Here is a 57,144-nt window from a genome sequence, read left to right as displayed (position 1 = left end):
CGGCGAACCCGGCCGCCGCGGCGGCGACCGTCAGCGCCACGGCGGGCAGCCCGGTGAAGGCGAGGACGAAGGAGCAGGACATCGCGCAGGTGCCGAGCGCGAAGGCCCGCTCCCCGCGCGCCGTGCCGCCCCGCTTGAGCACCTGATGGGCGAGCAGGGTGCCGACCGCCCAGGCGACCCAGAACCGGCTCATGTACAGCGCGGGGTCCGCGGCGTCGGCGAGTTCGGCCGCGATCGGCAGGGCGACGTTGTGCGAGGAGGAGGCCAGCGCGTCCGTCCCGCGCAGCGCGATCAGCCCGAGCAGCAGCGCGGGCACCCCGGCCGCCGCCCGCCACCAGGGAAGGGCGGGCCCGGAGTCGGCGGCCTGGCCCGGGGTCTCCTCCTCGGTGCGCGGCCGCAGCACCAGCAGGGCAACCCCGGACACCACGAAGCTGGCGGCGTTGACGGCGAAGGCGGTGCCGTAGCCGCCGTGGGCGATGACGGGGGCGGCGGAGGCGAAGCCGAGGACCGTGGCGAGTGAACGGGCGGTGACCAGCAGCCCGTTGGCGTGCGCGCGGCCCTCCTGCCCGACCATGACCGGGACGGCGCTGCGCAGGGCGACCCCGAAGAAGGTGTTCCCGGCCCCCAGCACCATGACGGCAGCGCCGAGCACCCATAACGGCGTCCGCGTCCCGCACACCGCGAGCACGGTCATGGCACCGGCCTGCGCGGTGTCGGCGCCGATCATCACGGCCCGGCGCCCGACCCGAGCGGCGACCGCTCCGGCGGCGGGCCCCGCCGCGACCCCCGCGAGCAGCCGCAGCGCCATCACGGCCCCGATACCGAAGGCGGTGCCCGTGACCTCGTAGGAGAAGAGGCTCAGCGCGATCAGGTTGAGGTAATTGCCATAGGCGGACACGGCGTACGAGGTCACGAGCAGCCGGAACCTGAACATCTGAGCGAGCATATCGAGTGCTCCGGGGAACGGGCACTGTCAGGCCAAGGCGGCCGGAACACACCTGAGTTGGCCGAGAATCACCGCCCGGGCGAACCCATCGCATCGGCGTCCGCCCTCCCTTCGGGTGTTCTTGGGCGGATCGCGATCCCCTGTTCCGGCGTGGTTCGTTGGCGGATTCGGGTGGCTGCTGCTACCCGCCGCGCACGCCATGGCGAGGCGTGGCCGTACGGTGAGAGGCGCAGTCGATGGGGCTCCATCAACCGGTTCTGACCGGTGTTCTGATCATGCTCGCGGAGGCGTATACCGCTGCCACGGTTCTGGTGTGCCGCCGGGCCGTACGCGGCCGACAGGCAGGTGGTGCGTTCCCTTCCTGGGGGGCCGTCCTCGCCGGTGCCGTGGCGGCCGGTGCGATCAGCCCGCCTCCCAGCCCGTCACGGGCCTGGCGAACATCTTCGGCTGACCTGACCGCCACCCCACCCCCGCTCCGGAAGGACGTAAGCACCCGTGCCGAAGAACAGCGCCACCCCGCAGACGCCGGCCGTACGCCGCCTCGCCCGCTGGACCGCACCGGCAGCCACCCTCCTGATCATGGCCGCCGCGGCCCCCGCCGCACACGCAGGCCCCCTGAGCGACCTGAACAGCACCGTCGGCAACGTCAACAGCACCATCGGCAACGTCGCCAAAGCCTGAACGACGGTCGCCCCGGACACCCGGCCGCCACAGCCCCGGGCCCTCTGCCCCGCATCCTCCCGGGACAGAGGGCCCTACGCGAGAGCGCGGCGGGTGGGTGCCGTTCAGGTGGGTCAGGTGAGGTTGCGGATGAAGGTCAGGCCGAGGTTGGTGCCGGTCTGGGTGTTCAGCCCGCCCAGCAGGCAGGCGGTCTGGTCGGTGGCGATGAGTTGTTCGGTGTACACCATGCGGCCGGGGTGGATGATCGAGCCGCCGGTGGTGTCGGCGGTGGTGGCGGCGACGTTGTTGCCGTTGACACGGGTGACGACCGCGGGGTCGTTCTCGTCCAGGCCCACGACGGTGCTGCCGATGACGTTGCCGTCGTTGTCGTGCCATCTCCAGGTGAACTTGCCGGTCGAGTTGCCGCCGAGGCAGGACAGGACACCGTTGCCGGAGTACACGTACGTGCCGTAGGACAGATTCGGCACGTCGGACACGCAGTTGCCGACCGTGCCGGTCTCGTTGATCTCCGTCTGTTGCGGCGTGTAGGTGATGGGGTTCGAGAACTCCTGGGTGCTGTTGCCGGTCAGACACTCTATGAAGGTGCCGGCGCTGTCAGCGTGTGCGGGCGGAGCGAGCGCGATGGCCGGCGCTGCCAGCAAGGCCGCGCCAATGATCGTGCGCAGAGTGCAAGGGGTCCTCATCGGTCCTCCTGGTGTTGGTGCCACGCGGTCCTGGCCACCGGACACCGCCGGATGCTCACCGTTGGTGCAGCGGTGGGTACTCCCCCTCGACGGAGGGCCTGCGTCACGGATGCCCCTCTGCCGAGGGAGTCGTGGGGGCGTTCGTCCCCCGTCGCGGGAGACGGGTCCTGCACGTCAACGTCACAGGCGTGCCGTGCCGCACCGCGGTCCCAACCCCTACGCCACCGAGCCATGGCCCGAAAGGAGGAGCGCGCACATCACCCCAGCGACTGCGCCCCCGTGCCGTACACGCCTTCCGTCGTCCACCACCTGGCCCGTCCCACCTGCCACCCCGGCGAGCCGCGACAACCAGCTCGCGAGCGTCATGGCACAGCGCACTCCTTCGAGTGGTGCTGCCCTCTCGGACGGTGCCGCTCTCTTACGGCGGGAAAGTGCACTGATGGCCAGGCGGGAGAGCATGCAAGCCAGTGCCCCTCGCCCGCCTCCGGCGAGCCCGAGGCACCTTGACGATGTGGAGTTCGCGATGTCGGACATGATGCTCGGCGGACCGGCGGGTTCGGTGGCGGCGAGGCGGACGTCGGCTCTTCGGTATCTCTCAGCGCTGGACGAGCAGGGCGACCCGGACCTGCCGCACGCCGGGGCCGGGATGGAGTGGTGGTACGTCAATCTGCACCTGACGACCGCCGGTGGCCACCCCGTGTCGGTGTTCGCCGCGTTTTTCCGGATCGGCGAGCGGCGCCCCGACGGAACGGCGGGGCACTCACACACCATGGCCGCCGCGTGGAGCGAGCCGCAGCAGCGCCGCTACACCTCAATGTCCTGCGTGGACCCGGCCAACCTGGCGCTCATCCGGTCGGTGCTGCACCATGACCAGGCCTACGCACCACTGCTGAGGAAGGCCCTGCAGCATCTGCTGTCGGCCGACCAACCACCCCTGCCGGACCTGCCGCTGGAGGGCACCGTCACGTTCGGCACCTCCCCGTTCCGTATCGGCTACGGCCCGCACGGCGGACTGCTGCGTGACGAGGAGGGCCGCTATCACCTCGACGTGAATCATCCGCAGCGGGGCTACGCACTGCGCTGCGTGCTGACTCCGCAGCGTTCAGCCGCCTGGCAGGGCGAAACGGGTGAGGTGGCCGGACTGGGCGACGGTGAGGACGGAATGCGCTACTACAGCGTCACCCGCCTGGACGTCACCGGAAGCGTCACGCTCGACGGCACCCGGCACGACATCGTCTCCGGCACCGCGTGGTACGACCACGAGTGGGGCATCGACCTCATCCGGGCAGAGGAGGGCTACGCGCACAGCGAGCCGGAGTGGGACTGGTGCGGTCTGCACCTGGACAACGGCTACGACCTGTCCGTGTCCACCTGGCGCAAGGTCGACCACCGGGACGGAACCAGGCGGACCGCGGACCGTACGTCCCTCCTGGTCGGCCCGCCGGGCACCGGCGCGGAGCCGCTCACCGACTGGGCACTGGAGCCACAAGCCCATTGGACGTCACTGGCCACCTGTAACCGCTACCCCGTCGCATGGCGCCTGACGGCCCCGTCGCGTGGCATCGACCTTCTGCTGCGGGCGTCCTATCCGCAGCAGGAGGTGCGGACGATCACTGTGCACCGCGGTTTCTGGGAGGGGCGGGTCGAGGTCAGCGGGTCCTTCGGTGGCCGCGCCGTCAGCGGCACCGGTTTCGTCGAGGTCAAACCGGCGCAGCTGCTGCCCAGCCTGGACCCTGTGATGGAGACGATCGGAGCCGAGACCAGGGCCCAGGTGCGGCTGTTCTACCCGGCCGAGGCGGGGCCCGACGCCACCCGTGACCTGATCGGGCCCGTCGCCGAGCCGCTGCTGGCGGCCGTACCGCACGAGGTGCTGCACCGCGCCCTGGCCGCCCCGGTGCGGCACACCGTCGAAGGCGCCGGCAAGAGCTGGAGGTCGTTCGCCTTCGCCGCCGTTCTGGAGGCGCTGGGAGTCGACAGCGACCCCTACCGGCCCCTGCTCGCGGCAGTGGAACTGCTGCACACCGGCAGTTTGATGGTGGACGACGTGCAGGACGCCGCAGAGCTGCGTCGTGGCCGGGTGGCGGCCCACCGGCTCTACGGCCAGGCGACCGCCATCAACGCGGGCACGGCGGCGTACTTCACCTTCGACCGGGCACTGCGGTGCATTCCTCTGGAACCGGCCGACCGGCTGCGCGCCTACGAGGTGCTGTGCTCGATGCTGCGTGCCGCACACGCCGGGCAGGCGCTCGACATCGCGGGCGGCTCCGACGCCGACTTCCCTCGGCAGGACGGGCGGACCCTCGGTGAGAGCGTCCTCGCCGTGCACCGTCTCAAGACCGCCCTGCCGGTCCGCGCCCTCGCTGAGATCGGGGCGGTGCTGGGGCGCGCCACACCCGCCCAGGAAACCGCGCTGTGCGCGTACTTCGAGGCACTGGGGCTCGGCTACCAGATCGCCGACGACGTGTTCGACCTGCTCGGGCACCGGTCGCGTGTCGGGGACGTCCGTAAGGAGACGGGTGAGGACGTCCGCAACGGCCGCCTCACGTATCCCCTCACCTGCGCGCTGGAGATCTTGCCCAGGGACGCGGCCCTCCGCCTGTGGCGTCAGGTGCGGGCCCGGCCGACCGACGCGCACGATGTCGCCCGGTGCGTCGATGCGATCACCGGTTGCGGGGCTGCGGACCTCGCGCTGGCCCGGGCACGGGCGCTGGTGGAGCAGGAGTGGACGGCCCTCGAACCCGTCCTGCCCCACTACCCCATCACCGCCGTACTGCGTTCCCTCGGGTTCTATGCCGTCACACGCGACGCCGAACTGAACGGGTGATGTCCCGACTTCGGGGACGGGGCGCATAACAGGTCAGAACGTTTCTCCGGCCTGCTCATGGTGGGGCGGGTGGGACTCGAACCCACGGCCGACGGATTATGAGTCCGCTGCTCTAACCGGCTGAGCTACCGCCCCATAGCGGCGTGTCGCGCACATTTGTACGCGCCGTCTGCCGCAGCATAGCCGCTCATACGATCTCCTGCTTCGGATGGTCGACTACGCATGCCCTGAAGGACTTCGGCGCGCCGCGCGCGGTTCCCGGCACCGGATCAGGACATGAAAAAGGACCCCGAAGGGGCCCTCGTTCAACCTGCTCCCCCGACTGGACTCGAACCAGTAACCTGCCGGTTAACAGCCGGCTGCTCTGCCAATTGAGCTACGGAGGACCGAGCTCCCCCGACTGGACTCGAACCAGTAACCTGCCGGTTAACAGCCGGCTGCTCTGCCAATTGAGCTACGGAGGAATGCCTCGTTGCATCGAACGTAGCTACCTGGGTATTCGCCAGGGGGCGGACGCTCGCTGCGACACATACATTAGCGCAAGCAGGGGGGTGCTCCGCCAATCGGTACTCCGCCCACGAGGGAAGGCTCGCCGCCATGCGCTACAAGCTCACGTTCGCCGTCGGGCTGGCTCTGGGTTACGTGCTCGGCACACGCGCCGGACGCGAACGCTATGAGCAGCTGAAGAAATCCGCGCGCCAGGTCACGCAGAACCCGGCGGTGCGCAACACCGCGGAGACCGCGGCCCAGCAAGGCCGGGTGTACGCGGGCAAGGCCTACCAAGCCGTCAGCGACAAGGTCGGCGACAAGGTCCCGGAGTCGGTGACCCAGCGCGTCCGCCACCTCCGCGACCGTCATCCGAACGGCGCGGCCGAGGACGACTGGGGCACCAGCACCACGTAGCCGCCGGCGCAGCGCGGGACCCATAGAATTTTCGCCATGGGGATAGTCGCCGGGTTGGACAGCTCGCCCGAGTTCACTCGAATCGTCGTCTGCGACGCGGACACCGGAGCCGTGCTCCGGCAGGGGTATGCGCCGCACCCGGTCGAGGGGCGGCCGTCCGATGTCGACCCCCAGGCCTGGCTGCTCTCCCTCGGCGAGGCCGCCGGTGGCGGTCTGCTGGAGGGGGTGCAGGCCATCGGCGTGTCCTCGCAGCAGAACGCCGTCGTGCCCCTGGACTCCCAGGGCAACACCACCCGGCCCGCCATGGTCGGCGGCGACAAGCGGGCCCAGGTCGCCGCGGCCGATCTCGTCGACGCGCTCGGCGGGCGGGAGGCATGGGCGCAGGCCGTCGGCTGTGTGCCGCAGGCCGCGCAGCCGGTGACCAAGCTGCGCTGGCTCAGCAAGAGCGAACCCGACGCCGCCGCCCGCACCGCCGTCCTGCTCCAGGCCCACGACTGGCTGGTGTGGCAGCTGCTCGGGCGACCGGTGCGCCGGACCACCGACCGCGGCGGCGCCTCCGGCACCGGCTACTGGTCCGCTGCCACCGGCGCCTACCGCACCGATCTCATCGAGCTGGCGCTCGGTCACCAGGCCATGCTGCCGGAGGTGATCGGCCCCGCCGAGGCCGCCGGTACGACGCCGGAGGGGCTGCTGATCTCCGCCGGGACCGGCGAGACGATGGCCGCCGCCTTCGGGCTCGGCATCGGCCTGGGGGACGCCGTCGTCTCGCTCGGCGCCTCCGGATCCGTGATGGCCGTGCACCCCGAGGCCCTGCACGACCCGACCGGGATGATCACCGCGCTGGCCGACGCCACGGGTATGCACCTCCCGGTCGTCACCACCCTGAACGCCGTACGGACCCTGCGCGGCACCGCCGAGCTGCTCGGGCTGCCCGATCTGGAGGGCTTGTCCGAGCTGGCGATGAAGTCGACGCCGGGGTCGCACGGGCTGGTGCTGCTGCCCTATCTGGAGGGCGAGCGCACCCCGAATCTGCCGCACACCGCCGGCACCCTGGCCGGGCTCAGGCGGGAGGCGATGCGGCCGGAGCATCTGGCGCGGGCCGCCTTCGAGGGCATGCTGTGCGGACTCGCGGACGCCCTCGACGTCCTGCGCGGCCGGGGGGTCGAGGTGCGGCGGGTCTTCCTGCTGGGGGCCGCCGCCGAGCTGCCCGCGGTGCAGGCCTCGGCGCCGTCGCTGTTCGGCGCCCAGGTCGTCGTACCGCAGCCCGCCGACTACGCGGCGATCGGGGCCGCCCGGCAGGCCGCCTGGGCGCTCGGGACCTCGCAGGGCACGCTGGACGCGCGGAATCCGCCGGCCTGGCGGGGCGCGGCGGCGCAGGTGCTGGAGCCCGGCGAGGAGCTGGCGGTGGGACAGGCGGTGCGCCAGCAGTTCGTGTCGGTGCGCGAGCAGACCCATCCGGGGGCCTTTCGCCCGTAGCGCACCCTTGTTGGGTTAATCAGTTGAGGTAACACGGGCTGAGTGTCCGACGATAGGGGCCAGGGGCAACCAACCGCCCCGCCGCCGACTCCGAGAGACACAGCGTGCTCATACGACTCCTGCGGACCTATCTCAGGCCCTACCGAAAACCCATCGCACTGCTGGTGCTGCTCCAGTTCCTGCAGACCTGCGCCACGCTCTACCTGCCCACCCTGAACGCGGACATCATCGACAACGGTGTCGTCCACGGCGACACCGGCTACATCATCAGCTACGGCGCCCTGATGATCGGCATCTCGCTGGCGCAGGTCGTGTGCAACATCGGGGCCGTGTACTACGGCGCCCGGACCGCCGCGGCGCTCGGCCGGGACGTGCGCGCCGCCGTCTTCGACCGGGTGCAGTCGTTCTCCGCGCGCGAGGTGGGCCACTTCGGCGCGCCCTCGCTGATCACCCGGACCACCAATGACGTGCAGCAGGTCCAGATGCTGGCCCTGATGACGTTCACCCTGATGGTCTCGGCGCCGATCATGTGCGTCGGCGGCATCGTGCTGGCCCTCGGCCTGGATGTGCCGCTGTCCGCGGTGCTGGTCGCCGTGGTGCCGGTGCTGGGCATCTGCGTGACCTTGATCGTGCGGCGGATGCGGCCGCTGTTCCGGGCCATGCAGGTGCGTCTGGACACGGTGAACCGGGTGCTGCGCGAGCAGATCACCGGCAACCGCGTGATCCGCGCCTTCGTCCGCGACGAGTACGAGCAGCAGCGCTTCCGCAAGGCGAACACCGAGCTGACCGAGATGTCGCTGGGCACCGGGAACCTGCTCGCGCTGATGTTCCCGATCGTGATGACGGTGGTGAACCTGTCGTCGATCGCGGTGGTGTGGTTCGGCGCGCACCGGATCGACAGCGGCGGCATGCAGATCGGCGACCTGACCGCGTTCCTCGCCTATCTGATGCAGATCGTGATGTCCGTGATGATGGCCACCTTCATGTTCATGATGGTGCCGCGCGCGGAGGTGTGCGCCGAGCGGATCCAGGAGGTCCTGGACACCGACTCCAGCGTGGTGCCGCCGGTGGCACCGGTGCGGGAGCTGCGCCGGCACGGCCATCTGGAGATCCGCGGGGCGGGATTCCGCTACCCGGGTGCCGAGGAGCCGGTGCTCAAGGGCATCGACCTGGTGGCGCTGCCCGGAGAGACCACCGCCGTGATCGGCTCGACCGGCAGCGGCAAGTCCACCCTGCTGGGTCTGGTCCCCCGGCTGTTCGACGCGACGGACGGGCGGGTCCTGGTGGACGGCGAGGACGTGGCGACGATCGATCCCCGGCTGCTGGCCAGGACCGTCGGCCTGGTCCCGCAGAAGCCGTACCTGTTCGCCGGGACCGTCGCGACGAACCTTCGCTACGGCAATCCCGACGCCACCGACGAGGATCTGTGGCACGCGCTGGAGGTCGCCCAGGCCGAGGAGTTCGTGCGGCGGCTGGACGGCGGGCTCGACGCGCCGATCGCGCAGGGCGGCACCAACGTCTCCGGTGGTCAGCGCCAGCGGCTCGCCATCGCCCGGACACTCGTGCAGCGCCCGGAGATCTATCTGTTCGACGACTCCTTCTCGGCTCTCGACTACGCCACCGACGCGGCCCTGCGCGCCGCGCTGGCCCGGGAGACCGCCGAGGCGACCGTGGTGATCGTCGCCCAGCGGGTGGCGACCATCCGGGACGCCGACCGGATCGTGGTGCTCGACGAGGGCCGGGTCGTCGGCACCGGGCGGCACCGGGAGCTGATGGCGGACAACGAGACGTACCGGGAGATCGTGCTCTCCCAGCTGACGGAAGCGGAGGCCGCCTGATGGCCGGGCCGATGGGGCGGATGATGGCGGGCACCGGCCCGGACCACCGCTCGCTGGACTTCAAGGTGTCGGGCCGCCGGCTGGTCGCCCAGTTCAAGCCGGAGCGGCTCACCATCTGGGTGCTGCTGGCGTGTGTCGTGGTCAGCGTGGGGCTGACGGTCGTCGGGCCGAAGATCCTCGGCCAGGCCACCGACCTGGTCTTCGCGGGCATCGTCGGACGGGAGATGACACCCGGCGCCACGAAGGAGCAGGTCCTTCAGGACATGCGGGACCGGGGCGACGACAACGTGGCCGACATGCTCCGCAGTACCGACTTCACGCCGGGCGAGGGCATCGACTTCACCGCCGTCGGGAACGTGCTGCTGCTCGCGCTCGCCGTGTTCACCGTCGCCGGGCTGCTGATGGCGGTGGCGACGCGGCTGGTGAACCGGGCCGTGAACCGGACCATGTTCCGACTGCGCGAGGACGTGCAGGTCAAGCTGGGGCGGCTGCCGCTGTCGTACTTCGACAAGCGGCAGCGCGGTGAGGTGCTGTCCCGCGCCACCAACGACATCGACAACATCGGGCAGACCCTCCAGCAGTCGATGGGCCAGCTCATCAACTCGGTGCTGACCATCATCGGGGTGCTCGCGATGATGTTCTGGGTGTCGTGGATCCTGGCGCTGGTCGCGCTGGTGACCGTGCCGCTCTCCTTCTACATCGCCACCCGGGTCGGCAAGCGGTCGCAGCCGCACTTCGTGCAGCAGTGGCGCTCCACCGGCACGCTCAACGCGCACGTCGAGGAGATGTACACCGGGCACACCCTGGTGAAGGTGTTCGGGCGGCAGGACGAGTCGGCGCAGCAGTTCGCCGAGCAGAACGAGGCGCTGTACGAGGCCGGGTTCAAGGCGCAGTTCAACAGCGGGATCATGCAGCCGCTGATGATGTTCGTGTCGAACCTCAACTATGTGCTGGTGGCGGTGGTCGGCGGTCTGCGGGTGGCGTCGGGCTCGCTGTCCATCGGTGACGTCCAGGCCTTCATCCAGTACTCGCGGCAGTTCTCGATGCCGCTCACGCAGGTCGCGTCGATGGCGAACCTGGTGCAGTCCGGGGTGGCCTCCGCCGAGCGGGTCTTCGAACTCCTCGACGCGGAGGAGCAGTCGGCGGACCCCGTCCCGGGGGTGCGGCCGGAGGAGCTGCGCGGGCGGGTGGCGCTGGAGGGCGTGTCCTTCCGGTACGACCCCGACAAGCCGCTCATCGAGGACCTCACGCTGACGGTGGAGCCCGGGCAGACGGTCGCGATCGTCGGCCCGACCGGCGCCGGGAAGACCACGCTGGTCAACCTCCTGATGCGGTTCTACGAGGTCTCCGGCGGGCGGATCACGCTGGACGGGGTGGACGTGGCGACGATGTCCCGGGACGAACTGCGCGCCGGGATCGGCATGGTGCTGCAGGACACCTGGCTGTTCGGCGGGACCATCGCGGAGAACATCGCGTACGGGGCCGCGCGCGAGGTCACCCCGGGCGAGATCGAGGAGGCGGCCCGGGCGGCCCACGCGGACCGGTTCATCCGGACCCTTCCCGACGGCTACGACACGGTGATCGACGACGAAGGTTCCGGGGTCAGTGCCGGTGAGAAGCAGCTGATCACCATCGCCCGGGCGTTCCTGTCGGATCCGGTGATCCTGGTGCTGGACGAGGCGACGTCCTCCGTCGACACCCGTACCGAGGTGCTGATCCAGAAGGCGATGGCGAAACTCGCGCACGGCCGTACGTCGTTCGTCATCGCGCACCGCCTGTCGACGATCCGGGACGCGGACACGATCCTGGTGATGGAGAACGGCTCCATCGTCGAACAGGGCGCCCACGGCGAACTGCTGGCGGCCGACGGCGCGTACGCCCGCCTGTACAAGGCCCAGTTCGCGGAGGCGGTCGCCGAGGTGGACTGAGCGTGCGGGGGCCGCCGTCCGGCGGCCCCCCTCCTAGTCCAGGTATCCCCTGAGCTGGTCCGCGAAGGCGTGGTCGCGCAGTTTGTTCAGGGTCTTCGACTCGATCTGGCGGATGCGTTCCCTGGTCACGCCGAAGATGCGGCCTATCTCCTCCAGCGTGCGGGGGCGGCCGTCGGCCAGGCCGTAGCGGAGCTGGACGACCTTGCGCTCGCGCTCGCCCAGCGTGGACAGGACCGCCTCCAGGTGCTCGCGCAGCAGGAGGAACGCCGCCGATTCCACCGGGCTGGCCGCGTCGCCGTCCTCTATCAGGTCGCCGAGCGCCACGTCGTCCTCCTCGCCCACCGGGGCGTGCAGGGACACCGGCTCCTGGGCCAGCCGCAGCACCTCGCTCACCCGCTCCGGAGCGAGGTCCAGCTGGCCGGCCACTTCCTCCGGGGTCGGCTCGTAGCCGCGTTCCTGCAGCATGCGGCGCTGCACCCGGACCACCCGGTTGATCAGCTCCACGACATGGACCGGGACGCGGATCGTGCGGGCCTGGTCGGCCAGGGCCCGGGACATGGCCTGGCGGATCCACCAGGTGGCATACGTGGAGAACTTGTAGCCGCGGGCGTAGTCGAACTTCTCCACCGCGCGGATCAGGCCCAGGTTTCCCTCCTGCACCAGGTCCAGCATGGTCAGGCCCCGGCCGACGTACCGCTTGGCCACCGAGACCACCAGGCGCAGGTTCGCCTCGATCAGGCGGCGCTTGGCCATCCGGCCCATCACGACCAGCCGGTCCAGGTCCAGTGCCAACTGGCTGTCCAGGTCGGGGGTGCTGCTGAGCTTCTCCTCCGCGAACAGGCCGGCCTCGACGCGGCGGGCGAGTTCGACCTCCTCGGCGGCCGTGAGCAGCGGGATGCGGCCGATCTCCCGCAGGTACTGGCGGAACAGGTCCGAGGACGGCCCGCTGTTGTCGGCCCGGGGGGCGCGCACCGGCTCGGGCGGTTCGTCGAGGGCGGCCGGGGTCTCCGGCTCGGTCTCGGGGTGGTGCGCGGCACGGTTCTGCGGGGGCACCGCGACGAGGACGTCGGGCTCCTCGTCCGGTGCGGCGTCCGTGCCGCCGGCGGTACCGGTGTCGGTCTGGGTGAGGGTCTGGGTCTGCACGGGGGCGACCTCCAGGATGATCGCTGCTGAAAAGAGCGGCAGCGCGGCTTCGGGGGCGGAGTCGGCGGCCTCGCCGCTGTCCGTCCCGTACGCGATGAGCGGAACCGCGGGGGTATGGGACCCGTAGGGGACGGATCGGCCGCGCTCCGAGGACTCAGGCACCGGAACCCAGTGTTGCGTACGACACATCGCCGCCACGAGGGGCGTGCGGTGACTTTTTGCGTTCGGTCCGTGACCGCGCGGTTATCGCGGGAGCGCCCGCAGGGCTACAGAGCTGCGGCTCCGTGCTCCCGCAGAGCCTGGTCGTACTGCTGGAGAACCCACAGTTCGTTCTGCACCGCGGCGAGTCGGGCCGGGTCCCCGCCCGCGGAGAGCCGGGTCATCTGGGACTGGATGTCACGGATGCGGCGCTCGACGGCCCGGCGGCGGACGGTGACGAGCTGTTCGCCCGCGTAGTTCTCGTCGACGGTACGGCGCATGATCGCCTCGACGGCCAGCTCGGTGACCATCGCGCGGACCGCGTCGTCGGGCGCCGCGTCCCGCACCCGGACCAGATAGTCCTGCGCGTCCTGGACGCCGTACTCGACGCCGCCCGCCTCCATGACCGCCTGGCGCACGGCGGCGTAGGGCGCGGCCGTGAACTCGTCGATGCCGTACGCGTCGAAGGCCGGGGAGACCAGCTCGGGGCGCTGGAGGGCGAGCTTGAGCAGCTCGCGCTCGGTGGCGTAGACGGGGTTGCGGAGGTTGAGCGCCGGGCCCCCCGCCATCGGCCGGGGGGCGGCGTCGTACGGCTGCCGCGGGCCGCGCGCCGGGGCCGGGCCCTTGCCGCCGCGGTCCCGGGCCCAACGGGCCAGCTGGGCCACCCGCTTGACCACGAACTGGGTGTCGAGGATGCCGAGCATGCCGGCCAGCTGGACGGCGACCTCGTGCTGGGCGCCGCTGTTCTTGATGCGGGCGACGATCGGCGCGGCCTCGTCCAGTGCCGCGGCCCGGCCGCCGGGGGTGTCCAGGTCGTAGCGCAGGACGATCTGGCGGAGGGCGAACTCGAAGAGCGGGGTGCGGGGTTCGACAAGGTCGGCGACGGCCTCGTCGCCCTTGGCGAGGCGCAGGTCGCAGGGGTCCATGCCGTCGGGGGCGATGGCGATGTAGGTCTCGGCGGCGAACTTCTGGTCGTCCTCGAAGGCGCGCAGGGCCGCCTTCTGGCCGGCCGCGTCACCGTCGAAGGTGAAGATCACCCGGGCCGAGCCGTTGTCCATCAGGAGCCGGCGCAGGATCTTGATGTGGTCGGTGCCGAAGGCGGTGCCGCAGGTCGCGATGGCCGTCGGGACCCCGGCGAGATGGCAGGCCATGACGTCGGTGTAGCCCTCGACGACGACCGCGCGGGAGGACTTCGCGATCTCCTTCTTCGCCAGGTCGATGCCGTAGAGGACCTGGCTCTTGCGGTAGATCGCGGTGTCGGGGGTGTTGAGGTACTTCGGGCCGTTGTCCGCCTCGTACAGCTTGCGCGCGCCGAAGCCGACGACCTCGCCGCCGATGTCGCGGATGGGCCACATCAGCCGGCCCCGGAAGCGGTCGATGGGGCCGCGGCGGCCCTCCTGGGAGAGACCGGAGAGGATCAGCTCCTTGTCGGAGAACCCCTTGCCGCGCAGATAGCGGGTGAGGTGGTCCCACCCCTGCGGGCTGTAGCCGACGCCGAAGTGCACGGCGGCGGCCTGGTCGAAGCCGCGCTCGGCGAGGAACACCCGGCCGGTCTCGGCCTCGGGGCTGACGGCGAGCTGCTCGGCGTACCACTCGGCGGCGATCTTGTGGGCCTCGACCAGCCGGATCCGCTCGCCGCGCTGGTGGGAGGGGTTGTAGCCGCCCTCCTCGTAACGCAGGGTGATGCCGGCCTGGCCGGCGAGGCGCTCGACCGCCTCGGAGAAGGAGAGGTGGTCGACCTTCATCACGAACGTGATGGTGTCGCCGCCCTCCTGGCAGCCGAAGCAGTGGAAGAGCCCCTTGCTCGGGCTGACCTGGAAGGAGGGCGACTTCTCGTCGTGGAACGGGCAGAGCCCCTTGAGGTTGCCGCCGCCCGCGTTGCGCAGCTGGAGGTACTCGGACACCACGGCGTCGATCGGGACCGCGTCCCGAACCGCCTTCACGTCCTCGTCATTGATCCGACCTGCCACGCGTGAATACTACGGCGACGGACCGACAGCTAAGGGATGAGGCTTTCGAGCGCTGTGTGCGGGTCCGCCAGCGCCTCGGCGTTCACCCGGGCCCGGGCGCGGATCAGCCGCTGGACCGGGTCTGTGACGTCCCACACATTCACGTTCATCCCGGCCAGCACCCGGCCCTCCTTCAGCCAGAACGCGACGAACTCCCGCTTGCCCGCGTCCCCTCGGATCACCACTTCGTCGTAGGAGCCGGGGGGCGCCCAGCCGGAGTACTCCATCCCCAGGTCGTACTGGTCGGAGAAGAAGTAGGGCACCCGGTCGTGGACGACGTCCCGGCCGAGCATCGCGCGGGCCGCGGCCGGGCCGCCGTTGAGGGCGTTGGCCCAGTGCTCGACGCGCAGGCTGGTGCCGAACAGGGGGTGCGGAAAGGACGCGACGTCGCCGGCGGCGTAGATGTCCGGGTCGGAGGTGCGCAGCCGTTCGTCGACGACGAGTCCGCCGCCGTGGGCGCGGTCGGCGATCTCCAGGCCCGCCGCCTCCGCGAGGCCGGTCCGCGGCGCCGCCCCGATCGCCGCCAGCACGTCGTGCGCCGGGTGCTCCTCGCCGTCGTCCGTGCGCGCGGACAGCACCACGCCGTCCTGCCCGATGATCTCCGTCAGCCGCGCCCCGAAGTGGAAGCGCACCCCGTGCTCCCGGTGCAGCTCGGCGAAGAGCTGGCCGAGCTCCGGGCCGAGGACGCCGTGCAGCGGGGTCGGCTCCGGCTCGACGACGGTGACCTCGGCGCCGTACTCCCGGGCCGCCGCCGCGACCTCCAGGCCGATCCAGCCGGCCCCGGCGATCACGATGTGGCCGTTGTCCCGGCCGAGCGCGGCCAGGACGCCCTTGAGCCGCTCGGCGTGCGCGAGCCGGCGCAGATGGTGCACGCCGGCCAGGTCGGTGCCCGGGATGTCCAGGCGCCGGGGCTCGGCGCCGGTGGCGAGCAGCAGCTTGTCGTAGTGGACGACCGTGCCGTCCTCGCCGAAGCGGACCGTCTTCGCCGTACGGTCGATCCTGTCGACGGTCTGGCCGAGGTGCAGCTCGACGTCGTGCTGCGCGTACCAGCCGGGCTCGTGCACGAAGACGCTGTCGCGCTCCTCCTTGCCGAGCAGATAGCCCTTGGACAGCGGCGGACGCTCGTAGGGGTGGTCGCGCTCGTCGCAGATCAGTATCACGCGGCCCGTGAAGCCCTCCGCGCGCAGCGTCTCGGCCGCCTTCGCGCCGGCGAGTCCTCCTCCGACGATGACGAATGTCTGATCCGCGTCGACCACTTGATGCCTCCTCGTAAGGGTGCCGCCACTTGCGAGCGTCCCGCACGGAGTGTGATGGGGGAAGAGGGAGTGGCCCGATCAGGCCACGGAGGGTCACAATCGGGCGCGTTGCATGTCACGCACGCCCCCTCACTCTCACGCGTGCCCCGTAAGGCGTACGTGAAGCGAACGGGCCGAGGCGTCGGTGAGGGACGCGATCTGGTCCACGATCACCCGCTTGCGCTCCCGGTCGTCGGGCGCCCGGTCGAACAGCGCCCGGAACTGTGGGTCCAGCCCCTCCGGCGCCCGCGCGGTCAGCGCCTCGGCCAGTTCGGCCACGACGATCCGCTGATCGGCCCGCAGCCGCTCCTGCTCGGCCCGCTGCATGACGTACCGGTCGGCGACGGCCTTCAGGACCGCGCACTCCAGCCGGATGTCCCAAGGTACGACGAGTTCGGCGCCGTACCGGGTGAGCCGCCCGGAGCCGTGGGCGGCGCGGGTGGCGCCCTCCGCGGCGAGGCAGAAGCGGCCGATGAGCTGGCTGGTGGCGTCCTTGAGGCGGGCCTGGGCGGCGGCGGTGCCGTCGTAGCCGTGCGGCCACCACTCCTGGTCCTGGAGCCGGTCGAGGGCGGCGGCGAGTTCGGCCGGGTCGGTGTCCGCCGGGACGTACCGTCCGACGGCCACCGCGAAGACCGCCTCGCGTTCGGGGTCGGCGTGCAGGCAGTTGGGGTCGATGTGGCCGGCGTGCAGGCCGTCCTCTACGTCGTGCACGGAGTACGCCACGTCGTCGGCCCAGTCCATCACCTGGGCCTCGAAGGTGGCGCGGGTGCCGGGGGCGCCCTCGCGGACCCAGTCGAAGACGGGCCGGTCGTCGTCGTAGACGCCGAACTTCACCGACGTGGGGTCGGTGGGGTGGGCGCCCCGGGGCCAGGGGTACTTGGTGGCGGCGTCGAGGGTGGCACGGGTGAGGTTGAGTCCGACGGAGCCCTGGGGGGTGAACCGCTTGGGCTCGATCCGGGTGAGGAGCCTGAGCGACTGGGCGTTGCCCTCGAATCCGCCGACGTCCTGGGCGAATTCGTTGAGTGCCTGTTCGCCGTTGTGGCCGAACGGGGGGTGGCCGAGGTCGTGGGCCAGGCAGGCGGCCTCGACGAGGTCCGGGTCGCAGCCGAGGGCCGCGCCCAGCTCTCGGCCCACCTGGGCGCACTCCAGGGAGTGGGTGAGGCGGGTGCGGGGGCTGGCGTCCCACATCTGGCTGCGGGTGCCCGGGGTGACGACCTGGGTCTTGCCGGCGAGCCGTCTGAGGGCGGAGGAGTGGAGGATGCGGGCGCGGTCCCGCTGGAAGGCGGTGCGGCCCGGGCGCTTGTCCGGTTCCTTCGACCAGCGTTCCACGGAGGGCGGGTCGTAGCCGGGGGGTGGGAGGTGGTTCTCGTGGGCCATGCGTCGACACTATGCGCCGACGCGTCTGCCCTGGACTCTTACGTGGCGAGTGCGGGTTGCCGGTGGCTGGTCGCGCGGTTCCCCGCGCCCCTGAGGTACGTGCCCGCGGCGCTGGTCGCCAGGCTCTGGTCGTAGCGGTGGAGGACCAGTCGGGCCATCGCCGGGTGAGGGCCCAGGGGGGCCGAGGCGAGCCACGGGGCCTGGGTCGCGCACTCCGTCGCGAAGCGGCCGGGGGCCGTGAAGCAGGAGGCGACCGCTATGCGGTGGTGGCCCCGGGCGGTGAGCAGCTTGATCGCGTCGGGAACCGTGGGGGCGGCCGTCGTGGCGTAGGCGGGGAGCACCGGGACGCCGAGGCGGTCCGAGAGGAGGGCCGCCGTGTGGTTGGTGTCCACCCTGGAGTCGGGGTCGCGGGAGCCCGCCGCGGCCAGGACCACGGCCGTTCCGGGGTTCCGGGCCCAGCCGGCCTCCATCAGGCGGTCGTAGAGGGCCTCCACCAGGAGGGGGTGCGGTCCCAGCGGCTGGGCCACGCTCGTGCGTACGGCGGACTGCGCCGCCATCTCGGGGATGTCCCGTTTCACGTGGTAGCCGCGGCTGAGGAGGAGGGGGACCAGCACGGCCGCGTCCGTGTCGAGGGCGGCGAGCGTGTCGGGGAGCAGGGGCTCGTTCAGTTCGATGTGGCCCAGCCGTACGGGCAGGCCCGGGCGGAGTTCGCGGACGCGCTCCAGGAGGGCGTGGACGGTGCTCAGGGCGCGCGGGTCCCGGCTGCCGTGGGCCACGACCACCAGCGCGGGCGGGGTGGGGCGGCGCCGGCCGTCGAGCGCGACGGTGCCGAGCTGGCTGCTGATCCGGTTCATGAGATGCGCCGAACTGTCGAGGGACGTGGACTCGTCGTGAAGTGAGGGCGACGCCGTCATGAACCGATGGTGGGGGCCGGAGGTTGCCACGCCGTTGCGCGGGGGTCACGGGTCTTTTCCGTAGGTTCACCGTCCGGGCCCCGGCGCTGTGAACCGGCCTGACCTGGGCTTTCGGCGGCCCGAGTGACCTTGGTCACGCAACCGGGCGCGGGCGCCCGGCGTCCTACGGTGCATGAGGATCCGCCTGCCGCGCACCCGCACCGCACAACGCCGGCTGGTGCAGGCGCTGATGGCGGCGTGTGTGCTGGCCCTGACTCCGATGACCTGGATGTACGTCTCCACCGGCGACCGGCTGCGCTCCCTCGCCGACGCGCCGCGCACCGACGTGGCCGTCGTCTTCGGCGCGGGCCTGTGGCAGGGGGAGCCGTCGCCGTACCTGGCCCACCGGCTGGACGCGGCGGCCGAGCTGTACCGCGCGGGACGGGTGAAGGTCGTCCTGGTCACCGGCGACAACAGCCGCGAGGACTACGACGAGCCGGACGCCATGCGCGCCTATCTGACCCGGCACGGGGTGCCCGACGCGCGCATCGTCAGCGACTACGCGGGCTTCGACACCTGGGACTCCTGCGTACGCGCGAAGAAGATCTTCGGGGTGGACGAGGCGGTGCTGATCAGCCAGGGGTTCCACATCCGGCGGGCTCTCGCCCTGTGCGAGGCGGCCGGTGTGACGTCGTACGGGGTCGGGGTGACCGCCGCGCACGACGCCACCTGGTACTACGGCGGCACCCGGGAGATCCTCGCGGCGGGCAAGGCCGCGCTGGACGCGGTGCTCCGGCCGGACCCCACCTTCCTCGGACCGGCGGAACCCGGGGTCGCGGAAGCGCTCGCGGCCGGCCGGTGAACGGTGCCTCACCGCCCGCGGGGGTCGACGGGGAGGTGGCCGTCGACGTGGCGTAACAATCCGCCGTCACGGCACGTAACACGGCCGAAGCACGCTGGAGGGCATGCAGAACACCGCCACGCCCACGCACTGCCCGTACTGCGCCCTGCAGTGCGGGATGAATCTGACGCCCGCCCCGGACGGGACGGTCGAGCTGAGTGAGCGGGCGGACTTCCCGGTGAACCGGGGCGCGCTGTGCGGCAAGGGCCGTACGGCGCCGGCAGTGCTCTCCTCCCGGGTGCGGCTGACCTCCCCGTTGGTGCGCTCCGAGGGCACTCTGGTGCCCGCCTCCTGGGAGGAGGCACTGGACCGGATCGCCGAGGGGCTCAGCCGCACGCGGGCGGAGCACGGCCCGGACGCGGTCGGGGTCTTCGGCGGCGGCGGTCTGACGAACGAAAAGGCGTACACGCTCGGCAAGTTCGCGCGGGTGGTGCTCGGCACCTCGCAGATCGACTACAACGGCCGCTTCTGCATGTCCTCCGCGGCGGCCGCCGGGATCAAGGCGTTCGGCCTGGACCGCGGGCTGCCGTTCCCGCTGGAGGACATCCCGAAGACGGGCTGCGTGATCCTCGTCGGCTCCAATCCCGCGGAGACGATGCCGCCGTCGCTGCGGTTCTTCCACGAGCTGCGGGAGAACGGCGGCACCCTGATCGTCGTCGACCCGCGCCGCACGAAGACCGCGGAGCAGGCCGACCTGCACCTGGCGCCCCGCCCCGGCACCGACCTCGCCCTCGCGCTCGGGCTGCTGCACCTGGTCGTCGCCGAGGGGCGCACGGACGAGGAGTACATCCGCGAGCGGACCACCGGCTGGGAGGAGGCCCGCGCGGAGGCGCTGGCGCACTGGCCCGAGTACGTCGAGCGGATCACCGGCGTGTCCGTGCCGGAACTGCGGGAAGCGGTACGGATGTTCTGCGAGCCGGAGGCGGCCATGGTGCTCACCGCCCGGGGCCCGGAACAGCAGTCCAAGGGCACCGACACGGTGGGCGCCTGGATCAACCTGTGCCTGGCGACCGGCCGCGCGGGGCGCCCGCTGTCCGGCTACGGCTGCCTCACCGGGCAGGGCAACGGCCAGGGCGGACGCGAACACGGCCAGAAGGCCGACCAGTTGCCCGGCTACCGCAAGCTGACGGACCCCGAGGCACGGCGGCACGTGGCCGAGGTGTGGGGCGTGGACCCCGACTCGCTGCCGGGCCCGGGACGCAGCGCCTACGAGCTGCTGGACGCGCTGGGCACGGACATTCGCGCGCTGCTGCTGATGGCCTCCAACCCGGTGGTCTCCGCGCCGCGCGCCGCGCACATCGAGGAACGCATCAAATCCCTGGACTTCCTCGCCGTCTGTGACGTGGTGCTGTCGGAGACGGCGGCGCTGGCGGACGTCGTGCTGCCGGTGACGCAGTGGGCGGAGGAGACGGGTACGACGACGAACCTGGAGGGGCGGGTGCTGCTGCGCCGGCAGGCGATCACGCCCCCCGACGGCATCCGCAGCGACCTGGAGGTCATGCACGAACTCGCCGACCGCCTCGGGGTGGAGAAGGGCTTCCCCACCGACCCCGAGGAGGTCTTCGAGGAGCTGCGCCGGGCCAGCGCGGGCGGTCCCGCCGACTACTCCGGCATCACCTACCGCAGGCTCATCGAGGAGAACGGCGTCTTCTGGCCGTGCCCGGCGGACGGGGACGCCCCGGAGCCGGTCCACCCCGGCACGCCCCGGCTCTTCCACGACCGGTTCGCCACGGAGGACGGCCGGGCCCGGTTCGTGCCGGTCGCGCACCGGGCGGCGGCCGAGGAACCGGACGAGGAGTACCCGGTGCTGCTGACGACGGGGCGGGTGGTCTCGCAGTACCAGTCGGGCGCCCAGACCCGCCGGGTCGACGAGCTCAACGCCGCCGCGCCCGGCCCCTTCGTGGAGCTGCACCCGCGGCTGGCGGCGCGGCTCGGCGCGGCCGAGGGCGACCCGCTCGCCGTGGTCTCCCGCCGCGGCCGGGCGGTGGCCCCGGCCCGCATCACCACCGCCATCCGCCCCGACACGGTGTTCATGCCGTTCCACTGGCCGGGCGAGGGCCGCGCGAACACCCTCACCAACCCGGCGCTCGACCCGACCTCCCGCATGCCGGAGTTCAAGGTGTGCGCGGTGCGGGTGGAGACGGTGGACGGCTCGCTGCAGACGGTGGAGGGCGCGCTATAGGCGTACGGCCCAGTCGCCGCCGTCGATGAGGCTGCCGTGGGCGCGCAGCCGTGCCGCCACGGCTGGTGCGGCCACGTACACCCACGCCCGCACCCGACGTGATCCGGTGCGCACCTCTCGCTCGACGCGCTCGTACAGGTTGCGTGAGCCCCCCGGCGTGTAGTCCTCCAGCCTGTCCAGGGCCCTCAGGAGGTCCGGGTAGGCGTCGGGGCGCGCCGTGATCAGCTCGCCGTGGACCCGTCCGCCGGGCGCCTCTACGACGTAGGGATATCCGGGTCCGTCGTAGAGCCACGCCCCGCCGAGGGCCGCCGGTTCCTCCGTCAGCGTGCGGCCGCGCAGGAAGAGGTCGTGGTTCGGCCCGCCGGGCCGCAGCGTGCCGTAGACGAAGAACGGAAGGGTCACAGAAACGATTCTGACCCCTCACACATCTCCACGGGACGGCCCTGGCCACGGATCTGTCATGCCCCCTTAAATCGCAGGACAAGATCACCCGCTCCCTCCCGAGGAGATCCATGAGCCGGATACGGCCGCACGTCCGAGGTTCCCGTCGAGCCACCGCCGGTGTCGCCGTCACCGCGGCCGGGCTGCTCGCCGCGACGCTCACCCCGTCCGCGGGCGCCGCCGACCGGCCGACCCGGGCCGTGGCCGTCGAGAACGCGGCCGCCGCCCTCCTCGACCACGCCGCGGCCCTGGGGCTGACCTCGGCGCAGGACACGAAGGTGCGGGACGTCATCGTGGACGCGGACGGCACGCAGCACGTCCGGTACGACCGGACGTACCGTCAGTTGCCGGTCCTGGGCGGTGACTTCGTCGTCCACCTCGCCAAGGACGGGACCTACCGCGGCGCCTCCCGCGCCGTCAGGGGAACTCCCGCCCCGGCCGCCGGTGTCACCCCCGCGCTCCCCGCCGCCCGCGCCGCCGACCTCGCCGTGAACGCCCTGCGCGCCGCCAACCTCGGCGAGGCGCTCCGGCAGCTCACCGCCGAGCCCCGGCTCGTGGTGGACGCCCTGCACGGCGCACCGAAGCTGGCCTGGCGGACGGACGTCCTGGCCAAGGACTCCCTGGGCAACCCGGTCGGGCGGACCGTGCTGACCGACGCGCGCACCGGCACCCAGATCGACGCCTGGGACACCCTGGAGACGGTGGGCGGCGACGGGAAGTCGCTGTACAGCGGGACCGTGCCGCTCGGCACGACGCTCTCGGGATCGACGTACCAGCTCAAGGACGCCTCACGCGGCGGCACGTACACCGGCGACGCGGGGGGCCGGTCGGACCTTTGCCTGCTGGGCACGATCTGCCTCAGCCGGGCGCCGTCGACGGTGTTCACCGACGCCGACAACCACTGGGGCACGGGCACGACCACCGACCGCGCTTCCGCCGCGGTGGACGCCCAGTACGGCACCGACATGACCTGGGACTACTTCAAGGGCGTGCACGGCCGCAACGGCATCGCGGGCGACGGCAAGGGCTCGTACAACCGGGTGCATTACGGCACCCGGTACAACAACGCCTTCTGGGACGACAGTTGCTTCTGCATGACGTACGGCGACGGTGACGGGACGAATCTCGGCCCGCTGGTGTCGCTGGACGTGGCCGGGCACGAGATGGCGCACGGGGTGACGTCGAAGACGGCCGCGCTGACCTACTCGGGCGAGTCCGGCGGGCTCAACGAGGCGACCTCCGACGTCTTCGGCACGCTGGTGGAGTTCCACGCGGCCAACTCCTCGGACCCCGGGGACTGGTTGATCGGCGAGAAGATCGTCCAGGACGGGTTCGGGCAGGAGGCGCTGCGTTACATGGACCAGCCCTCCAGGGACGGCAGTTCGGTGGACTGCTGGAGCCCGGCGACGGCCGGTCTCGACGTCCACTACTCCTCCGGCGTCGGCAACCACTTCGCGTATCTGCTGGCGGAGGGAAGCGGCGCGAAGACGATCAACGGCACCGTCCACGACTCCCCCACCTGCGACGGCTCTTCCGTCACCGGCATCGGCCGCGCCAAGCTGGGCGCGATCTGGTACCGGGCGCTGACGGTCTACATGACGTCGTCCACGAACTACGCGGGCGCGCGCACGGCGACGCTGAGCGCGGCGAAGGAGCTTTACGGGGCGGGGAGTTCGGAGTACGCGGCGGTCGGGGCGGCGTGGAGCGCGGTCGGCGTGAGCTGAGCGCGGGCGGGTTCAGCCAGCCGCGGCCTTCGCCACCAGGTCGTGCACCGGGCGGGGCGCCGCATCCAACAGCTCAGGCAGGTCGGAGGTGCGGGCCTCCAGGAAGCCCGCGCCCGTGTTGGAGAGCAGGGACAGGGTGTGGGTGACCTGGTAGGCCTCATAGCCCTGGTCCGCCAGCGCGGCGCGCGCCTCGGAGAGGGGTGCGGGACGGTAGGTGACGGTCCTGCCGTACCGCTTGGCGAGCAGGTCGGCGATGTCGTCGCCGCCGAGCGCGGTGCCGCCCTCCAGCTCGTACGTCCGTCCCGCGTGGCGGCTGCGGGCGCCGGCCACGAGCGCGCGGTCGGCCTCGGCCGCCACCCGCACGGTGATGTCCGCGAGGTCCGCCCTGGCCACGACCGACATCCGTCCCCTGCCGAGGGCGGCCGAGAAGACCCCGGTCCGGGCGGCCGCTCCGGCGCTCGCCGCCGCGAGGCCGCCGAGCAGTTCGGCGTAGAGGCCGTTGCGCAGGACCGTGGTGGCGAAGGGACCCTGGGCCAGGCGGTGCTCGGTCCAGCGGTGCGGCAGGGCGAGGGTCGTGCGCTCGCCGGAGCCCGCCAGGCTGGTGTAGATCACCTGGCGTACGCCCGCCTCGGCCGCCGCGTCGGCCACCGCGCCGTGGCGGGCCAGCACGGCGTCGTCCTCGGCGTAGCCGGCCGAGATCATCACCAGGACGTCGGTCCCGGCGAAGCTTTTCGGCAGGCTCGCCGGGTCGTCGAAGTCGATCCGGCGGGCGGTCGTACCGTCGCCGCCGCGGGTGCCGGCCACCACCTCGGGTCCGCCGAGCGCGGTCAGGCCCTGGAGCACCAGACGGCCGAGTGCTCCTGAAACGCCGGTCACGAGAATCATTCGAACAGTCCTTGCGTTGATCCCGGTAAGAACAGCACCGAGCATCCGCCGGGTTCGGCGGGTCCGTAAGGAGGCACTTTCGTGTCAGTCCCGAACACGGCCGTAAGTTCCCAGCTCAGCGCCCCTGTTCCGGTAGGGCCGTGTGGCGATGACGACTGCGGGATCCGCGATGTGCTGGACCGGCTCGGCGACCGGTGGACGGTCCTGGTGGTCGTGGAACTCGCCAAGGGCAGCCGCCGCTACGGCGCGCTGGAGCGCGCGATACCGGGCATCTCGCAGCGCATGCTGTCGCTGACCACGAAGCGGCTGTGCCGGGACGGGCTGGTCGAACGGATCGTCCATCCGACCCTCCCACCCCAGGTCGAGTACCGCCTGACCGCGATGGGCGCGGGCCTGTCGGGCATGATCTCCGGCCTCGCGGACTGGTCCCGCGACCACAAACCGGCGATAGCGGCGGCGCGTGCGGCGTGGGACGCCGAACACCCGGGAAGGCCGGTCCCTCCCGGCACCGGCCTTCCCGCAAACTCCTGACGGAGGGCGCCCGCGCCACGACATCTGCCTGTGCCGTCGTACCAGGGCGCCTGGGGGTACGGCGGTGGACCGGGTGGGTCCGGGCGGGGGCGGTGGGTCTGGGTGGGTCCGGCGGGACCGGGCAGGCGGGACCGGCGAGACCGGGTCGGTCCGGCGGGACCGGGCAGGTGCGGCGGGACCGGCGGGATCAGCGAGACCGGGTGGGACCGGCGAGACCGGGCAGGACCGGCAGGACCGGGACCTCGTGCCGTCCGGGGCGAGTTCGGCCGCGACGATCCCGGCCGGCCGCCGCCCGATCTCCGCCCAGGCAGGCACCGGCGTCAGTACGCCGAAGGTGTTCGGTCCCGCGCAGGCGGAGCAGCGGGCCAGCCCCGGGGCGGCCACCGCCGCCTGCGCAGGTGCGAGGGCCGGTCTCGCGCGGCTCGGCGGTCTCCGGACGCGCCCCCCCGGCCCGGCCCCGCGGCCTCCGGACCCGCCCCCGGCCCGGCCCCGCGGCCTTCGGACGCGCCCCCGCCCGGCCCCGCGGCCTCCGGACGCGCCCCCGGCCCGGCCCGGCGGTTTCCAGACCCGTCCCCGCCCGGCCAGGGCTACGCCGCGTACGGCCTGCGTTCCTTTGCCTCCCTCAGGGCGGTTCCCCACCACACCAGTTGGTCCAGCATCGTCTTGGCCGCCGCGTCCGGTCCGGCCGGGTCCTTCAGGCGGCCGGCGTCGTCGAAAGAGGCGCCGGCGTTGTGGAAGGAGACGGTGTCCCGGACCGTCACGGCGTGCAGTTCGGCGAAGACCTGCCGGAGGTGCTCCGCGGCGCGCAGACCGCCCGCGAGGCCGCCGTAGGAGACGAGGGCCACGGGCTTGGCGCGCCACTCGGCGTAGTGCCAGTCGATGAGGTTCTTCAGGCCCGCCGGGAAGGAGTGGTTGTACTCCGGGGTGAGGATGACGAAGGCGTCGGCGCGGGCCAGTTTCGGCGTGACGCCGGCGAGGGCGTCGGCCGCCTCCGGGGTACGGGCGAAGGACGTGGGCAGGGCGATCTCGGCGACGTCGACGACCTCGGGCGTCAGGTCCTCGCGGCGCTGGACGTGGTCGAGGATCCAGTCGGCGACGACGGGGCCGAAGCGGCCGTGGCGGTTGCTGCCGATCACGACGGCGACATTCAGGGGTTCCATGGCGGAAGTCATGCCGACAGCGTGATACCTCAACCATTGTTGAGGTCAAGCGCTGGGGCGCGTCACCCGTTCACACGCGCCGCGCACGCACTTCCCCGGCGCCTCTGCGGAAGGGCACTGACCTGCGTAAACACGGCCCCCTTCCCTGGTTCCTGACACCCATTCACCCCAATTCTGACGGCCCCTCAGGAAGCGCGTCCGGCTCGCTGCCCCTTACCTCGGAAGGGCAGTGATCCACCGCTGATCCCCAGGGAGCATTGATGCGCCGTACCGCCCGTCTGCTGATCGGGAGCGCGCTCGCTGTCGTGACCGCCGGTCCGGTCGCCGCACCGGCCTACGCCGCGGGTGCCGGGAGCCTGGAAGTGCGCCCCGCCTCGGCCGTGCCGGGCGAACAGGTCACCGTGCACACCTCCGCCTGCGGAGACGGCGGCACCGCGACGGGCGACGCCAGCGCGGTCGGCGCCGGGACCTTCACGCTGGCGCCGGGCGGCGAGGAGCGGGACGCGAGCGGCCGGTTCCGGGTGCCGCCGAGCGCGCAGCCGGGGACGTACGAGATCACCGCGGCCTGTACCGGTGGCGGGCGCCAGGTCACGGGCGACCTGGTGGTGACGCTGACCTCGCAGCGGCAGTCGGTGCACCCGCGAGGCAGTGTGAAGACGGGGGTCGGCGGCGCACTCGGCCCCGACCCCGTGCAGACCGCGGCCGGTGTGGCGGCTCTCGCCGTCGCCGCCGCGGGCGGTACCTGGCTCCTGCATCGCCGGGCGAGAGGCGACGGGATCTGACGGACACCCTCCGCTGTCCGTCCCGCCGGTACCGCATGTCCCCTCCCCCTCCGGGTCCGACGCCCCTCGCGGCCCGGAGGGGGAACAGGGCTCGTCCAGGAGGCTCGGGTGCGCAAGTACAGCAACGCCGCGATAGCGGCCGTCACCGTGGTCGCCCTGTGCTCCGGGGCCTGGCTGCTGCGCAGCGGCGCCGAGCGGCACCCCCCACCGCAGCCGTCCGCCGCCCAGGCGCACGCCGACCCCGCCGGCCGGCAGCCGTCCGCCGCGCCCGCGCTGCCGCCGTCCCCGCCCGACCGGATCCGCATCCCGTCGATCCGGGTGAACGCCCCCCTGATGGGCCTCGGCCTCACCGCGGCCGGCAGCCTGGACGTCCCGCCCGCCGAGCGGACGAACCTGGCCGGCTGGTACGAGGCCGGGACGACCCCCGGCGAGCGCGGCACCGCGATCGTCGCGGGCCATGTCGACAACGCCGAGGGGCCCGCCGTCTTCTACCGCCTGGGCGCCCTGCGCAAGGGCAGCACGGTGGAGGTGGACCGGCGCGACGGAGGCACCGCCGTCTTCACGGTCGACTCCGTCGAGGTGTACGACGCCCGGGACTTCCCCGACGAGAAGGTCTACGGCGCGGCCCGCCGCCCGGAGCTGCGGGTGATCACCTGCGGCGGGGGCTACTCACGCGCCACGGGCTATCAGGGCAACGTCGTCGTCTTCGCGCACCTCACCGGCAGCCGCTGACCCGCCCAGGATGTTGCTCTTGCCCCAGTCGCCCAGCGGTTCCAGGGCGGTGTTGAGGCTCACGCCCTTCGGTGTCAGCGAGTACTCGACGCGCGGCGGCACCTCGTCGTACTCCTCGCGGTGCACGATGCCGTCCGCCTCCAGCTCCCGCAGCTGGGCGGCGAGCACCTTCTCCGTCACCCCCGGCAGCCCGCGGCGCAGCTCCCCGAAGCGGTGCGGACGCACCGACAGCTCCCACAGGATGAGCACCTTCCACTTGCCGCCGATCACGTCCATCGCCGCGTCGATGCCGCAGACGTACGACCCCGGCCGTCGCCCCGTCGCCATGTCGGTCCCCCTGCCTCGATGCTTTCCCGGAGGTAAGCGCCCACTCCAAAGTACGTACTTGAGCAGGACGTTCACTCTCTACGAGGCTAACCGCCATGACTGACAACGCCTCCTCCCCGACCCCGCGCACCCCCCTCACCCTGCTCGGCACCGGCGCCATGGGCACCGCCCTGGCCCGTGCCTGGCTCGCCGCCGGACATCCGGTGACCGTCTGGAACCGCACCCCCGCCCGAGCCGAGGCGCTGGCCGCCGAGGGGGCCACGGTCGCGAGCAGCGCCGCCCGGGCGGTGGCCGCCAACCGCCTGGTGATCGCCTGCCTCCTCGACGACGACTCCCTCGGCGAGGCCCTCGCCGACGCCGATCTCACCGGCCGGGACCTGGTGAACCTCACCACCGGCACCCCGGCCCAGGGCCGTGCCCGCGCCGCCTGGGCCGAGGAGCGCGGCGCGCGTTTCGTGGATGCCGGGATCATGGCCGTACCGCCGATGATCGGCGGCGCGGACAGCGGGGCGTACGTCTTCTACAGCGGCTCCCCGGAGCTCTTCGAGGAGCACCGCGAGACCCTGGCCGTCCCGGCCGGGACCAGTTGGGTCGGCACAGACCCGGGCTTCGCCGCGCTGCACGACGTGGCGCTGCTCAGCGCGATGACCGGGATGTTCGCCGGGATCTTCCACGCCTTCGCGCTGGTGCGCCGGGAGGACATCGCGCCGAAGGAGTTCGCGGCACTGCTCCAGGGCTGGCTCACCGCGATGGCGCACACCGTCCACTCCACGGCCGACCAGCTGGAGAGCGAGGACTACACGAAGAACGTCGTCTCCAACCTCGCCATGCAGGCGGCGGGCAACGCCACCCTGCTGCGCACCGCCGAGGAACAGGGGGTGAGCGCGGAACTGCTGACGCCGTACATGACCTTGATGGACCGGCTGCTCGCCCAGGACCGGGGCGAGGAGGACACCACGGGAATGATCGACCTGCTGCTGCACGACAAGCGCTAGGCCCCCGGCCCCCCGACCGCCCGGCCCCCGGCCCCTCGGCCGCAGGGCCGACAGGCCGCCCAGCCACCAGGCCCCCGACCGCCAGACCGCCGGGCCGCCAGGCCGACAGACAGCCAGACAGCCAGACCGCCTGGCCGAGGACCCCCGGAACCCTTCCCGTCCTCACAGCCCGCCCCGGCCGTCCCCGGGAAACCCTCACACCACCCCCCGGGCCCCGCTGAGGGCAGCGTTCCTCGCGGGAAACAGACGTGATGCGGTCGGGAAACACCCGCACCGCACGCTCAATGGCATGACCTCGAATACGCGTGTGGTGGTGATCGGCGCCGGCCTCGCGGGCGTACGGCTCGCCCGGCGGCTCGGTGAGCTCGGCACGCCCGCGCTGCTGATCGGCGAGGAGGAGCACCGGCCCTACAACCGGGTCCTCCTCGCCGAGGTGCTGGCCGGGCGGTACGCCCCCGAGGTGATCGCGCTGCCCACCCCGGCCGGGCTCCTGCGCACCCGGGTCACCCGCATCGACCGCGAGGAGCGCACCGTCGAGTGCGCGGACGGCGCGAAGATCGCATACGACACGCTGGTCCTGGCCACCGGCTCCAACCCGGTGCTGCCGCCGCTGCGCGGACTGTTCACCGCCGATCATGTGCTGCCCGAGGGCGTGCACGCGTTCCGCACCATGGACGACTGCCTGGGCCTGTCCAAGGCGGTACGGCCCGGAGTGCGCGCCGTCGTCATCGGCGGCGGGCTGCTCGGCGTCTCCGCGGCCCGCGCGCTCGCCGTGCGCGGCGCCCAGGTCGTCCTCGCCCAGCAGTCCGAGCGGCTCATGGAGCGCCAGCTCGACCCGGGCGCCTCCAAACTGGTGCTGCGGCATCTGAGGGACCTCGGCGTCGAGGTCCACACCGAGTGCCGGGTGCGCGACGTGCGCTGCGTCGGCGGCGCGGTCCGCTCGGTGGAGATGGCCGACGGATACGCCCTCGACGCCGACCTGGTGGTGCTGGCCTGCGGGGTCCACCCGCGCGCCGGGCTCGCCAAGGACGCCGGGCTCGCCGTCCACAAGGGCATCCTCGTCGACGACGAACTGCGCACCTCCGACCCGCACATCCGGGCCGTCGGCGACTGCGCCCAGCACGACGGCACGCTCTACGGCCTCGCCACCCCGGCGCTGGAACAGGCCGACGCGCTCGCCGGACTGCTCGCCGGGGACGCCACCGCCCGCTACACCGGCACCCGGTCGCTGACCCGGCTGACGCTGCACGGCAACTCCGCCTTCGACCTCGCCGCGTTCGGCGAGACCGAGGCGCTCCCGGGCGACGACGTCGTCCAGCTCACCGACGCCACCCGAGGCACCTACCGCAAGGTCGTCGTCCGCGACGACCGCGTGGTGGGCGGCGTGCTCGTCGGTGAACTCGGCACCGTCGGCGCGCTCGCCCGCGCCTGGGAGGGAGCGGAGCCGCTCCCCACGGACGGCGCCCCCCTGCTCCACCTGCTCACCAACGACGGAGGCTCCTGATGACCGCCACCCCGGGGCCCACCCCCACGATCGTGCTCGTCGGCCACGGCATGGTCGGCCAGCGCTTCCTCGAAGCCCTCGCCGAGCGCGGCCTGACCGCCACCCACCGCGTGGTCGTGCTGTGCGAGGAGCCGCGTCCCGCCTACGACCGCGTCGCGCTCACCTCGTACTTCTCGGGCAAGACACCCGAGGACCTCTCCATGACGGACATGGAGTTCATCGAGAAGCACGCGATCGAGCTGTACGTCGGTGACCCGGCCGAGACGATCGACCGCGCCGCGAAGAAGGTCACCGCCCGGTCGGGCCAGGTCTTCGCGTACGACACGCTCGTCCTCGCCACCGGCTCCTTCCCGTTCGTGCCGCCCGTCCCGAACAAGGACGCCGAGGGCTGCTTCGTCTACCGCACGATCGAGGACCTGCTCGCGATCGAGGAGTACGCCAAGAAGGCGACCACCGGCGCCGTGGTCGGCGGCGGTCTGCTCGGCCTGGAGGCGGCCGGCGCGCTCAAGGGCCTCGGACTGACCTCCCACATCGTGGAGTTCGCGCCGCGGCTGATGCCGGTGCAGGTCGACGAGGGCGGCGGCGCGGCGCTGCTGCGCACGATCGAGGACATGGGCCTGAGCGTGCACACGGGGGTGGGCACGCAGGAGATCGTCGTCGACGAGGAGGGCGCCGTCACCGGCATGAAGCTCTCCGACGGCTCCGAACTCGCCACCGACCTGGTGGTGTTCAGCGCCGGTGTCCGCCCCCGCGACCAACTGGCCCGCGACTGCGGCCTCACCGTCGGCGAGCGCGGCGGCATCGCGGTCGACGAGCAGTGCCGCACGGTGAACGACCCGCACGTGTTCGCGATCGGCGAGTGCGCGCTGGCCGCCGACGGCCGGGTGTACGGCCTGGTCGCGCCCGGTTACGAGCAGGCCGAGACGGCCGCCGCCACGATCGCCGCCGACGAGGCCGCGTTCACGGGAGCAGACCTGTCCACCAAGCTGAAGCTGCTCGGCGTGGACGTCGCCTCCTTCGGCGACGCGCACGGCACCACCGAGGACTGCCTGGACGTCGTCTACTCCGACTCCCGCGCGGGCCTGTACAAGAAGCTGGTCATCGGCCGCGACGGCACCCTGCTCGGCGGCATCCTGGTCGGCGACGCGGAGGCGTACGGCACCCTGCGCGCCTTCACCGGCTCGGTCCCGCCGGTCTCCCCCGAGTCGCTGGTGCTGCCGGCCGGCGCGGGCGCCCCGGTCCAGCTCGGCCCGTCCGCCCTGCCCGACGAAGCGATCATCTGCTCCTGCCACAACGTCTCCAAGGGCACCATCCGCGGCGCGGTCACCGACCACCAGTGCACGACCGTGCCCGAGGTGAAGAAGTGCACCAAGGCCGGTACGGGCTGCGGCAGTTGCGTCAAGGTGCTCGGCCAACTGGTCACCGCCGAGCTGGAGGCGTCCGGCGTCGAGGTCGACAAGGGCCTGTGCGGCTGCTTCGGCCAGACCCGCGAGGAGCTCTACGAGATCGTCCTCGCCCTGCGCATCAACAAGTACCAGGACCTGCTGGACCGCTACGGCCGGGACGGCGCCCGGGGCGGCGACGGCTGCGAGATCTGCAAGCCCACGGTGGCCTCGATCATCGCCTCCCTCGCCCCGGCCATCGGCGCCGAGGGCTATGTCCTCGACGGCGAGCAGGCGGCGCTGCAGGACACCAACGACCACTTCCTCGCCAACCTCCAGAAGAACGGCTCGTACTCGGTCGTGCCCCGCATCCCCGGCGGTGAGATCACCCCGGAGAAGCTGATCGTGATCGGCGAGATCGCCCGCGACTTCGGGCTCTACACGAAGATCACCGGCGGCCAGCGCATCGACATGTTCGGCGCCCGCGTCGAGCAGCTCCCGCTGATCTGGACCCGGCTGGTGGACGCCGGCTTCGAGTCCGGCCACGCCTACGGCAAGTCGCTGCGCACGGTGAAGTCCTGCGTGGGCCAGACCTGGTGCCGCTACGGCGTGCAGGACTCCGTCCGGATGGCGATCGACCTGGAGCTGCGCTACCGAGGGCTCAGGTCACCCCACAAGCTCAAGTCGGCGGTCTCGGGCTGCCAGCGCGAGTGCGCCGAGGCCCAGTCCAAGGACTTCGGCGTGATCGCCACCGCCAACGGCTGGAACCTCTACGTCGGCGGCAACGGCGGCGCCACCCCGCGCCACGCGGACCTGCTCGCCCAGGACCTCTCCGACGCCGAACTGATCCGCCTGATCGACCGGTTCCTGATGTTCTACATCCGCACCGCCGACCGGCTGGAGCGCACCTCGACCTGGCTGGAGCGGATCCCGGGCGGCCTGGACCACGTGCGGGACGTGGTCGTCGAGGACTCCCTCGGGATCTGCGAGGAGCTGGAGTCCCTGATGGCGGCCCATGTCGACCACTACCGCGACGAGTGGGCCGAGACCATCAACGACCCCGAGAAGCTGGCCCGGTTCGTGTCCTTCGTGAACGCGCCGGACACCCCCGACCCGGTCGTCGGCTTCGTCCCCGAGCGCGACCAGATCAAGCCCGACCTGCCGCTGCTGTCCATCGGCCGCCGCCCCCTGGAAGGAAGCGCCCAGCGATGACCCTGGCCCCCGAGACGACCGACCTCAAGGTCCAGCTCCAGCTGGACTCCGGTGAGGACACCTGGTTCACGGTCTGCGACCTGAGCCGACTGCTCCCGGGCCGCGGAGTGGCGGCCCTGCTGCCGGACGGCAGCCAGGCGGCCCTCTTCCGCGACCGTGCCGGCACGCTGTACGCCATCGACAACCGCGACCCGTTCAGCGGGGCCGGGGTCCTCTCCCGGGGACTGACCGGCACCCACCAGGGGCGGCCCTTCGTGGCCTCCCCCCTGCTGAAGCAGCGGTTCGACCTCGCCTCCGGGCAGTGCCTGGACGACGAGTCGGTACGGGTGCGGACGCACCCGGTCCGCACGGCCGTCGGTACCGGCCCGGTGCTGGACGGCGGGGCCACCGCCTGAGAAAACGGCTGGCCGAGCGGGGGCGGGCGCTGCTTCCATGGCGGCATGGTGCCCACCGATCGTCTCCTCGCCTTCGCGGCCATGTCGTTCCTGCTGATCGTGGTCCCCGGACCCAGCGTGCTCTTCGTCGTCGGCCGGGCCCTCGCCCAGGGCCGGCGGGCCGCCCTGACGACCGTGGCGGGCAACACCGCCGGGGCCTATGTGCTGGTCCTGGCGGTGGCGTTCGGGGTCGGCTCGGTCGTGGAGCGCTCGGTGCTGGTGTTCACGGCCCTCAAGCTCGCCGGTGCCGCCTACCTCGTGTACCTGGGTATCCGGGCCTGGCGGGAGCGCGGGGCGCTGCGGGCCGCGTTCGCCGAGGACCCGGCGGGGGTCGCCGGGCCGGGCAGTGCGCGCACCTTCTGGGAGGGGTTCGCGGTGGGCGTGACCAACCCCAAGACGATCGTGTTCTTCGCGGCCGTGCTGCCCCAGTTCGTGGACCGGGGCGCGGGCCAGGTGACGGCTCAGATGCTGCTGCTCGGCCTGGTCTTCAACGTCATCGCGCTCGCCTCCGACAGCGTCTGGGGACTGGTCGCGGCAACCGCCCGGGGCTGGTTCGCCCGCTCACCCAGGCGGCTGTCGGCGGTGGGCGGAGTCGGCGGGATGACCATGATCGGCCTCGGTGTCACGGTCGCCGTGACGGGCCGCAAGGACTGACCCTCACGCGGTCAGGGCGTCGTAGGCCACCCCGGTCAGCCGCTCGGAGGCGGCCCACAGGTGCTGCCCCAGCGCGTCGTCGACGGTCCAGGGCGCCCGCCAGGACGGTGCCGGCGCGCCGCGCCAGCCCGCGAGGGACGGCCCGGTGAAGGAGTCGGGCGCCACGCCGGGTGCGGTGGCCGCGTACAGCGTGGGCAGGGCGCCGGCGTCGGCGGACTGGGCGACGACCCGGTTGCCGAGCCCCATGACGCGCTCGGCGATCCGGCGGCCCGCCATCCGGGGCCCCGCCGCCTGGAGGTTGGTCGCCGCGTACCCCGGGTGGGCCGCGGCCGCCACCACGTCCGACCCGTGCGCGGCGAGCCTGCGCGCCAACTCGTGCGTGAACAGCAGGTTGGCGGTCTTGGACCGGCTGTAGGCGATCCAGCGCCGGTAGCGGCGCTCGCTGTTGAGGTCGGTGAGGTCGACGGTGGACACGGTGTGCATGAGGCTGGAGACGGTCACCACCCGGGCCCCCGGGGTCCGCAGCAGCACCGGCAGCAGCAGCCCGGTGAGCGCGAAGTGCCCCAGATGGTTGACCCCGAACTGCCGCTCGAACCCGTCCGTGGTCGTCCCGTAGGGCAGCGCCATCACCCCGGCGTTGTTGACGAGGAGGTCGAGCCGGTCGTACGGCAGGCAGGACGCGAACTCCCGTACCGAGGCGAGGTCCCCGAGGTCGAGCCGCGCGTACTCCACCTCCGCGCCCGGTACCTCGGTCACCAGCCGGTCCCCGGCCTCGGCGCCGCGCCGTTCGCTGCGGCAGGCGAGCACCACCCGGGCGCCCCGGCGGGCCAGCTCGCGTGCGGTGACGTACCCGATACCGCTGTTGGCGCCGGTGACCACGGCGACGCGTCCGCTCTGGTCGGGGACGTCCCCGGTGTTCCAGCCGGCCATGACCGGGCTCCCTCCGCCGCGGGCTCCCGCTCAGCCTACGAGAGGACGCGCTCCGCGGAACGTCACGACCTGTCCATGGACTGTCAACCCGGTGCCCCTGGGCACGGTAACCCCGCCGCCCTAGCGTCCCTCTCCGCACGGCCCCCGCCGCCGACCGGTGGCGGGGCGGTCACTCCTCCCTTGGAGCGAGAGTGGAACGTCGTACTGTCCTGCGTGCGGCCGTCCTCGGCGGGTCCTCCGCCGTCTTCGGCGGAACCCTGTGGCGCGGCGCCGCGTACGCCGCGCCCGCCCAGCCCGGCACCGGCCCGTACGGGGCGCTCGGCGCGCCGGACGCCCGCGGCATCCGGCTGCCCAGCGGCTTCACCAGCCGGGTGATAGCCCGGTCCGGTCAGACGGTCCCCGGGACGTCGTACACCTGGCACAACGCCCCCGACGGCGGGGCCTGCTACGCGGACGGCACGGGCTGGATCTATGTCTCCAACTCGGAGATCAACCCGGGCGGCGGGGTGAGCGCGGTGAAGTTCTCCGCCACCGGCGCGATCACGGGGGCGTACCGCATCCTGTCGAACACCCGCACCAACTGCGCGGGCGGCAAGACGCCGTGGAACACCTGGCTGTCCTGCGAGGAGGTCTCCCTGGGCTACGTCTACGAGACGGACCCGTGGGGCGTGAACGCGGCCGTGCGGCGGGACGCGATGGGCCGCTTCAAGCACGAGGCGGCGGCCGCCGACCCGGTCCGCAAGGTCGTCTACCTCACCGAGGACGAGACGAACGGCCGCTTCTACCGCTTCGTGCCGAACACCTGGGGCAACCTCTCCTCCGGCACCCTCCAGGTGATGGTCGCGGGCTCCGGCACCTCGGGCTCCTTCAGCTGGGCGAACGTCCCCGACCCGGACGGCTCCCCCACCACCACCCGCACCCAGGTCTCCGGCTCGAAGTCCTTCAACGGCGGCGAGGGCTGCCACTACGCCGACGACAAGGTGTGGTTCACCACGAAGGGCGACAACCGGGTCTGGCAGCTCAACCTCCTCAACAACACCTACGAGCTGGCCTACGACGACTCCCTGGTGACGTCGGGCACGGCCCCCCTCACCGGCGTGGACAACATCACCGGCTCCTCCTCCGGTGACCTGTTCGTCGCCGAGGACGGCGGCACCATGGAGATCTGCGTCATCACCCCGGACGACGTCATCGCCCCCTTCCTGCGCATCGACGGCCAGTCCGGCTCGGAGATCACCGGCCCGGCCTTCTCCCCCGACGGCCGCCGCCTGTACTTCTCCAGCCAGCGCGGCACGACGGGCAGCTCCTCGGGCGGCATCACCTACGAGGTGACGGGTCCGTTCCGGGCCTAGCCTCCACGGCCGGGCGGTGGCGCAGAGCTACCGCCCGGTCACGTCACGCTTGCATCACAGGTCCGTCGAACCGCCGCGCCACCATGCGCCCCTCAATACGGTCAACACCTCAATTCCGGACCAAGGGGGGTTCCATGAACCTGTTCCGCATGCCCGCCGCCTTAGCCGTGGCCGCGTTCGCGCTGGCCGTGACGCCCGGCGCCGCCCAGGCCCACGAGGGCACTCACCCGTTCGAGAACTGCTCCGAGGCGTACGCCAACGGGTACGCGAACATCGCCGAGGGCGACGAGCACTACGGCAGCCATCTGGACCGCGACGCGGACGGCATCGGCTGCGACCAGCCGCCCGCCGACTTCGAACCGGCCGACGACGCGGCCGACGACTCGGCCGACGACGCGGGCAAGGACACCGCCGACGACACCGACCTCGCCGCGACCGGCGGCGACGGCGCCACCCCCTACCTCGCGGGCGGCGGCGCGGTCGTCATCCTCGCCGGCGGGGGCGTACTGATGGCCGTCCGCCGGCGCCGGGCCGGAACGGAGTAGAACGCGCCAAGGGGCGGCACCCCCGCACGGGTGCCGCCCCCTTCTCGCGTTCCGGAGCCGCCGTGGATCGGTACTGAGGGTCGGGGACCCGCGACGGCTCCGGAGCCTGGGAAGGTCAGCGGTGGTCGCTGCCCTCCGACTGGGTGGCCGCACGGCCCGCTTCCAGGCGGGCGACCGGGATGCGGAACGGCGAGCAGGAGACGTAGTCCAGACCCACCTCGTGGAAGAAGTGCACCGACTCCGGGTCACCGCCGTGCTCGCCGCAGACGCCGAGCTTGAGGTCGGGGCGCGTCTCGCGGCCGGCCTTCGCGGCGGCGGCGACCAGCGAGCCCACGCCGTCCTTGTCGATCGTCTCGAAGGGGCTGACGCCGAAGATGCCCTTCTCCAGGTAGGCCGTGAAGAACGATGCCTCCACGTCGTCCCGGCTGAAGCCCCACACCGTCTGGGTGAGGTCGTTCGTGCCGAAGGAGAAGAACTCCGCCGCCTCCGCGATCTGACCGGCGGTCAGGGCGGCGCGCGGCAGCTCGATCATCGTGCCGATCGCCAGCTTCAGCTGGGTGCCGGTGGCCGCCTCGACCTCCGCGATCACCGCGTCGGCCTCCTCGCGGACGATCTCCAGCTCCTGGACCGTGCCGACGAGCGGGATCATGATCTCCGCACGCGGGTCGCCCTTGGCGTTCTTGCGCTCGGCCGCGGCCTCCGCGATGGCCCGTACCTGCATGGTGAACAGGCCGGGGATGACCAGGCCGAGGCGTACGCCGCGCAGACCCAGCATCGGGTTCTGCTCGTGCAGCCGGTGCACGGCCTGGAGCAGCCGCAGCTCGTTCTCGTGCGGGTCCTTGCGGGCCTCCGCCAGCGCCACCCGCACCGACAGCTCGGTGATGTCCGGCAGGAACTCGTGCAGCGGCGGGTCGAGGAGGCGGACCGTCACCGGCAGACCGTCCATCGCCGAGAACAGCTCCACGAAGTCCTGCTTCTGCAGCGGCAGCAGCGCCTTCAGGGACTCCTCGCGCTCGGCCTCCGTGTCGGCCAGGATGAGGCGCTCGACCAGCTCACGCCGGTCACCGAGGAACATGTGCTCGGTCCGGCACAGGCCGATGCCCTGGGCGCCGAAGCGGCGGGCCCGCAGCGCGTCCTCGGCGTTGTCGGCGTTGGCGCGCACCCGCAGTCGGCGCTTGCGGTCGGCGAACGCCATGATCCGGTGCACGGCCTCGACCAGCTCGTCGGCGTCGTTGGCGCCCGCGTGCATCCGGCCCTCGAAGTACTCCACGACGGGAGAGGGGACGACCGGCACCTCACCGAGGTACACCTTGCCGCTGGAGCCGTCGATGGAGATGAGGTCGCCCTCCTCCACCACATGCCCGCCCGGCACGGTCATCCGGCGCCGCTTGGTGTCGACCTCCAGCTCCTCGGCGCCGCAGACACAGGTCTTGCCCATGCCCCGGGCGACCACGGCCGCGTGGGAGGTCTTGCCGCCGCGGGAGGTCAGGATGCCCTCGGCCGCGATCATGCCGTCCAGGTCGTCGGGGTTGGTCTCCCGGCGGACCAGGATGACCTTCTCGCCCGAACGCGACCACTTCACGGCCGTGTACGAGTCGAAGACCGCCTTGCCGACCGCCGCGCCCGGCGAGGCCGCGATGCCCCGGCCGACCTGCTGGGTCTTGGCCTCCTCGTCGAACTTCGGGAACATCAGCTGCGCGAGCTGGGCGCCGTTGACGCGCTGGAGCGCCTCGGTCTCGTCGATCAGGCCCTGGTCCACCAGCTGGGTGGCGATCCGGAAGGCCGCGCCCGCCGTGCGCTTGCCGACGCGCGTCTGCAGCATCCAGAGCTGGCCGCGCTCGATGGTGAACTCGATGTCGCAGAGATCCTTGTAGTGGTTCTCCAGGGTCTCCATGATCTGCATCAGCTGGTCGTACGACTTCTTGTCGATCGTCTCCAGCTCCGCCAGCGGCACGGTGTTGCGGATGCCCGCCACCACGTCCTCGCCCTGCGCGTTCTGCAGGTAGTCGCCGTACACGCCCTGGTGGCCGGAGGCCGGGTCACGGGTGAAGGCGACGCCGGTGCCCGAGTCCGGGCCCAGGTTGCCGAAGACCATCGAGCAGACGTTGACGGCCGTGCCCAGGTCGTGCGGGATGCGCTCCTGACGGCGGTACAGCTTGGCGCGGTCGCCGTTCCAGGAGTCGAAGACCGCCTTGATGGCGAGGTCCATCTGCTCGCGCGGGTCCTGCGGGAAGTCCCGGCCCGCCTCGGTCTTGACGATCTTCTTGAACTTGGCGACGAGCTTCTTGAGGTCGGCCGCCTCCAGCTCGGTGTCGACGGTGACCTTCTTGGCCGCCTTCGCCGCCTCCAGCGCCTCCTCGAACAGCTCGCCGTCGACGCCGAGGACGGTCTTGCCGAACATCTGGATGAGGCGCCGGTAGGAGTCCCAGGCGAACCGGTCGTCGCCGGCCTGCTTGGCCAGGCCCTGCACCGACTTGTCGGACAGGCCGATGTTCAGCACCGTGTCCATCATGCCGGGCATGGAGAACTTGGCACCGGAACGTACCGATACGAGGAGGGGGTCGTCGGCCTGGCCGAGCTTCTTGCCCATCTTGGCCTCGAGGGCGTCGAGGTGCGCACTCACCTCGTCACGCAGTGCCGCCGGCTCCTCGCCACTGTCGAGGTAGACCTTGCAGGCCTCGGTGGTGATCGTGAAGCCGGGGGGGACGGGGAGGCCCAGGTTGGTCATCTCGGCGAGGTTCGCACCCTTACCGCCCAGAAGGTCCTTGAGCTCCTTGTTGCCCTCGGTGAAGTCGTAAACGAACTTTTTGTTTTCCGACACGGGTCCCAACTCCTCGAGGACTCGGTGGCTGCCCTGACGGCGAGGAACATACCCAGATCGAAGGCGCCTGGGTACGTCCACTTGTGCGTCATGCGCCTGTAACCAGTCGTCACCCACCGGATCGAAAGTCAAAGCTTGGCAAGGAAGCGCACCGCCATGTGTTCACTTCTTGAACGAATACACCTCCCCGGACCCAGAGAATGCGCTCACCTGAGCGGCTCTCTCCACGTCTGAGTTCGCTCGATGAACGATCAAGGGGTGGCACCGAGTGCCACCCCTTGGAGAAGTGCAGTAGCCCATGATTCGCTCATCTGAGCGCAACCCTTATCAAGGGTGGCGAGAATCACGCTGCCACAGCCGCCGGGATTTCACCATGCGGACGTGGCGTGAGACCGGAAACGCGCCGGTCACACGCCGAGCGCGGTGAGCCGCTCCTCGGCCCGCTCGGGCGCGTACAGATGCTCCACGACCAGCGCTCCGGCCCCGACCAGACCGGCCCGCTCGCCCAGCCGGGAGGTGACGACCTCCAGATGAGCGGTGGAGCGCGGCAGCGCCCGCTGGTAGAGCAGCTCGCGCACGCCGGTCAGGAACGGCGTCCCGGCCAGGTCGCCCGCGATCATCAGCACCCCGGGGTTGAGCAGCGTCACCACGGTCGCCAGCACGTCCCCGACCTGCCGTCCCGCCTCCCGGGCCAGGCCCACGGCCTCCGGATGCCCCGTCGCCAGCAGCTCCCGCACATCCGAGCCGGACGCCGCCCGCACCCCGGCCTCGGCCAGCCGCCGGGCCACGGCACCGCCGCTCGCCACGGCGGCGAGACAGCCGTAGGACCCGCAGCGGCACAGGGCGTCGGCGCCCACCCGGATGTGCCCGATGTCCCCGGCGCCCCCGTCGATGCCCCGGAAGAGCGAGCCGTCCACGACGACGCCCGCGCCGATCCCGGTGGAGACCTTGACCAGCACGAACGCCGAGCAGTCGGGGTATGCGGTGCGCTGCTCGCCGTACGCCATGAGGTTGGCGTCGTTGTCGACGAGGACCGGCACCCGGGGCGCCGCGGTGTGCTCGGTGAAGGATCTGGCGAGACGGCCGGTGATGTCGTAGCCGTCCCAGCCGGGCATCATCGGCGGCTGGATCACCCGGCCGGTCTCGCTGTCGACCGGGCCCGGCACCGCGAGTCCGATGCCGCAGACCTCGCCGGCCCGGTGGCCGGCCTTCCCCAGCAGGTCGGCGAACCAGCGGCCCAGTTCGCCGAGGACCGCCTCGGGACCGTCCTCGACGACCAAGGTGCCGCCGTGCTCGGCGAGGATCTCGCCGGTCAGCGTCAGGACGGCGGCGCGGGCGTGCCGGGTGTCGAGGTCGGCGGCGAGGACGACGGCGTGCGCGTCGTCGAACTCCAGGGTGATCGAGGGGCGCCCACCCAGCGGGGAGTCGACCGGGCCGCCGGCGCCCTCGCGCAGCCAGCCCGCGCGGAAGAGCCGGTCCAGGCGCTGCCCGACGGTGGCCCGGGACAGCCCGGTGACCTGCTGCAGGGCCCCGCGCGTGGTGGCCCGGCCGGTGCGGACCAGTTCGAGCAGATCGCCGGCGCTGACCTGACCGCGACCCGTCATGCGCACCCCCTTGTGTTTCTCAAGCTTGCATTACATATTGAGTTTTGCGTGTTAAATAGACGTAACCCTACGGTAGCCACTGCCGAACCGATCAGCCCAGTCGTCTCCGGGGAGTCCCGAGTGGATCGCATCGCCGCTTTAGCCGCCCGCCCCGCACAGCGGCCCTTCGTATACGACCCGGCCGGCACGGCAGGTTCGCTGCACCTCGCGGCCGCCCGGGTCCTGGAGTCCAACTGGACGGGTGCCTCCACGGTCCCGTCGCGCGGGCTGTATCCGCACCAGTGGTCCTGGGACTCGGCGTTCATCGCGATCGGCCTGCGGCATCTGTCGCCGTTACGGGCCCAGACCGAGCTGGAGACGCTGCTGGCCGCCCAGTGGGGCGACGGACGGATCCCGCACATCGTCTTCAACCCCTCCGTGCCGCTCGACGCGTACTTCCCGAGCCCCGACTTCTGGCGCTCCTCGACCGCGGGGCGCGCTGCGGGCGCCCCGCGCACCGTACAGACGTCCGGCATCGTGCAGCCACCGGTGCACGCCCTGGCCGCCTGGCTGGTGCACCTGGCCGACCCCGGCCTGTCCCGCGGGAGCGGCTTCCTGGCCCGGGTCTACCCGAAGCTGGCGGCCTGGCACCGCTATCTGCTGCACCGGCGTGACCTGGGCGGCGGCGGCCTCGCCTCCGTCGTGCACCCGTGGGAACAGGGTATGGACAACAGCCCCTGCTGGGACGCCCCGCTGGCCCGCGTCGCCCCCGCCCCGGCGCGCTCCTTCCGCCGCGCCGACCTGGACCACGGCGCCCCCGAGGACCGGCCGACGGATCTGGACTACGGGCGGTACGTCCGGCTGGCGACGGACTACCGGGACGGCGGTTACGCCGACGGGACGGGCGCGTTCGCCGTGGAGGACCCGGCCTTCAATGCCCTGCTCATCGCCTCCGAGCACGCCCTGGCCCGGATCGCCCGCGAACTGGGAGCGACGGGCACCGCCCGCCACGCGCGCGCCGAGCGCCTGACGGGCGCCCTGGTGGAGCGCCTGTGGGACCCCGAGCGCGAGATGTTCTGCTGCCGGGACGTGCGCGGCGGCGGGCTGATCCCGGAGCGGTCGGTCTCCGGCCTGATCCCGCTCCTGGTGCCCACGCTGCCGGGCAGAACCGCCGAGGCCCTGGTGCGCACCGCCCGCGGACCGCACTTCTCGCTCGGCGACACCACCCGTCTGGTGCCGAGCTACGACCTGCTCGGCGAGGCCTTCGACCCGCACCGCTACTGGCGCGGCCCGGCCTGGTTCAACACCGCGTGGCTGATCGAGCGCGGCCTGCGCACCCACGGCGAGCACCATGCGGCCGACGCGCTGCGGCGCTCGGTGCTGGAACTGGCCGGCAGCTCCGGATTCGCGGAGTACGTCGACCCGTACACCGGCGCGGCCTGCGGCACCGCCGACTTCAGCTGGACCGCGGCGCTCGCGCTCGACCTGCTGCACGACGAGCCCGCGAGGGACCCGTACGGCGTGAGGGAAGTCAAGGGAGGGGACCGGGGATGACGGAGCGCCATCATCTGCTCGTGCACGGGGAGACGTTCGCCGCCGTGGGGGACGGCGGGGACATCAGCGGTGTGCGGGGCGTCGGCTCGCCGGACGGCTTGTTCGTCCGTGACGCCCGGCACCTCAGCCGCTGGCAGCTGACGCTGGACGGCGCGGTGCCGGAGGCGCTGACCCCGGTGGCCGACGGAGACACCGCCCGCTGCGTCCTGGTCCCCCGGGGCGGCCGCCAGGAGCCCCCGGCGTACACGCTCTTCCGCGAACAGGCGGTGGGGGACGGCTCGTTCGTGGAGTTGTTGCGGGTGACCAGCAACCTCCCCGTCCCCTCCACGGTCCGCCTGGCGATCACCGCGGACGCGGACTTCACCGACCAGTTCGAACTGCGCTCCGACCACCGCACCTACACCAAGACCGGCGCCACCCGCTCCCGCCATGTCCTCGACCACGGCCTGGAGTTCACCTACCGGCGCGGTGAATGGCGATCCCGTACGACGGTCACCGCCGAGCCGGCCCCGGACGCGGTGGAGGAGACCGGAACCGGCGCGCGGCGCCTGGTCTGGACCCTGGACCTGGACCCGCACGGCTCGGCGGAACTGGCGCTGCGGGTGATGGCCCGCCCGCACGGCGACAAGCGGGCGCTGCGCGTACCGCGCTCCCCCGCCGCGCTGAACGACCAGCTGATCGCCCTGGAGGGCGAGTTCGTGACGGGCGTCTCCTTCCCCACCGGCTGGCCCGAGCTGGCGGCGGCCTGCGCCCGGGGCCTGGCGGACCTGGCCTCGCTGCAGATCCCGGCGACGGGTCTGGACGGCGAGGAGGTCCGGGTACCGGCCGCGGGCGCCCCCTGGTTCCTGACCCTGCTGGGCCGGGACGCCCTGCTCACCTCCCTGTTCGCCCTCCCGTACCGCCCGGCCCTCGCGGCGGCCGTCCTGCCCGCGCTGGCCGCCACCCAGGCCCGGGAGACGGGCACGGCCTCGGTGGCGCAGCCCGGCAAGATCGTGCACGAGGTCCGGCATGGCGAGCTGGCCCACTTCGGCCAGGTGCCGTACGGCCGCTACTACGGCTCGGTGGACGCGACCCCGCTCTTCCTGGTCCTGCTGGGCGCGTACGTGGAACACACCGGGGACGTCGTCCTGGCCCGCCGGCTGGAACCGCACGCCCGGGCCGCCGTCGCCTGGATGCTGGACCACGGCGGCCTGACCTCCCGCGGTTACCTGGTCTACCGCGCCGACCGCGGCGGCCTGGCCAACCAGAACTGGAAGGACTCCCCCGGCGCCATCTGCTGGGCCGACGGCACCCGGGCGAGCGGCCCGGTGATGGCGGCGGGCGCGCAGGGCTACGCGTACGACGCGCTGCGGCGCACGGCCGGGCTGTCGCGGACGGTGTGGGCGGACGCGACGTACGCGGCGCTGCTGGAGCAGGCGGCCGGCGACCTGCGGGACCGTTTCCAGCGGGACTTCTGGATGCCGGAGCACTCCTTCCCGGCGCTGGCCCTGGACGGCGAGGGCCGCCAGGTGGACGCGCTGGCCTCGGACGCCGGGCATCTGCTCTGGTCGGGCCTGCTGGACAAGGAGTACGGCGCACTGGTGGGCCGGCGCCTGCTGGAGGCGGACTTCTTCTCGGGCTGGGGCGTACGCACCCTGGCCGCGGGCCAGCCTGCGTACCACCCGCTCTCCTACCACCGCGGCTCGGTGTGGCCGCACGACAACGCGCTGATCACCCTCGGCCTGTCCCGCTACGGCCTGCACGACGAGGCCCGGACCGTGGCGCACGCCCTGGTCGACGCGGCGACGACCACGGGCCACCGCCTGCCGGAGGTCCTGGCGGGCTACGGCCGCGACACCCACCCCGAGCCGGTCCCCTACCCCCACGCCTGCGTCCGGGAGTCCCGCTCGGCGACGGCCCCCCTGGCCCTGCTGACGGCGGTGGGCGGGGCGTAGCGCCCCGGTTGTTCACCGAACGGTGGGGCGGACGGGCTGAACAAGCGCGGGTGCGGGCCCGTACGACATCACGGCGGGCCCCCGCCACCAGGGACCGCACGGAAGGACCACCGGGTGCCCGCCTTCACGCGCCTACACCGCCCACCGCAACCAACGCCCCCCGAGGCCACAACCACGGAGGCGGCGATACCTTCGCCCGCCACAACCGCCCCGCCGGGGGAAGACGCCCCGTCGGGCGAAGACGGCTCGGGCGGGGACGGCGGCACGGCCGAGGACGGCAAAGCGGGCGCGGCCGAAGAAGGCGGCGCGGCGGAGAACCGCAGCGCGGGCGCGGACGGCGGCACAGCCGAGGACGTGAACGCGGGCGGGGTCGGCGACTCGGACAAGGACGGGGGCTCGGGCGGACAAAGCGGCGCGGCGGGTAAGGCCACCGCGGCCAAGGACAGCAGCGCGGCCAAGGACGGCAGCCCGCCCGGAGACAGCGGCCCAGCCAGGGACAGCGGCCCAGCCAGGGACAGCGGCACGACCGCGGGCGAGGACGGCGGCTCGGGCGGACAACGCGGCGCGGCGGAGAACGGCAGCGCGGGCGCGGACGGCGGCGCAAGCGAGGACGTCGACGCGGCCAAGGACCGCAGTGCCGCCAAGAACCGGAGTTCGGGTGGCCGGGGCTGGAAGTCACTGGTCGTCACCGTTCTCTGCGCGGTGCTGGTCCTGGGCGCCCTTCTCCTCCCCAACAGCCTGGCCGCCCTGCGTCCCAACCGCTTCGCCCGTATCCCCGCGGAAGCGATCGTCGGTGGCGCCGTCCTGCTCGCGCTGCCCCGGCGTCCGCGCATCGCCCTCGCGGCCGTGGCGGGCACCGCCCTCGGTGCACTCACCGTTCTCAACTTCCTGGACATGGGGTTCCGCGCCTACCTGGGCCGGGGCTTCAACCTCGTCCTCGACTGGTCCCTCCTCGACGACGCCCAGGGGTACATGAAGGACTCGATGGGCGCCGCCACCACGCTCACCGCGACCATCGGCGCCGTCCTGGTCGCCGTACTCCTCCTCGTCCTCACCGCCCTGGCCACCGTCCGCCTCGCCACCTTCCTCGCCGGCCACCGACAGCGGGCCACCAAGGCCACCCTCGTCGCCGGGACGGTCTGGATCACCTGCTCCACCCTCGGCCTCCAGCCGGCCGGCATGCCCCTCGCCGCCGACCGGGCGGCCTCCGCGCTGGCGATCCAGGCGAGGCGGGTGCAGGCCACCCTGAAGGACGAGGCGGCCTTCGCGAAGGAGGCGAGGGCGGACACCTTCGGCGCGACTCCGCCCGCCCAGCTCCTGCCCGACCTGCGCGGCAAGGACGTGATCTTCTCGTTCATCGAGAGCTACGGCAGAAGCGCCATCGAGGACCCGGTCATGGCACCGGGCGTGACGGACACGCTCGACGCGAGCACCAAGTCGCTCCAGGCGGCGGGCTACCGGGCGCGGAGCGGCTGGCTGACCTCCTCGACCTACGGCGGCAGCAGCTGGCTGGGCCACTCGACGTTCCTGTCCGGCCTGTGGATCGACAACCAGCAGCGCTACACCACCGTCACCTCCGGCGACCATCTGTCCCTCACCAAGGCGTTCCGGAAGACCGGCGCCTGGGACACGGTGGGCATCATGCCGGGCATCCAGAAGGCCTGGCCGGAGGCCGACTTCTACGGCCTGGACAAGGTCTACGACGCCTTCGGACTCGGGTACCAGGGACCGAAGTTCAGCTGGTCGACCATGCCGGACCAGTACGCACTGGAGGCCTTCCAGCGCATGGTCCACGGCAAGAAGCGCGACAAGCCCCTGATGTCGGAGATCATCCTGACCTCCAGCCACCAGCCCTGGGCGCCGATCCCCACGCTGGTCGACTGGGACGACCTGGGCGACGGCTCGCTCTTCGACGCCGTCCAGCGGGACGGCGAGAAGGCGCAGGACGTCATCACGGACACCACCAAGTCCCGGGAGGAGTACGGCAGGTCGATCGAGTACTCGGTGACGTCCCTGACCCAGTGGCTGGAGCGCTACGGCACCGAGGACACGGTCCTGGTCTTCCTCGGCGACCACCAGCCGATCGCCAGGGTCAGCGGCGACAACGCGAGCCGGGACGTCCCCGTCTCCCTCGTGGCCAAGGACCCGGAGGTGCTGGAGAAGATCACGGACTGGAACTGGACGGAGGGCCTGCAACCCGCCCCCGACGCCCCGGTCTGGAAGATGGACGCCTTCCGCGACCGCTTCCTGACGGCCTACGGCTCAACACCCCACCCCACCAAGGACTAGCCGCCGGAGGTGTCCAGCTCCGCGTCCTCGCTCACACCCGCGCAGTCGTACGGGTCCTTCAGCCAGCCGTCCGGCAGGACGACCCGGTTGTTGCCCGACGTACGGCCCCGCGGCCCGTCCGCCCCGAGCGGCCAGGGCTGATCGAGGTCCAGCTCGTCGAGTCCGGACCGCAGTTCCGACAGCGACGAGGTGACGGCGAGCCTTTTGCGCATCTCGGAGCCGACGGCGAAGCCCTTCAGGTACCAGGCGACGTGCTTGCGGAAGTCGATGACGCCCCGCGCCTCGTCGCCGATCCACTCGCCGAGGAGCGTGGCGTGCCGGACCATCACGTCGGCGACCTCGCGCAGCGCGGGACGCGCGATGTCCTCGGGGCGGCCCTCGAAGGCGGCGACCAGGTCCGAGAACAGCCACGGCCGCCCCAGGCACCCCCGCCCGACGACGACGCCGTCGCAGCCGGTCTCCCGCATCATCCGGACCGCGTCCTCGGCCGACCAGATGTCGCCGTTGCCGAGCACCGGGATCTCCGGCACATGCTCCTTCAGGCGGGCGATGGCCTCCCAGTCGGCCGTGCCGCCGTAGTGCTGCGCGGCGGTACGGCCGTGCAGCGCGATCGCCGTGACGCCCTCCTCGACCGCGATCCGGCCGGCGTCGAGGTAGGTGATGTGATCGTCGTCGATGCCCTTGCGCATCTTCATCGTCACCGGCAGCTCCCCGGCCCCGGAGACCGCCTCGCGCAGGATCGCCCGCAGCAGATTCCGCTTGTACGGCAGTGCCGACCCGCCGCCCTTGCGCGTCACCTTCGGCACCGGGCACCCGAAGTTCAGGTCGATGTGGTCGGCGAGGTCCTCCTCCGCGATCATGCGGACGGCCTTGCCGACGGTCGCCGGGTCCACGCCGTACAGCTGGATCGAGCGGGGCTTCTCGGTGGCGTCGAAGTGGACCAGCTGCATGGTCTTCTCGTTGCGCTCGACCAGCGCCCGAGTGGTGATCATCTCGCTGACGAACAGCCCTTTGCCGCCGCTGAACTCCCGGCACAAGGTGCGGAAGGGCGCGTTGGTGATCCCGGCCATGGGGGCCAGGACGACGGGCGGCTGAACAGTGTGCGGGCCGATCTGCAGGGGCTTGGGCATGCCTCCATTGTGCCGTGCAATGAGTTCGTAAAATTCTTTAGTTAACCGCACTATCGAATTTCGGGTTACGCTGGAGCGCATGCCCGAGCTCAGCCCCCGCCGCCGCCTGCTGGTCCTCGCCGTCTGCTGCATGAGCCTGCTCATCGTGAGCCTGGACAACACCGTGCTGAACGTGGCACTGCCGTCGCTGCAGGAAGACCTGCACGCCGACACCGCCGGGCTCCAGTGGACGATCGACGCCTACACCCTGGTCCTCGCGTCCCTGCTGATGCTCGCGGGCTCCACGGCAGACCGGATCGGCCGCAAGCGGGTCTTCATGGCGGGGCTGGTCGTGTTCACGCTCGGCTCGCTGCTGTGTTCCCTGGCACCCAGCCTGGAGCTGCTGATCGCGGCCCGGACGGTCCAGGCCGTCGGCGGTTCCATGCTCAACCCGGTCGCCATGTCGATCATCACCAACACCTTCACCGATCCCCGGGAGCGGGCCCGCGCGATCGGCGCCTGGGGGGCGGTGGTCGGCATCTCGATGGCCGCGGGGCCGCTGGTGGGCGGGCTGCTGGTGGACTCCGTCGGCTGGCGCTCGATCTTCTGGATCAACCTGCCGGTGGGGATCGCCGCGCTGCTGCTGACCCTGCGGTACGTGCCCGAGTCCCGGGCACCCGAGCCCCGCCGGGTCGACCCGGTCGGGCAGGTGCTGGTGATCGTGCTGTTCGGCGCGCTGACGTACGCGATCATCGAGGCGCCGCACGCCCCGACCGCGGCCGTTCCCTTCGCGGTACTGGCGGTGGTCGCGCTGGTGGCGCTGCTCCGGTACGAACCGCGCCGTGCCGAACCCCTGATCGACCTGCGCTTCTTCCGTTCGGCGCCGTTCAGCGGGGCGACGGTGATCGCGGTCAGTGCGTTCGCGGGGCTGGGCGGGTTCCTGTTCCTGTCGACGCTGTATCTGCAGAACGTGCGCGGGCTCAGCGCCCTGGAGGCGGGGCTGTGGATGCTGCCCATGGCCGTGCCGACCTTCCTGTGCGCTCCCCTGTCGGGGCGGCTGGTGGGCAGCCGGGGACCTCGGGTGCCGCTGCTGGTCGCGGGGGTCTCGATGACGGTGAGCGCGCTGCTGTTCGCCCTGTTCGACGCGGAGACGTCCCATGCCGGTCTCTTCACCGGGTACGTCCTGTTCGGCATCGGCTTCGGGTTCGTCAACGCGCCCATCACCAACACGGCGGTCTCCGGGATGCCGCGCGCCCAGGCCGGGGTCGCGGCGGCCGTCGCCTCCACCAGCCGGCAACTGGGCCAGACCCTCGGCGTCGCCGTCGTCGGAGCGGTACTGGCGGCGGGTATCGGCACCGCGTCGTACCGGGAGGCGTTCGTGTCGGCCGCGGCACCGGGCTGGTGGATCCTCACGGCCTGCGGGCTGGCGGTCCTGGTCCTCGGCCTGCTCACCACCGGCCCCTGGGCGCGCGGCACCGCGGAACGCACGGCACGGCGACTCGAGACGGTGCGGGCAAGCGACCGGAGTCGTCTCCACGCGTAGCCGCCCATGGCCCGCAGGACACAGGTTGGCCAACTCCCTGTGAAGAGGGCCCCTGTCGATCACGGTCTTGCTGCACACTCCTCCTTGACTTCCCGGGACTCTGGAGGCGTCGTGCCGCCGATCAACACGAGCAAGGTCACCCGCTGGGACCAGCACGGACGCGAGCACGTCGTACAGGTGCGGCGGGCCGGAGTGCAGCGCACGGTCAGGTGCGAGACCTGCGGGTGGCGCATCTCGGCGCAGTTCCTGCCGTGGCTGAAGGCCGAGGAGCATCTGGCTCAGGCGCACCAGGCGACCGTGGACCCGTCCGTCGCCTGACCGGGCGGGCCCGCCTCCCGCAAGTATCTTGTGGGAGCGCTCCCATACACGGCAGGATGCACGGGTGACCCCACTGCCCGCCGTACGCCCCTATCGCCCCGCGGACCGCGCCGCGCTCGACGACATCTGCGTCCGCACCGCCCACGTGGGCGGCGACAGCCGACCCTTCTACGCGGATCCCGGCGTCTTCCCGGCCACGTTCTCCGCCCCCTACGCCGAGTTGGAGCCGGAGCTCGCCTTCGTCCTCGACGACGGCCGGGGACAGGCGGTGGGGTACATCGTCGGCACCGCCGACACCCCCCGCTTCGCCGCCGACTTCCGCCACAAGTGGCTGCCGACGGTCGCCGACCGCTACCCGGCTCCCGAGGGCCCGCCCACGACCCCCGACGAGACGATCGCCGCGCTGCTCCACCACCCCGAGCGGATGGTCCTGCAGGAGCTGCTGGTCTACCCCGCCCATCTGCACATCGACCTGCTCCCCGACTGGCAGGGCAAGGGCCACGGCCGCGCCCTGATGCGGACGTTCCTCCACGCCCTGCACACCGGCGGGGTCCCGGCCGTCCACCTGTCCATGGCGACGGCCAACACCCGGGCGCGGGCCTTCTACGACCGGATGGGCTTCCACGAGATCCAGGTGCCGGACCCGGGCGGGGCCACCTACCTGGGGCGGACGACCAAGGAGACCTGAGCCGTCAGACCGCCCGCAGCCCTCGCGCCAGCAGCTCCACCACGGCCTCGAACTCGTCCTGGGCCCCCGGCCGTTCCCACTCCCGGTGGTAGCCGGGGTCGTGGAAGCGGGCGGTGGCCTGGAAGACGGCGCGGGCGGTGGTGAGCGGGTCGGCGGAGGCGAAGGCGCCGGAGGCCACGCCCGAGCGGACGATCTCGGCGAGCTGACCGGTCAGTTCCTCGATGTGCTCGTCCACCGCGTCGCTGTTCTCCGCGGTCAGCACGGTGTACGTGGCGAACAGCTCGGGGTCGTCCCCGGCCTTGTGCCGCTTGGCGTCGAACAGGGCCAGCAGCCAGTCCCGCAGCCGGGTCTCCGGGTCGCGTCCGCCCTCCGCGACGATCCCGGCCAGCACCGCCGACGTACGGTCCAGCCAGCGCTTGGTCACCGCCTCGCGCAGCGCCGCCTTGGTCCGGAAGTGCCGGTAGACACTGCCGTGGCTGACGCCGAGCGCGCGGGCCACGTCCACCACGGTGGCCTTGGCCGGGCCGTGGCGGCGCAGCACGTCCTCGGTGGCTTCGAGGATGCGCTCGGCGGTCAGGGCTTCGGAGGTCGGTGCCATGCAGGAGACCGTACCGCCGGGTGCTACTTGCTGCCGAGGTGGGCCATCTGCGCGGCCGGGTAGCGGTCGCCCGCGGCGGCGCCGGCGGGCACCGCGCGCTCGATCGCGGCGAGGTCGGCGGCGTCCAGCGTCACATCGAGGGCGCCGAGGGATTCGGTCAGCCGCTGCCGGCTGCGGGCGCCGACGAGCGGCACGATGTCCTCGCCCCGGGAGAGCACCCAGGCGATGGCGATCTGGGCGACGGTGACGCCCTTTTCCTCGGCGATCGCGCGCAGGGCCTCGACCAGGTTCAGGTTGTGCCGGAGGTTGTCGCCCTGGAAGCGGGGCGACAGCGAGCGGAAGTCGTCGGGGGCGAGCCGGCGGTCGCCGGTGAAGTGGCCGGAGATCAGGCCGCGGGACAGGACGCCGTAGGCGGTGATGCCGATGCCCAGTGCGCGGGTGGTCGGCAGGATCTCCTCCTCGATGCCCCGGGAGATCAGCGAGTACTCGATCTGGAGGTCGGCGATCGGGGCGGTGGCGGCGGCCCGGCGGATGGTCTCGGCGCCGACCTCGCTCAGGCCGATGTGGCGGACGTAGCCCTTCTCGACGAGTTCGGCGATGGCGCCGACGGTCTCCTCGATCGGCACGTCCGGGTCGAGCCGGGCGATGCGGTAGACGTCGATGTGGTCGACACCGAGCCGCTGCAGGGAGTACGCGGCGAAGTTCCGCACCGCGGCGGGCCGTCCGTCGTAGCCGCTCCAGCCGCCGTCGGGGTCGCGCAGGGCGCCGAACTTCACGCTGACCAGCGCCTGTTCGCGGCGGCCTGCGGGCGCGCCGCGCAGCGCCTCGCCGATCAGCATCTCGTTGTGGCCCATGGCGTAGAAGTCGCCGGTGTCGAGCAGGGTCACGCCGGCCTCCAGCGCGGCATGGACGGTCGCGATGGACTCGGCCCGGTCGGCGTCGCCGTACAGCGCGGACATGCCCATGCAGCCGAGGCCGAGGGCGGAGACCCGGGGGCCGGTGGTTCCGAGGGTTCGGGTGTTCATCGTCATGCCTCCACCCTGCCCCATCGGCTGACAGATTTCAATATCTGTCATTCCATACTTGTCAGTCCGGTCCTTGCCGGTCAGCCGGACGTCTCGGGCCGCGCGGGCGGGACCCCGAGGACGTCGAGCATCGCCCGGGTCGCCGGGCTGGGGTTGAACCGGCTCCACGCGAGCACCTCGATGCGGCGCGGCCCGCCCACCACCGGGACCAGCGCCAGTTCGGGGTCACCGGCCGCCAGGGGGCGGGCGAAGGCCGACGGCAGCAGGGCCACCCCCAGCCCGCGCGCCGCCAGCCGGACGATCAGCTCGACGACCCCGACCTCGTACGCCACGTCCCGCGCCAGCCCCGCCGCGGTGAACGCCCGGTCGGACTGGGCCCGGGCGGGCGTGCCCGGCATGAAGTCCACGAACGTCTCGCCCGCGATGTCCCGCAGGGTGACCCGGGAGGCCGCCGCGAGCCGGTGCCCGGCCGGTACGACCAGCACATGCTCGTCATGGTCGAGCACCAGGGTCTCCACCGTCGCGGGCCGCTCCCCCTCGGGCAGACCGAGAAAGGCGATGTCCAGCTCCCCGGCCCGGACGGCCGCCACCAGATCGTCGCTGCGCCCGGAGCGCAGCACGACCCGGACCTCCGGGTGCCGCGCCCGATACCGCTGCAACAGCTCCGGTACGTCGACCGCGGCGGTGGTGACGATCACGCCGACGGCGAGCCGGCCCCGTACCACCCCGGCCGCCGCGGCGGCGTCCGCGACGGCGCGGTCGGCGGCGGCCAGGCACTCCCGGGCCCGCGCGACGAACGCCTCACCGGCACTGGTCGGTTCCACCCGCCGACTGGAGCGGGCGAACAGCCGGACCCCCAACTCCCTTTCCAGAGCGGCGATCCGGTGACTGAGCGACGACTGCACCACGGAGCACCGCTCCGCCGCCCGCGTGAAGTTGCGGGTCTCGGCGACGGCGACGACGTACCGCATCTGCTGAAGATCCATCGAATGATGGTCCTCATTCATCGCTGCCATGGCAACCATGCTTTGGAGCCATGACGGGCCCCGGACGAGACTGCACCACATGCAGACCTCGACCGCACGGGCCCCGGCCCCGCGGCACGCGGCGACCGTCGCGCTGACCGCCCTCGCTCCCGCGTCCTGGGGCACCACCTACGCCGTGTCCACGGAGCTCCTGCCGCCCGGACACCCGCTGTTCGCCGGGCTGATGCGGGCCCTGCCCGCCGGGCTGCTCGCCCTGGCGGTCACCCGCGTGCTGCCGCGCGGCGACTGGTGGTGGAAGGCCGCCGTCCTCGGCACCCTCAACATCGGCGCGCTGTTCCCTCTGCTGTTCGTGGCGGCCGAACGGCTCCCCGGCGGTGTCGCGGGCACCCTCAGCGCCGTCCAGCCGTTGCTGGTCGCCGCCCTGGCGATCGGGGTGCTGCACCACCGGCCGACGGCCTGGACCTGGACGTGGGGGGTGCTGGGCGTGGTCGGGGTGGGGCTCGTGGTGCTCGGGCCCCAGGCCCGGCTGGACGCCGTCGGCGTGCTCGCCGGCCTCGGCGGTACGGCGGGCATGGCGGCCGGCGTCGTCCTCACCAAACGCTGGGGCCGCCCGGCGGGCATCGGCGCGATGACGCTGGCGGGCTGGCAACTGACGGTCGGCGGGTTCGTGTTGCTGCCGCTCACCGTCGCCTTCGAGGGGGCGCCGCCGGCGGTCGGCGGGCAGGCCCTCGCCGGGTATCTGTGGCTGGGCGGTATGGGCGGGCTGATCTCGTTCACCCTGTGGTTCCGCGGGATCGGCAGGCTGCCGCTCCGCGCGTCCGCCCCGCTGGTGCTGCTGTCCCCGCTGGTCGCGGCCGTCGTCGGGCTCGCGCTCGGCGAGACGCTGAACCCGCTCCAGGCCCTCGGCTTCACCCTCGCCCTGGCCGCGCTGCTGGCCGCGCAGTTCACCGCCCCTGACGTGTCACGCCTGTTCGGGCGGGACGCGGCCAGGACCCCCGTACCGGACTACCGGACCCAAGGAGAGCGGATCCCATGACCACAGGACAGACGACAGGACGGGCGACCGCCGTGCTCGGCGCCACCGGCATGGTGGGCAGCCGGGTGATCACCGAGGCCGTGGCACGCGGCCACCGGGTGCTCGCCCTGTCCCGGAAACCTGCCGATGAGCGCCCGGGTGTGACACCGGTCCCGGTCGACGCGGGCGACCCGGACGCCCTGCGCGCGGCCCTCACCGGCGCCTCCGGCGTCGTGGTGGCCGTGCGGACCGAACCGGCCGACCGGGACTTCCTCGTCGGTACGACCCGTGCGGTGCTGGACATCGCGGCCGGGACCGGGATGCGCGTCCTCGTGGTCGGCGGCGCCGGCGTCCTGCGCAGCCCCGGGAACCCCGCGCTGCTGGTCGCCGACAACCCCGCGTACGTTCCCGCCGAGGTGACGTCGGTCGCCGCGGCCGGGGTGGCCCAGCTGCGGGCCTGCGAGGCCCACGCCCACGCCGACTGGGCCTGTCTGGCGCCGCCCGCCCTGCTCGCTCCCGGGGAGCGGACCGGCCGCTACCGGCGCGGCACCGGCACCCTGCTCACCGCCGCCGACGGCCGCTCCTGGATCAGCGCCGAGGACCTGGCCGTCGCCGCGCTCGACGAACTGGACTCCCCCGGCGCCGACCGCCTGTTCACCGTCGTCCATCACGGCTGAGGAACTACCGGGGGGTGAACGCCAGCTTCGCCCCGAGGGCCACGAAGGACCCGGCGAAGCTGCGGCGCAGCCAGGCCATCACCCTCGGCCGGGCGATCACCTGGTTGCGGACGGAGGCGGCGAGGACGCCGTAGAGCGCGAAGACGACGAAGGTCGCCGCCATGAACACCCCGCTGAGCGCCAGCATCCGCGGCACCGCGCCCGGCCCTTCCGGGTCCACGAACTGAGGCAGGAAGGCGAAGAAGAACATCGTCAGCTTGGGGTTGAGGAGATTGATCAGCACGCCCCGGACGATCATCCGCCCGGCCGACATCGGCGCCGCCGTGCGGTCCACGGTGATCGCCTCCTTGTCCCGCAGCGTGGCCCAGGCCATGTAGAGGAGGTAGGCGACACCGGCGTACTTCAGGATCTGGAAGGCCGTGGCGCTGGCATGCAGCAGGGCGGCCACCCCGGTGATCGTGGCCAGCATGTGCGGCAGGATCCCGAGGGCGCAGGCGAAGGCGGCCACCACACTGGCCCGCCGCCCGTGCGACAGACCGGCCGCGAGGGTGTAGACGACCCCGGTACCGGGGGTGGCGACGACGACCAGCGTGGTCAGCAGAAAGGCGAGGCTCATGCGGACCAGCCTGGCCGCGCGATGGCCCCGGCTACAGGGCCAATGCGATGTCTCCATGAAGGACCACCACACCACGACGCCCCCGCCGGACGAGCCGATGTGCTCGTCCGGCGGGGGCGTCGGCGGTCGTCAGCAGCCCAGCAGGCGCTGGGCCAGGTAGCCCTCGATCTGGTCGAGGGAGACCCGCTCCTGCTTCATCGAGTCGCGCTCGCGGACCGTCACCGCGTTGTCGTCCAGGGTGTCGAAGTCGACCGTCACGCAGTACGGCGTGCCGATCTCGTCCTGGCGGCGGTAACGGCGGCCGATGGCGCCGGCGTCGTCGAACTCGATGTTCCAGTTCTGCCGCAGCGCCTGGGCGAGGCCCTTGGCCTTCGGGGAGAGCTCGGCGTTGCGGGACAGCGGCAGCACCGCGACCTTCACCGGGGCCAGCCGGTGGTCGAGGCGCAGCACCGTGCGCTTCTCCATCTTGCCCTTGGCGTTCGGCGCCTCGTCCTCGACGTAGGCGTCCAGCAGGAACGCCAGCATCGCGCGGCCGACACCGGCCGCGGGCTCGATGACGTACGGCGTCCAGCGCTCCTGGGCCTCCTGGTCGTAGTAGGCGAGGTCCTGGCCGGAGGCCTTGGAGTGCGCGGAGAGGTCGTAGTCGGTGCGGTTGGCGACACCCTCCAGCTCGCCCCACTCGTTGCCGCCGAACCGGAAGCGGTACTCGATGTCGGCGGTGCGCTTGGAGTAGTGGGAGAGCTTCTCCTTGGGGTGCTCGTACCAGCGCATGTTCTCCTCACGGAGACCGAGGCCGGTGTACCAGTTCCAGCGCTGCTCCATCCAGTACTCCTGCCACTTCTCGTCCTCGCCCGGCTTGACGAAGAACTCCATCTCCATCTGCTCGAACTCGCGGGTGCGGAAGATGAAGTTGCCGGGCGTGATCTCGTTGCGGAAGGACTTGCCCATCTGGGCGATGCCGAACGGCGGCTTGCGGCGCGAAGTGGTCTGCACCTGGGCGAAGTTGGTGAAGATGCCCTGGGCGGTCTCGGGGCGCAGGTAGGCGACGGAGCCGGAGTCCTGCGTCGGGCCGAGGTGGGTGGAGAGCAGACCCGAGAACTGCTTGGGCTCGGTGAACTGGCCCTTGTTGCCGCAGTTGGGGCAGTTGACGTCCGCGAGGCCGTTCTCCGGGAGGCGGTTGTGCTTGGCCTCGTAGGCCTCCTCCAAGTGGTCCGCGCGGAACCGCTTGTGGCAGGAGGTGCACTCGGTCAACGGGTCCGTGAAGGTGGCGACATGGCCAGAGGCGACCCAGACCTCGGAGGCCAGGATCACGGACGAGTCGATACCGACGACGTCCTCGCGCGACGTCACCATGTAGCGCCACCACTGGCGCTTGAGGTTCTCCTTGAGCTCGACACCCAGGGGTCCGTAGTCCCAGGCGGCCTTCTGCCCGCCGTAGATCTCACTGCAAGGGAATACGAAGCCACGGCGCTTGCTCAGGCTGACGATGGTGTCGATCTTGTCGGCGGCCACGGTGCTCTC

General features: G+C 72.1%; 47 protein-coding genes and 3 tRNA genes (1 of these 50 cut by a window edge). 27 read left to right on the top strand and 23 right to left on the bottom strand.

The genetic code is table 11. The features are described 5' to 3' along the window. Positions 1 to 934, bottom strand: partial view of an MFS transporter gene (locus tag ACWD11_RS27485; protein ID WP_451286175.1) — the 5' portion only. The gene continues 350 nt to the left of window position 1, outside the view; 934 of the gene's 1,284 nt are visible here — the first part of the coding sequence; it begins with the start codon at positions 932 to 934; its stop codon lies off the left edge, out of view. 507 nt (positions 935 to 1,441) lie between these two features. Here ACWD11_RS27485 and ACWD11_RS27480 point away from each other — a divergent pair. Continuing rightward, positions 1,442 to 1,627 carry a hypothetical protein gene (locus ACWD11_RS27480; protein ID WP_451286174.1) on the top strand — a complete coding sequence of 62 codons (186 nt, stop codon included), beginning with the start codon at positions 1,442 to 1,444 and terminating at the stop codon, positions 1,625 to 1,627. 113 nt (positions 1,628 to 1,740) lie between these two features. Here ACWD11_RS27480 and ACWD11_RS27475 read toward each other — a convergent pair whose 3' ends face one another. Next, positions 1,741 to 2,268, bottom strand: a complete 528-nt coding sequence (locus ACWD11_RS27475; RefSeq protein ID WP_451286172.1) for a hypothetical protein — start codon at positions 2,266 to 2,268, stop codon at positions 1,741 to 1,743. 565 nt (positions 2,269 to 2,833) lie between these two features. Between ACWD11_RS27475 and ACWD11_RS27470 the strand changes: the two genes are divergently transcribed. Beyond that, positions 2,834 to 5,134, top strand: a complete 2,301-nt coding sequence (locus tag ACWD11_RS27470; RefSeq protein ID WP_451286171.1) for a polyprenyl synthetase family protein — start codon at positions 2,834 to 2,836, stop codon at positions 5,132 to 5,134. Positions 5,135 to 5,192: 58 nt separating this feature from the next. Here the strand turns inward: ACWD11_RS27470 and ACWD11_RS27465 are convergent. The 3 genes from ACWD11_RS27465 to ACWD11_RS27455 form a co-directional block, all read right to left on the bottom strand. After that, positions 5,193 to 5,269: transfer RNA gene (locus tag ACWD11_RS27465), tRNA-Ile, on the bottom strand. A 178-nt stretch (positions 5,270 to 5,447) separates the two neighbouring features. Continuing rightward, positions 5,448 to 5,520: transfer RNA gene (locus ACWD11_RS27460), tRNA-Asn, on the bottom strand. Positions 5,521 to 5,525: 5 nt separating this feature from the next. Continuing rightward, positions 5,526 to 5,598: transfer RNA gene (locus tag ACWD11_RS27455), tRNA-Asn, on the bottom strand. Positions 5,599 to 5,731: 133 nt separating this feature from the next. Between ACWD11_RS27455 and ACWD11_RS27450 the strand changes: the two genes are divergently transcribed. From ACWD11_RS27450 to ACWD11_RS27435, 4 genes are all read left to right on the top strand, one after another. Next, a complete protein-coding gene (locus tag ACWD11_RS27450; protein WP_389416180.1) occupies positions 5,732 to 6,037 on the top strand; it encodes a YtxH domain-containing protein in 306 nt (101 codons plus the stop codon). Positions 6,038 to 6,073: 36 nt separating this feature from the next. Continuing rightward, positions 6,074 to 7,513, top strand: coding sequence for an FGGY family carbohydrate kinase (locus ACWD11_RS27445; protein WP_389416179.1), 1,440 nt, complete (start codon positions 6,074 to 6,076; stop codon positions 7,511 to 7,513). A gap of 104 nt (positions 7,514 to 7,617) precedes the next feature. Next, complete coding sequence (locus tag ACWD11_RS27440) at positions 7,618 to 9,351, top strand: ABC transporter ATP-binding protein (protein WP_389416178.1); 1,734 nt, start codon at positions 7,618 to 7,620, stop codon at positions 9,349 to 9,351. After that, positions 9,351 to 11,279, top strand: a complete 1,929-nt coding sequence (locus tag ACWD11_RS27435) for an ABC transporter ATP-binding protein (protein ID WP_451286168.1) — start codon at positions 9,351 to 9,353, stop codon at positions 11,277 to 11,279. The genes ACWD11_RS27440 and ACWD11_RS27435 overlap by 1 nt, the downstream gene beginning before the upstream one ends. Positions 11,280 to 11,312: 33 nt before the next feature. Here the strand turns inward: ACWD11_RS27435 and ACWD11_RS27430 are convergent, their stop codons facing one another. The 5 genes from ACWD11_RS27430 to ACWD11_RS27410 form a co-directional block, all read right to left on the bottom strand. Beyond that, entirely contained in the window at positions 11,313 to 12,584 is a 1,272-nt protein-coding gene (locus ACWD11_RS27430; protein ID WP_389416176.1) for an RNA polymerase sigma factor, read from the bottom strand. Positions 12,585 to 12,688: 104 nt separating this feature from the next. Continuing rightward, on the bottom strand, positions 12,689 to 14,590 hold the full coding sequence (dnaG, locus tag ACWD11_RS27425; protein ID WP_451286166.1) for a DNA primase: 1,902 nt from the start codon (positions 14,588 to 14,590) through the stop codon (positions 12,689 to 12,691). Between the two features lie 29 nt (positions 14,591 to 14,619). Then, the gene (locus tag ACWD11_RS27420) at positions 14,620 to 15,885 is read right to left on the bottom strand and encodes an NAD(P)/FAD-dependent oxidoreductase (protein ID WP_389416174.1); all 1,266 of its coding nucleotides are present in this window, start codon (positions 15,883 to 15,885) and stop codon (positions 14,620 to 14,622) included. A 135-nt stretch (positions 15,886 to 16,020) separates the two neighbouring features. Beyond that, positions 16,021 to 17,301, bottom strand: coding sequence for a deoxyguanosinetriphosphate triphosphohydrolase (locus ACWD11_RS27415; protein WP_451286164.1), 1,281 nt, complete (start codon positions 17,299 to 17,301; stop codon positions 16,021 to 16,023). 38 nt (positions 17,302 to 17,339) lie between these two features. Beyond that, complete coding sequence (locus tag ACWD11_RS27410; protein ID WP_451286162.1) at positions 17,340 to 18,215, bottom strand: sirohydrochlorin chelatase; 876 nt, start codon at positions 18,213 to 18,215, stop codon at positions 17,340 to 17,342. A 172-nt stretch (positions 18,216 to 18,387) separates the two neighbouring features. Between ACWD11_RS27410 and ACWD11_RS27405 the strand changes: the two genes are divergently transcribed. Together ACWD11_RS27405 and ACWD11_RS27400 are read left to right on the top strand one after the other, a co-directional pair. Beyond that, positions 18,388 to 19,056: a SanA/YdcF family protein gene (locus ACWD11_RS27405; RefSeq protein WP_451286160.1), complete on the top strand. Its 669-nt coding sequence runs from the start codon at positions 18,388 to 18,390 to the stop codon at positions 19,054 to 19,056. 103 nt (positions 19,057 to 19,159) lie between these two features. Then, a complete protein-coding gene (locus ACWD11_RS27400; protein ID WP_389416170.1) occupies positions 19,160 to 21,277 on the top strand; it encodes a molybdopterin oxidoreductase family protein in 2,118 nt (705 codons plus the stop codon). Here the strand turns inward: ACWD11_RS27400 and ACWD11_RS27395 are convergent. Further along, a complete protein-coding gene (locus tag ACWD11_RS27395) occupies positions 21,272 to 21,679 on the bottom strand; it encodes a gamma-glutamylcyclotransferase family protein (protein ID WP_451286158.1) in 408 nt (135 codons plus the stop codon). The genes ACWD11_RS27400 and ACWD11_RS27395 overlap by 6 nt on opposite strands. Before the next feature lie 110 nt (positions 21,680 to 21,789). Between ACWD11_RS27395 and ACWD11_RS27390 the strand changes: the two genes are divergently transcribed. Continuing rightward, the gene (locus ACWD11_RS27390; RefSeq protein ID WP_451286156.1) at positions 21,790 to 23,442 is read left to right on the top strand and encodes a M4 family metallopeptidase; all 1,653 of its coding nucleotides are present in this window, start codon (positions 21,790 to 21,792) and stop codon (positions 23,440 to 23,442) included. A 12-nt stretch (positions 23,443 to 23,454) separates the two neighbouring features. Here ACWD11_RS27390 and ACWD11_RS27385 read toward each other — a convergent pair whose 3' ends face one another. Continuing rightward, on the bottom strand, positions 23,455 to 24,327 hold the full coding sequence (locus ACWD11_RS27385) for an NmrA family NAD(P)-binding protein (protein ID WP_451286154.1): 873 nt from the start codon (positions 24,325 to 24,327) through the stop codon (positions 23,455 to 23,457). An 81-nt stretch (positions 24,328 to 24,408) separates the two neighbouring features. On the opposite strand from ACWD11_RS27385, the gene ACWD11_RS27380 reads away from it, so the two are divergent. Then, a complete protein-coding gene (locus ACWD11_RS27380) occupies positions 24,409 to 24,858 on the top strand; it encodes a winged helix-turn-helix transcriptional regulator (protein WP_451286152.1) in 450 nt (149 codons plus the stop codon). A 587-nt stretch (positions 24,859 to 25,445) separates the two neighbouring features. Here the strand turns inward: ACWD11_RS27380 and ACWD11_RS27375 are convergent. Next, complete coding sequence (locus tag ACWD11_RS27375) at positions 25,446 to 26,030, bottom strand: NADPH-dependent FMN reductase (protein WP_451286150.1); 585 nt, start codon at positions 26,028 to 26,030, stop codon at positions 25,446 to 25,448. A 248-nt stretch (positions 26,031 to 26,278) separates the two neighbouring features. On the opposite strand from ACWD11_RS27375, the gene ACWD11_RS27370 reads away from it, so the two are divergent. Next, complete coding sequence (locus ACWD11_RS27370; protein WP_389416164.1) at positions 26,279 to 26,800, top strand: hypothetical protein; 522 nt, start codon at positions 26,279 to 26,281, stop codon at positions 26,798 to 26,800. Between the two features lie 108 nt (positions 26,801 to 26,908). Further along, a complete protein-coding gene (locus ACWD11_RS27365; protein WP_389416163.1) occupies positions 26,909 to 27,532 on the top strand; it encodes a class F sortase in 624 nt (207 codons plus the stop codon). Here ACWD11_RS27365 and ACWD11_RS27360 read toward each other — a convergent pair. Beyond that, a complete protein-coding gene (locus ACWD11_RS27360; protein WP_389416162.1) occupies positions 27,470 to 27,859 on the bottom strand; it encodes a winged helix-turn-helix transcriptional regulator in 390 nt (129 codons plus the stop codon). The two genes, ACWD11_RS27365 and ACWD11_RS27360, sit on opposite strands and share 63 nt — an antisense overlap. A gap of 95 nt (positions 27,860 to 27,954) precedes the next feature. Here ACWD11_RS27360 and ACWD11_RS27355 point away from each other — a divergent pair, with 95 nt between their 5' ends. From ACWD11_RS27355 to ACWD11_RS27335, 5 genes are all read left to right on the top strand, one after another. Further along, positions 27,955 to 28,854 carry an NAD(P)-dependent oxidoreductase gene (locus tag ACWD11_RS27355; RefSeq protein ID WP_389416161.1) on the top strand — a complete coding sequence of 300 codons (900 nt, stop codon included), beginning with the start codon at positions 27,955 to 27,957 and terminating at the stop codon, positions 28,852 to 28,854. A 289-nt stretch (positions 28,855 to 29,143) separates the two neighbouring features. Continuing rightward, positions 29,144 to 30,358: an NAD(P)/FAD-dependent oxidoreductase gene (locus tag ACWD11_RS27350; protein WP_389416160.1), complete on the top strand. Its 1,215-nt coding sequence runs from the start codon at positions 29,144 to 29,146 to the stop codon at positions 30,356 to 30,358. Further along, positions 30,358 to 32,952 (top strand): nitrite reductase large subunit NirB, encoded by a 2,595-nt coding sequence (nirB, locus tag ACWD11_RS27345; protein ID WP_451286147.1) that lies wholly within the window; start codon positions 30,358 to 30,360, stop codon positions 32,950 to 32,952. The genes ACWD11_RS27350 and nirB overlap by 1 nt, the downstream gene beginning before the upstream one ends. Further along, complete coding sequence (gene nirD / locus ACWD11_RS27340; protein WP_389416158.1) at positions 32,949 to 33,347, top strand: nitrite reductase small subunit NirD; 399 nt, start codon at positions 32,949 to 32,951, stop codon at positions 33,345 to 33,347. Before nirB ends, nirD begins: the two co-directional genes overlap by 4 nt. A 45-nt stretch (positions 33,348 to 33,392) precedes the next feature. Then, on the top strand, positions 33,393 to 34,040 hold the full coding sequence (locus ACWD11_RS27335; RefSeq protein WP_451286145.1) for a LysE family translocator: 648 nt from the start codon (positions 33,393 to 33,395) through the stop codon (positions 34,038 to 34,040). 3 nt (positions 34,041 to 34,043) lie between these two features. Here the strand turns inward: ACWD11_RS27335 and ACWD11_RS27330 are convergent, their stop codons facing one another. Next, positions 34,044 to 34,970, bottom strand: coding sequence for an oxidoreductase (locus ACWD11_RS27330; protein WP_451286143.1), 927 nt, complete (start codon positions 34,968 to 34,970; stop codon positions 34,044 to 34,046). 191 nt (positions 34,971 to 35,161) lie between these two features. Between ACWD11_RS27330 and ACWD11_RS27325 the strand changes: the two genes are divergently transcribed. Continuing rightward, positions 35,162 to 36,322, top strand: a complete 1,161-nt coding sequence (locus tag ACWD11_RS27325; protein WP_389416155.1) for an alkaline phosphatase PhoX — start codon at positions 35,162 to 35,164, stop codon at positions 36,320 to 36,322. Positions 36,323 to 36,456: 134 nt separating this feature from the next. Further along, positions 36,457 to 36,867: an LAETG motif-containing sortase-dependent surface protein gene (locus tag ACWD11_RS27320; protein WP_451286141.1), complete on the top strand. Its 411-nt coding sequence runs from the start codon at positions 36,457 to 36,459 to the stop codon at positions 36,865 to 36,867. A gap of 115 nt (positions 36,868 to 36,982) precedes the next feature. Here ACWD11_RS27320 and ppdK read toward each other — a convergent pair whose 3' ends face one another. Both ppdK and ACWD11_RS27310 read right to left on the bottom strand, forming a co-directional pair. Further along, positions 36,983 to 39,688, bottom strand: coding sequence for a pyruvate, phosphate dikinase (gene ppdK / locus ACWD11_RS27315; protein WP_451286139.1), 2,706 nt, complete (start codon positions 39,686 to 39,688; stop codon positions 36,983 to 36,985). A 407-nt stretch (positions 39,689 to 40,095) separates the two neighbouring features. Then, positions 40,096 to 41,292 (bottom strand): ROK family protein, encoded by a 1,197-nt coding sequence (locus ACWD11_RS27310; protein WP_389416152.1) that lies wholly within the window; start codon positions 41,290 to 41,292, stop codon positions 40,096 to 40,098. 120 nt (positions 41,293 to 41,412) lie between these two features. Here ACWD11_RS27310 and ACWD11_RS27305 point away from each other — a divergent pair, with 120 nt between their 5' ends. The 3 genes from ACWD11_RS27305 to ACWD11_RS27295 all read left to right on the top strand — a co-directional run bounded on the left by ACWD11_RS27305 (position 41,413) and on the right by ACWD11_RS27295 (position 47,048). Continuing rightward, entirely contained in the window at positions 41,413 to 42,825 is a 1,413-nt protein-coding gene (locus tag ACWD11_RS27305; protein WP_451286137.1) for an MGH1-like glycoside hydrolase domain-containing protein, read from the top strand. Continuing rightward, complete coding sequence (locus ACWD11_RS27300; RefSeq protein ID WP_451286135.1) at positions 42,822 to 44,759, top strand: amylo-alpha-1,6-glucosidase; 1,938 nt, start codon at positions 42,822 to 42,824, stop codon at positions 44,757 to 44,759. Before ACWD11_RS27305 ends, ACWD11_RS27300 begins: the two co-directional genes overlap by 4 nt. Positions 44,760 to 44,873: 114 nt before the next feature. Beyond that, the gene (locus tag ACWD11_RS27295; protein WP_451286133.1) at positions 44,874 to 47,048 is read left to right on the top strand and encodes a CDP-alcohol phosphatidyltransferase; all 2,175 of its coding nucleotides are present in this window, start codon (positions 44,874 to 44,876) and stop codon (positions 47,046 to 47,048) included. On the opposite strand, the gene dusB is transcribed toward ACWD11_RS27295, so the two are convergent. Then, positions 47,045 to 48,178, bottom strand: coding sequence for a tRNA dihydrouridine synthase DusB (gene dusB / locus ACWD11_RS27290; protein ID WP_389416148.1), 1,134 nt, complete (start codon positions 48,176 to 48,178; stop codon positions 47,045 to 47,047). The two genes, ACWD11_RS27295 and dusB, sit on opposite strands and share 4 nt — an antisense overlap. A gap of 79 nt (positions 48,179 to 48,257) precedes the next feature. Here dusB and ACWD11_RS27285 point away from each other — a divergent pair, with 79 nt between their 5' ends. The 3 genes from ACWD11_RS27285 (at position 48,258) to ACWD11_RS27275 (ending at position 50,706) form a co-directional block, all read left to right on the top strand. Then, positions 48,258 to 49,700 carry an MFS transporter gene (locus tag ACWD11_RS27285; RefSeq protein WP_451286131.1) on the top strand — a complete coding sequence of 481 codons (1,443 nt, stop codon included), beginning with the start codon at positions 48,258 to 48,260 and terminating at the stop codon, positions 49,698 to 49,700. A gap of 111 nt (positions 49,701 to 49,811) precedes the next feature. Then, positions 49,812 to 50,018 (top strand): hypothetical protein, encoded by a 207-nt coding sequence (locus ACWD11_RS27280; protein WP_389416146.1) that lies wholly within the window; start codon positions 49,812 to 49,814, stop codon positions 50,016 to 50,018. 64 nt (positions 50,019 to 50,082) lie between these two features. Beyond that, complete coding sequence (locus ACWD11_RS27275; RefSeq protein ID WP_451286129.1) at positions 50,083 to 50,706, top strand: GNAT family N-acetyltransferase; 624 nt, start codon at positions 50,083 to 50,085, stop codon at positions 50,704 to 50,706. 4 nt (positions 50,707 to 50,710) lie between these two features. On the opposite strand, the gene ACWD11_RS27270 is transcribed toward ACWD11_RS27275, so the two are convergent. The 3 genes from ACWD11_RS27270 to ACWD11_RS27260 form a co-directional block, all read right to left on the bottom strand. Next, positions 50,711 to 51,304 carry a TetR family transcriptional regulator gene (locus ACWD11_RS27270; protein WP_451286127.1) on the bottom strand — a complete coding sequence of 198 codons (594 nt, stop codon included), beginning with the start codon at positions 51,302 to 51,304 and terminating at the stop codon, positions 50,711 to 50,713. 23 nt (positions 51,305 to 51,327) lie between these two features. Next, the gene (locus tag ACWD11_RS27265) at positions 51,328 to 52,335 is read right to left on the bottom strand and encodes an aldo/keto reductase (protein ID WP_451286125.1); all 1,008 of its coding nucleotides are present in this window, start codon (positions 52,333 to 52,335) and stop codon (positions 51,328 to 51,330) included. A 74-nt stretch (positions 52,336 to 52,409) separates the two neighbouring features. Then, positions 52,410 to 53,315, bottom strand: coding sequence for a LysR family transcriptional regulator (locus tag ACWD11_RS27260; RefSeq protein WP_389416142.1), 906 nt, complete (start codon positions 53,313 to 53,315; stop codon positions 52,410 to 52,412). 79 nt (positions 53,316 to 53,394) lie between these two features. Between ACWD11_RS27260 and ACWD11_RS27255 the strand changes: the two genes are divergently transcribed. Continuing rightward, the gene (locus ACWD11_RS27255; RefSeq protein WP_451286123.1) at positions 53,395 to 54,351 is read left to right on the top strand and encodes an EamA family transporter; all 957 of its coding nucleotides are present in this window, start codon (positions 53,395 to 53,397) and stop codon (positions 54,349 to 54,351) included. Further along, positions 54,348 to 55,007 carry an NAD(P)-dependent oxidoreductase gene (locus ACWD11_RS27250; protein ID WP_451286121.1) on the top strand — a complete coding sequence of 220 codons (660 nt, stop codon included), beginning with the start codon at positions 54,348 to 54,350 and terminating at the stop codon, positions 55,005 to 55,007. The genes ACWD11_RS27255 and ACWD11_RS27250 overlap by 4 nt, the downstream gene beginning before the upstream one ends. A gap of 4 nt (positions 55,008 to 55,011) precedes the next feature. On the opposite strand, the gene ACWD11_RS27245 is transcribed toward ACWD11_RS27250, so the two are convergent. Both ACWD11_RS27245 and ACWD11_RS27240 read right to left on the bottom strand, forming a co-directional pair. Beyond that, positions 55,012 to 55,623: a LysE family translocator gene (locus tag ACWD11_RS27245; protein WP_389416139.1), complete on the bottom strand. Its 612-nt coding sequence runs from the start codon at positions 55,621 to 55,623 to the stop codon at positions 55,012 to 55,014. A gap of 129 nt (positions 55,624 to 55,752) precedes the next feature. Continuing rightward, on the bottom strand, positions 55,753 to 57,135 hold the full coding sequence (locus ACWD11_RS27240; RefSeq protein WP_383364933.1) for a glycine--tRNA ligase: 1,383 nt from the start codon (positions 57,133 to 57,135) through the stop codon (positions 55,753 to 55,755). Positions 57,136 to 57,144: the final 9 nt, after the last annotated feature.

The sequence above is a fragment of the Streptomyces sp. NPDC002776 genome (genome assembly GCF_053592195.1).
Note: the sequence above shows the minus strand (reverse complement) of the source record. Positions and strands in the feature narration are given on the sequence as shown.

Excerpts from the sequence above, each read along its gene's own strand:
- ACWD11_RS27330 (WP_451286143.1), bottom strand. The coding sequence starts at position 34,970 with ATGGCCGGCTGGAACACCGGGGACGTCCCCGACCAGAGCGGACGCGTC.
- ACWD11_RS27260 (WP_389416142.1), bottom strand. The coding sequence starts at position 53,315 with ATGGATCTTCAGCAGATGCGGTACGTCGTCGCCGTCGCCGAGACCCGC.
- ACWD11_RS27265 (WP_451286125.1), bottom strand. The coding sequence starts at position 52,335 with ATGACGATGAACACCCGAACCCTCGGAACCACCGGCCCCCGGGTCTCC.
- ACWD11_RS27445 (WP_389416179.1), top strand. The coding sequence starts at position 6,074 with ATGGGGATAGTCGCCGGGTTGGACAGCTCGCCCGAGTTCACTCGAATC.
- ACWD11_RS27470 (WP_451286171.1), top strand. The coding sequence starts at position 2,834 with ATGTCGGACATGATGCTCGGCGGACCGGCGGGTTCGGTGGCGGCGAGG.
- ACWD11_RS27405 (WP_451286160.1), top strand. The coding sequence starts at position 18,388 with ATGAGGATCCGCCTGCCGCGCACCCGCACCGCACAACGCCGGCTGGTG.
- ACWD11_RS27255 (WP_451286123.1), top strand. The coding sequence starts at position 53,395 with ATGCAGACCTCGACCGCACGGGCCCCGGCCCCGCGGCACGCGGCGACC.
- ACWD11_RS27270 (WP_451286127.1), bottom strand. The coding sequence starts at position 51,304 with ATGGCACCGACCTCCGAAGCCCTGACCGCCGAGCGCATCCTCGAAGCC.
- ACWD11_RS27300 (WP_451286135.1), top strand. The coding sequence starts at position 42,822 with ATGACGGAGCGCCATCATCTGCTCGTGCACGGGGAGACGTTCGCCGCC.
- ACWD11_RS27360 (WP_389416162.1), bottom strand. The coding sequence starts at position 27,859 with ATGGCGACGGGGCGACGGCCGGGGTCGTACGTCTGCGGCATCGACGCG.
- ACWD11_RS27285 (WP_451286131.1), top strand. The coding sequence starts at position 48,258 with ATGCCCGAGCTCAGCCCCCGCCGCCGCCTGCTGGTCCTCGCCGTCTGC.
- dusB (WP_389416148.1), bottom strand. The coding sequence starts at position 48,178 with ATGCCCAAGCCCCTGCAGATCGGCCCGCACACTGTTCAGCCGCCCGTC.
- ACWD11_RS27400 (WP_389416170.1), top strand. The coding sequence starts at position 19,160 with ATGCAGAACACCGCCACGCCCACGCACTGCCCGTACTGCGCCCTGCAG.
- nirB (WP_451286147.1), top strand. The coding sequence starts at position 30,358 with ATGACCGCCACCCCGGGGCCCACCCCCACGATCGTGCTCGTCGGCCAC.
- ACWD11_RS27385 (WP_451286154.1), bottom strand. The coding sequence starts at position 24,327 with ATGATTCTCGTGACCGGCGTTTCAGGAGCACTCGGCCGTCTGGTGCTC.
- nirD (WP_389416158.1), top strand. The coding sequence starts at position 32,949 with ATGACCCTGGCCCCCGAGACGACCGACCTCAAGGTCCAGCTCCAGCTG.
- ACWD11_RS27410 (WP_451286162.1), bottom strand. The coding sequence starts at position 18,215 with ATGACGGCGTCGCCCTCACTTCACGACGAGTCCACGTCCCTCGACAGT.
- ACWD11_RS27370 (WP_389416164.1), top strand. The coding sequence starts at position 26,279 with ATGCGCCGTACCGCCCGTCTGCTGATCGGGAGCGCGCTCGCTGTCGTG.
- ACWD11_RS27355 (WP_389416161.1), top strand. The coding sequence starts at position 27,955 with ATGACTGACAACGCCTCCTCCCCGACCCCGCGCACCCCCCTCACCCTG.
- ACWD11_RS27375 (WP_451286150.1), bottom strand. The coding sequence starts at position 26,030 with ATGACTTCCGCCATGGAACCCCTGAATGTCGCCGTCGTGATCGGCAGC.
- ACWD11_RS27335 (WP_451286145.1), top strand. The coding sequence starts at position 33,393 with ATGGTGCCCACCGATCGTCTCCTCGCCTTCGCGGCCATGTCGTTCCTG.
- ACWD11_RS27320 (WP_451286141.1), top strand. The coding sequence starts at position 36,457 with ATGAACCTGTTCCGCATGCCCGCCGCCTTAGCCGTGGCCGCGTTCGCG.
- ACWD11_RS27310 (WP_389416152.1), bottom strand. The coding sequence starts at position 41,292 with ATGACGGGTCGCGGTCAGGTCAGCGCCGGCGATCTGCTCGAACTGGTC.
- ACWD11_RS27415 (WP_451286164.1), bottom strand. The coding sequence starts at position 17,301 with ATGGCCCACGAGAACCACCTCCCACCCCCCGGCTACGACCCGCCCTCC.
- ACWD11_RS27250 (WP_451286121.1), top strand. The coding sequence starts at position 54,348 with ATGACCACAGGACAGACGACAGGACGGGCGACCGCCGTGCTCGGCGCC.
- ACWD11_RS27390 (WP_451286156.1), top strand. The coding sequence starts at position 21,790 with ATGAGCCGGATACGGCCGCACGTCCGAGGTTCCCGTCGAGCCACCGCC.
- ACWD11_RS27350 (WP_389416160.1), top strand. The coding sequence starts at position 29,144 with ATGACCTCGAATACGCGTGTGGTGGTGATCGGCGCCGGCCTCGCGGGC.
- ACWD11_RS27450 (WP_389416180.1), top strand. The coding sequence starts at position 5,732 with ATGCGCTACAAGCTCACGTTCGCCGTCGGGCTGGCTCTGGGTTACGTG.
- ACWD11_RS27245 (WP_389416139.1), bottom strand. The coding sequence starts at position 55,623 with ATGAGCCTCGCCTTTCTGCTGACCACGCTGGTCGTCGTCGCCACCCCC.
- ACWD11_RS27435 (WP_451286168.1), top strand. The coding sequence starts at position 9,351 with ATGGCCGGGCCGATGGGGCGGATGATGGCGGGCACCGGCCCGGACCAC.